Consider the following 57671-nt stretch of genomic DNA (forward strand, 5'->3'; position numbering starts at 1 on the left):
TGGATGAACTCGTTGATGGCGTTAAGCTCAGCGTTATCAGCCACTTTTTCTTTTAGTAAATATTCAACGGCTTTAACATCATGGTTGGTGGTGCGCTCGATATCTTTCACAAGCTGTGCGTCTTGCTCATTGAAATTGGCTACAATGCCATCGAGGAGTGCATTGGCTTCGCTACTTAAAGCCGGAACTTCAGTGATCTGCTCGGCAGCAGCAAGAGCTTGTAACCAACGTACTTCTACCTGTACGCGGTATTTTATCAGGCCGTATTCACTAAAAATGCTACGTAATTCGCTGGTCTTGCTACCGTAGCGCCCATCTACCGGAGAGATCGCGGTTAACGCTGAAAGCTCCATATTAACTCCTAAGTTTTACGTTTGAACGATAATGTCTATGTGTACGCCACCGGGGCGGCGCTGGGGTTTAAAGTTGTTCTTTGGCCAATGCCAACATCTTGCGCTTGGCAAAAATAAAATGCCGCCGTTTACCGCCTAACTGGCGCCATAACACCGCCGCGCGAATACCGGCTAATAGCAGGGCGCGAATACGGTTTTGGATGCTGCTTTGTTTGAGTAGTTGAGGCTGACCAAATACTTGAATACGTTGCCCAAGGGGGCTTATTACCGTCGCATATGTCTCGGCAAAAGCGGCAATAATGGACTCATCCATTAGCTCTAAGTGAGTCAGCTTATTTTTAGTGGTTTGAATTTCACTACCCAATTTATCCAATGCCTCGGGCTTGGAAGCTAAGATGCGCTCGAGCTGAATTAAGCCACCGACATATTTTACGAGTTCGACGTTTTTCTCGGTGCCGGCACTTAGCTGCGCCACCAGGGCGCGGTAGCCGCTGTATAGCTCGCGACGAGAGCCGTATACATCTTCGACGTTATCCGGGTCGGTAACTACCAGCGAATTGAGCAGGGGTTCGATATCACTTTGCTGGGCTTGGCCATACTTCGCGAGCTTTTGTACTTGAATGGCCACTTGGCACATAGCGGCTAGGGCCATGATCTGATTGGCATTCATATTATTTAATCACCGAGTCGATAATGCCGCCACCTAGGCACACATCTCCGTCATAAAAGACCGCCGATTGACCGGGTGTTACCGCTTTTTGCGGCTCATCAAAAAGCACGCGTGCGACGCCGTCTTCACCAGCGACCACGGTGCAGGGGATATCTTGTTGGCGATAGCGGGTTTTTACCGTAAGTCGGCACGTGCCCTTAGGCCCGATGCGATCAACCCAATGCAGTTGATTGGCGTTTAAGCCATTACTAAATAGCCGTGGATGATTTTTGCCTTGGCCAACGATAAGCACGTTGCGCTCAATGTCTTTATCAACCACATACCAAGGCTCACCTGAACCTTCTTTTAAACCGCCTATATGCAAACCTTTACGTTGTCCTAGGGTGTGATACATCAACCCTTCATGCTCGCCGACAACTTCACCTTCGGTGTCTTCAATGTTACCGGGTTGGGCGGGCAAGTAACGCTGTAGAAAGTCTTTAAATTTGCGCTCGCCGATGAAGCAAATACCAGTGCTGTCTTTTTTATCATGGGTGACTAGGCCTTGTTGCTCAGCGATAGCACGCACTTGTGGCTTGGGAATATCACCGACCGGGAAGAGGGTTTGCGCGATATGTTCATGACTCAAAGTATACAAAAAGTAGCTTTGGTCTTTATTGTCGTCTTCGCCGCGCAGCATAACAAACTTATCACCGCGTTGCTCACGGCGCACATAGTGACCTGTGGCTATATAGTCGGCGCCTAAGGCTTCTGCAGCAAATTCTAAAAAGGCTTTAAATTTGATTTCTTTATTACACATGATATCTGGGTTCGGGGTACGTCCTGCCTTGTATTCGGCTAAGAAGTACTCAAACACGTTATCCCAGTATTCGGCAGCGAAGTTGACCGTATGCAGCTCAATTCCCAGCTTTTCACATACCATTTCCGCATCTTTTAAATCTTCGGCGGCTGCACAATATTCGTCATTGTCGTCTTCTTCCCAGTTTTTCATAAACAAGCCTTCCACTTGGTAGCCTTGCTCTTTTAACAGGTATGCTGAGACGGAGGAATCTACACCGCCGGACATGCCGACGATGACTTTTATTTGGCTGTTATCGGTCATAAAAACTGAAAATAACTATCACGTTGCTACTAAGGCGCGGATTATACCACGCTTACATAAGGGCTTGAAGTACTGCTGCGCGCTTAGTCTTGACAATGACGCAGATATTCTAAGGGTAAAATAGGGCGGTTTTGGGCGTCATCAATGCATGTTAACACGATGCTCGAACGCAATGGCTGCTCCTTGATTTGCGCTTTGTTCAGCCAGTGGCAGGCAATAATATCGCTATCTTGGGGAGCGGTTTCACTTGCTTCATCGAGCTCAGCAAAAAAGCAAAATCGCAAATAATGGGTGCCATTGCGCGCTTGTAAACTGTAAATACCCACTAGGCCTTGCGGCGCGAGGTTGAGCCCTGTTTCTTCCAATAACTCGCGCTGCGCTGCTGCAATTAAGCTTTCGTTCGCTTCCAAATGGCCCGCTGGTTGATTCAATACACGCTGGCCGGTGCTTTTATCGCGCTCTTCTACCAGTAAATAGCGCTCTGCGCACTTTACGACCATGGCGACCGTGACATTTGGCTTATGCATAAGGGCGCAGTTCCTGATACTGGCCGGGTTGTAACTCACCCAATTGATACTCACCTATGCTGGCTCTTACCAACCTAAGGGTGGGGTGGCCCACATGGGCGGTCATGCGCCTTACTTGGCGGTTACGCCCTTCACTGATAGCAATTTGCAGCCAGGTAGTGGGCACACTTTTGCGCTCACGAATAGGCGGGTTACGAGGCCAAAGGTGAGGTGGCTCGGCAATCACACTTACCTTGGCAGGGCGGGTCAGACCATCTTTTAATTCGACCCCGGTTCGTAGTGCCTCGAGCGCTTCTTTACTGACTACGCCTTCGACTTGGGCCCAATAGGTTTTAAAGGTGTTTTTTTTCGGATTGGCCAGTTGATGTTGTAACTTACCGCAGTTAGTAAGCAGTAGCAGGCCTTCAGAGTCTCTATCTAGACGACCAGCGGCATACACATGTTTAATTGGAATAAAATCCGCCAGGGTTTGCCGTTTTTCAGCGTCGGTGAATTGGCTCAGCACATCGAAAGGCTTATTAAACAGCACGACTTTTACTTGCTCTTTCGGCAACGGGGGCTTACTGGCTTTTTTTGGGCGCGTGCGCGCATGTCCGCTTGCGCTTTTAAATCCACGTGGTTGTTTCATCAATGTTAGTTTTTCCAATAAAAAAGGCACCCATTATGGGTGCCTTCCAATGCATTAATGGCGATTACTTAAGTTTAGCTAGAATCGCGTTAAATGTCTCGCTTGGACGCATCGCGCCGAAGGCAAGTTGTTCATTTGGCTGGTAATAACCACCAATGTCCATGGCTTTACCTTGGGCACCGTTAAGCTCATCCATAATCTTCTGCTCGTTGCTACGCAACTCACCTGCAATTTCTGTGAAACGTGCTTTTAGATCAGCATCGTCATCTTGAGCTGCAAGCGCTTCGGCCCAGAACAGCGTTAGGTAGAAGTGGCTACCACGGTTATCGATTTCACCCACTTTACGAGACGGTGATTTGTTTTCATCTAAGAACTTCGCTGTTGCTGCATCTAACGTATCGGCGAGCACTTGTGCCTTGGCATTGTCAAAGCGACCGCTTAGGTGCTCGTATGATGCCGCCAGCGCAAGGAATTCACCTAAAGAATCCCAACGTAAGTGGTTTTCTTTTTGGAATTGCTGCACGTGCTTAGGTGCACTACCGCCGGCGCCAGTTTCAAACAGGCCACCACCATTCATTAATGGAACGATAGACAGCATTTTAGCACTGGTTCCCAACTCTAGAATCGGGAATAGGTCAGTTAGGTAGTCACGCAATACGTTACCGGTAACGGAAATGGTGTCTTTACCGTCTTTGATACGCTCTAATGAGAACTGCGTTGCCGCGACTGGGTCCATGATACGAATATCTAGGCCGTCAGTATCGTGCTGAGGTAAATAGGTGTTCACCTTTTTGATTAGCTCGGCGTCATGGGCGCGGTTTTCATTCAACCAGAATACCGCAGGGGTGTTCGATGCGCGTGAACGGTTCACTGCTAGTTTAACCCAGTCTTGGATAGGCGCGTCTTTAACCTGACACATACGCCAAATATCACCGGCTTCAACATCGTGCTCGATTAAGGTGTGACCGTTCGCATCGACAACGCGTACTTTACCGGCTGATTTGATCTCAAACGTTTTGTCGTGTGAGCCATACTCTTCCGCTTTTTGCGCCATCAAGCCGACGTTAGGCACGCTGCCCATGGTGCTTGGGTCAAATGCGCCGTGCTTTTTACAAAACTCAACGGTTGCATCGTATACGCCAGAGTAGCTGCGATCTGGGATAACAAATGCGGCGTCTTGCAACTGGCCATCGGCATTCCACATTTGGCCTGATGAACGAATAGCGGCTGGCATTGACGCGTCAATGATCACATCGCTAGGTACATGTAAGTTGGTGATACCTCGGTCTGAGTCAACCATGGCTACGCGTGGACGCTTGTCATACACGGCCATAATGTCCGCTTCGATTTCTTTGCGCTTGGCTTCATCAAGGTTTTCGATACGCGCATACACATCGCCAATACCGTTTTTGACGTCTACGCCTAACTCATTGAAGAGCTCACCGTGCTTGTCGAAAACGTCTTTGTAGAACACCTTGACCGCGTGGCCGAAGATAATTGGGTCAGACACTTTCATCATAGTGGCTTTCATGTGCAGCGAGAACAACACGCCTTGCTCTTTAGCGGCATCAATTTGCTCGCCAATAAAGGCCTGTAACTTTGCTGCGCTCATGCGTGAGCCATCAATAATTTCGCCATCAAGTAATTTTACTTCTGGCTTCAATACGGTGGTGTTACCTGCATCGTCAACATGCTCAATACGCACGCTAGTGGCTTTATCAACAGTTACTGACTGCTCGGAGCCGAAGAAATCGCCGTCTTGCATTGACGCGACACGTGACTGTGAATCTTTGCTCCATGCGCCCATTGAATGTGGGTTTTTGCGAGCGTACGCTTTTACTGAAGAAGGCGCACGACGATCTGAGTTACCTTCACGTAATACAGGGTTTACCGCACTGCCTTTTACTTTGTCATAACGTGCTTTAACGTCTTGTTCTTGCTCGTTCTTTGGCTCATCTGGGTAATCTGGAAGGGCATAACCCTGCGCTTGTAACTCTTTAATAGCCGCTTTCAGCTGTGGAATTGAGGCACTGATGTTAGGCAGTTTGATAATGTTTGCTTCAGGTGTTTTTGCCAACTCACCTAATTCGGCAAGTGCATCGCCAATGCGCTGATCTTCGTTTAGGAAATCGGGGAATAGCGCAATGATGCGCCCGGCTAGCGAGATATCACGGGTTTCTACCTCAACGCCCGCAGCTTTGGAATAGGCTTCAATAACAGGTAGGAGTGAGTAGGTAGCCAGGGCTGGCGCCTCATCAGTTTTTGTATAAATGATTTTCGAGGTCATTTTGTGTCCTAATTTATCGTTGTATCGTATCGACCGCTTTTAAAGTCTAGTTTAGCGCGGCCAACTCGTGCTGTTACTGTATGGCAGTGTAACAAGCTAAACAGAAAAGCTCCATTCACCTAGACGTTAGGGCGATTAGAAAAAATTCAAGTAATGTTTACACAAATGAACGAATTTTACGGTAAATAAAAATGAGGGAGGGGTCAGGGGGAAAATCAAAGCGAGCCGAAATACTGCAAAGCCCGCTCTTCGATGTACTGTTGAATGTCTGCGTACGCCTCAAAAGCACTTAGGTCTTTCCGCATTAAAGCGGTTCAGAGCCATCAGTTGGTGCAATATTGGTTGCGTGCAGGCCTTTAGGCCCTTGTTGCAGTTCAAACGTAACATCTTGGCCAGCTTTCAGTGTTTTATATCCGTCCATCTGAATAGTGGAATAGTGGGCAAAGATATCTTCTTCGCTACCATCTTCTTGGATAAAACCGAACCCTTTGGCGTTGTTGAACCATTTGACTTTTCCACAAGCCATACTTCTACATCCTTCTATAAGTTGACTAATTTAGTTAATCTAAACCTGATAGTTTGTTAGACTGGCGAATGAATAGCCAGTCCACGTTTGACTGTAGTTTATTTGGTCATTCAGTCAAGTTTTTTGTGCATTTTTTTAACAGTTTATTTATTTTTGATTTCAGGTTTGCTTGAGATCTAGAGACAAGACTATATTTAGATATGAGTGGAATGAAAGATTCAGGTGTTGTAGAGCGTAGTCGTGAAGAGCAAAAGCAGAAGCTGCAGCCACCGCGTAAGTTTAAGGTAATCTTAAATAACGACGACTACACGCCCATGGACTTCGTTATTGAAGTATTAGTAACGTTTTTCAATATGGATAGCGAAAGAGCAACAGACGTGATGCTCAAGGTCCATCACGAGGGTAAAGCGGTTTGCGGTATCTACCCTGCAGATATTGCCCATACCAAAACAGAGCAGGTTAACCGCTACGCCCGTGACCATGAGCATCCACTGCTTTGCAGTTGTGAGCAGGAATAAAAGTTTGAAAGTTTTGGGGGTTGCCAATGCTAAATAAAGATCTAGAGATTACCTTGAACAACGCGTTCAAAGAAGCCCGCACACGCCGCCATGAGTTTATGACGGTGGAGCATTTGCTGCTGGCATTACTAGATAATCCATCCGCGAATGAAGCCCTCATTGCCTGCGGTGTTGACTTGAGTTTGTTGCGTAACGAATTATCTGAGTTTATTGATGAAACAACGCCGGTCATCTCAGATCTTGAACAAGAACGGGAAACCCAACCAACACTTGGTTTTCAGCGCGTTTTACAGCGTGCCGTGTTTCATGTGCAGTCGTCCGGGAAAAGTGAAGTCACAGGCGTAAACGTGCTGGTTGCTATTTTCTCTGAGCAAGAGAGCCAGGCCGTTTACCTATTGAAGAAAAACGACGTTAATCGCCTCGATGTAGTGAACTTTATCTCCCACGGCATTTCGCGCATGGACGACGAGGGTGAAGAACTCGGTGATCATGAAGAAATTCACGAGGAAATGGGTGGTGAAGCGTCGGAAGAGCAAAATATTCTCGACAAATATACCACTAACCTCAACGTGCAGGCAGAAAAAGGGCAGGTAGACCCGCTGATCGGTCGCGATCAAGAAGTGGAGCGTACCGTTCAAGTGTTGTGTCGGCGCAAAAAGAATAACCCGTTATTGGTCGGCGAAGCTGGCGTGGGTAAAACGGCCATAGCCGAAGGGTTGGCATATCGTATTATTCACAATGAAGTCCCTGAAGTTATCGCCGATGGCGTGGTTTATTCCCTTGATATGGGTGCCTTGCTTGCTGGTACTAAGTACCGAGGTGATTTTGAAAAACGTTTAAAGAGTTTGCTCAAACAGCTTCAAAAAGAACCTGGGGCCATTCTCTTTATTGATGAAATCCACACCATTATTGGTGCCGGCGCAGCATCGGGCGGCGTCATGGATGCATCGAATTTAATTAAGCCATTGCTTTCAAGTGGCGAGCTTCGCTGCATGGGGTCGACGACCTATAACGAGTTTAAGAATATTTTTGAAAAAGACCGCGCTTTAGTGCGTCGTTTCCAAAAAATAGATGTGAGCGAGCCGAGCGTTGAAGACACTGCAAAGATTCTTAATGGTCTGAAAGAACGTTATGAAGAGCACCACGGCATACGCTACACGCAAAAGGCACTGCGTGCGGCGGCAGAGCTAAGTGCAAAATATATCAATGAGCGTCATTTGCCTGATAAAGCCATTGATGTCATTGATGAAGCGGGGGCAAATCAACGCTTGCAGCCTGTATCTAAGCGCAAGAAAACCATTAATGTTGCCGATATCGAGCAAATTATCGCTAAGATAGCGCGCATTCCGCAGCAAAGTGTGTCTTCAAGCGACAAAGAAGTGCTTAAAAACCTCGACCGCAACCTCAAAATGTTGGTGTTCGGTCAAGATCAGTCAATTGAGGCTTTATCTTCGGCGATACGCTTGTCGCGCTCGGGCCTTGCCAATGAGGATAAACCGGTGGGTTCATTCTTATTTGCCGGTCCAACGGGCGTGGGTAAAACAGAAGTGACTAAACAGTTGGCCACGTGTTTAGGTATCGAATTTATCCGCTTTGATATGTCTGAGTACATGGAGCGCCATGCCGTAAGTCGCTTGATAGGCGCACCGCCTGGGTATGTTGGTTACGAGCAAGGAGGGCTGTTGACTGATGCGGTGATCAAGCAGCCACATGCTGTTGTGCTGCTCGATGAAATCGAAAAAGCACACAGTGATATTTACAATATTCTGTTGCAGGTTATGGATCACGGCACACTAACCGACAATAACGGCCGTAAGGCGGACTTCCGTAATGTTATTTTAGTGATGACCACCAACGCGGGTGTACAAGAAACGGTGAAAAACTCCATTGGTTTTGCCACGCAAGACTCATCGCATGATGCGTTAGCGGAAATCAACAAGGTGTTTACGCCAGAGTTTAGAAACCGTTTGGATAATATCATTTGGTTCAACCATCTCGATACCGAGGTGATCTTGCAAGTGGTTGATAAATTCTTGGTAGAGCTGCAAGCACAGCTTGATAAGAAATCAGTCAACCTTGAACTGACCGACGAAGCACGCACTTGGTTGGCACATAAAGGCTATGACAAAGCCATGGGGGCACGGCCAATGGCGCGAGTGATACAGGAGCAAGTTAAGAAACCATTGGCTAACGAAATATTATTTGGTCAGCTCGTTGATGGCGGCGATGTGAAAGTGGATGTCAAAAACGATAAACTGGAATTTAACTACTCTGAAGAGCTTAGCCCCGCCTAATGTGCTTAGCACTTAGCAAAAAGCCCAGCACTTGCTGGGCTTTTTGCTAAACTGGCTTCGCTGGCAAATTAGCGCGCGCGGAAAACGATGCGGCCTTTGCTTAAGTCGTAAGGCGTAAGTTCCACAGTTACTTTATCACCAGTCAAAATACGAATGTAGTTTTTACGCATTTTACCGGAAATATGCGCCACAACTACGTGGCCGTTTTCTAGTTCTACACGGAACATAGTATTAGGTAGGGTATCAAGTACCGTCCCTTGCATTTCAATTACGTCTTCTTTCGCCATATCTAGCGTAACACCTCTGTGATAGTTAAACGCATGCGATTGTGCCGAAAAGCAACGAATAAGTAAAGCCAAGGCACTGAATTTGTCGAATTTGTGCTCATTCGACGGCAATCCACGCATCTGCACGCAATCTTTGCGCTGGTCGGTACTGCAATTTATAGCGCATCTTGCGACAATCATCGATTTGATATCCCAAATAGACAAAGTCTTTTGCCAGCTTCTGGGCATGCTCTATCTGTTTGAGGATCATCACGCTTCCCAAGCTAAGCGCCTCATAGTCAGGATCAAAAAAAGTATAAATAGCAGACAAGGAGTTGGGCATAACATCGGTAACGGCAACGCCAATCAAGCGCTCTTGATGCCAAAGCTCAATAAAAGCGATGTTCATCCACTTGCACAGTAAGAAACTTTCAAACTGACTGCGCTCAGCGGGATACATACTGCCATCACTGTGGCGCTCATTAATATAGCGCTCGTACAGCGGGTAGTATTCAGGGCGCTCAAAGTGACTCACATGCACGGCAAACTCTTTGACTTTATTAAGCTTACGCTTTTGCGAACGTGAAGGTGTAAACTCACTGGCTAATATGCGCACCGATTCACAGGCCGTGCAACTGGGGCAATGGGGTCGATATATTTGTTCACCACTACGGCGAAAGCCATGTTGCAAGAGCGCTTCAAACCCTTGCGGGGTATAACATAAGGGATCAAGAATAACCAACAGCTGTTCTTCTTGCTCATCAAGATAACTACAAGGAAAACGTTGGCTAAGGCCTATTTTTATGGGAAGGTGCTGCGCCATAAGGAGACTCTAGTTGTCGTGCTCGCCAAAAAGACAAATCAATGGGATATTGATCACTCTCTTTAAGTCTAGCTAAAAAATCCTCTCTGGGTAGGGGAGTTGCCCCCAACTGCGCCAAATAGGGGTTCATCATTTGGCAGTCGATAAAATCTCCACCATGTTGCTTGAGCAATTCCACCAGCGCCCACATCGCTAATTTGGAGCAGTCCCGCTGGCGAAAAAACATCGACTCACCGCAAAATACGCGTGACTGCATAATGCCATAAAGTCCGCCAACCAAACGGGGGCCTTGCCATACTTCAACGCTATGGGCTAGGTTTTGATGGTGAGCTTGGATATATGCGTGCTCCATCGCATCTGTGATCCAAGTACCCTCTTGCGCTATGCGTTGTACTTTGCACTGATGGATAACCTCAGCAAAACACTGATTTACGCTTACGCTGATAGCAAGTTTGCGTGCGCTTTTACGCAGGCTGCGGCTAACGTGGAAATCATCAAGTTCGATGACGGCGCGCTCGCTAGGAGACCACCACATAAGAGGCTCACCTTCACTATACCAAGGAAAAATACCTTGGCGATACGCATCGCTTAAGCGTGAAGGGCTAAGGCAACCACCAATAGCAAGGAGGCCATCAGGGTTCTCTAGCGCAGTATTCGGGTGTGGGAAGCCTTCGTCAATGCTACCCAAGTGATGTAAATATTGAGTCATAGAATAATGGGGCCGTAGCCCCATCAATACTTATTTTAAGTTATCTAGGTAACGCTCGGCATCGAGCGCCGCCATACAGCCTGTACCAGCAGAGGTAATTGCTTGGCGGTAAATATGGTCAGACACGTCACCGGCAGCAAAAACACCTTCCACACTGGTTTGTGTAGCATTGCCATTTAGGCCTGATTCAACAACTAAATAACCGTCTTTCATTTCTAACTGGCCTTGGAACATATCGGTGTTCGGCTTATGGCCAATCGCAATAAACACGCCCATTACATCAAGCTCTTCGGTGGCGTCAGAATTGGCATCTTTAATACGCACACCTGTTACGCCCATGTCGTCACCTAAAACTTCATCAAGTGTACGATTCCAATGGATAGTTACATTGCCGTTTTCAGCCTTTTCTAATAATCGATCAGAAAGGATTTTCTCACTTCTAAAGCTATCACGGCGGTGAATTACGTGAACTTCAGAGGCAATGTTAGACAAATACAGCGCTTCCTCAACAGCGGTGTTACCGCCACCAACAACAGCCACTTTTTGGTTCTTGTAGAAGAATCCGTCACAGGTCGCACACGCAGACACGCCACGGCCTTGGAAGGCCGTTTCTGAATCAAGGCCAAGGTATTTTGCTGATGCACCGGTGGCGATGATCAGCGCATCGGCTGTGTACGTACCGCTGTCACCTTTGAGTTCGAACGGACGAACCTGGGTATTCACCTCATTGATGTGATCGAACACAATTTCAGTTTCAAAGCGCTCAGCATGCTCTTTCATACGCTCCATTAAAGCCGGACCCGTTAAACCGTGGGCATCGCCAGGCCAGTTTTCAACTTCAGTGGTCGTGGTTAACTGACCGCCTTGTTGAATACCAGTAACCAGCACAGGGTTAAGGTTAGCACGGGCGGCATAAACGGCTGCGGTGTATCCCGCTGGGCCGGAGCCAAGAATAAGTAATTTACAGTGTTTGGCGCTCATACAACTTTCCAATTAATTCATGTGAACATAGTTATGCGGGTGATTCTAAGAAAAACAATCCATAAGTAAACAATTTTGCAAACATAACTCAGCGCTAAAACCGCAGGATGTCAAAAAATCTGTACTTGTGCGTTATTACAGCAAATAACGAATAACAAACCGTTATTTCATGACCTGTGATATTTTTTTTGCTATGTTCTAGGGCAATTATAAACTCGCCCCGAGGGTGCGCCCCCGGCGACGCAGAAAAATAAGGGCCTCATGTATTTTTGGCAACATCAAGCGGGCTATGCGCTCGAACAACAAGACATTGATATTTTACTTGATGCAAAAAGCTACCGGCAGCGACTGCTTGAGCTGATTGCCTCGGCTAAACACCGTATTTATATCACCGCTTTGTACCTTCAAGATGATGAAGCGGGTCGGGAAATTCTTGATGCATTGCATGACGCATCGCGCCAAAACCCAGAGTTGGAAGTAAAAGTACTGGTCGATTTTCATCGTGCTCAGCGTGGGCTCATTGGTGCCGACAAAAGCGAGGGCAATGCGGCTTTGTATTACCAAAGCTTGCAACAAAGCGGCTCCAACGTGCAAGTATACGGCGTGCCGGTGAAAGCCAAGGAATTGTTTGGGGTGCTGCATCTAAAAGGCTTCGTCATCGACGACACCTTGCTGTACAGCGGAGCGAGCCTAAATAACGTTTATCTACATTATTTCGAGCGCTATCGCTTAGACCGGTATTTTGTTATCAAGCAAGCACAATTAAGTGATTCCTTTGTCGAGTTTGTAGAGCAGACCTTAATCGCCTCTAACGCCGTGCCGCGTTTAGACAAACGGCCAATTCCAGCCTTTGTCGACATTAAAGCTGAGCACAAGCAATTAGTCAGGGCACTGAAAAAAGCAAGTTATCGCCAGAGCAGCCAAGACAGTCATGCCCCCTTAACCGTACGTCCCTTTATTGGGCTTGGGCGGCGCAACAACAAACTTAACCGTTTAATCAAGCAACTGTTTGATATTACCGATGATGAGCTTGTGCTTTATACTCCTTACTTTAATTTCCCGACGCCGCTGTTAAGAGCGCTACGCAGGCTGTTACGTCAAGGTAAGCAAGTAACCATTGTTGTCGGTGATAAAACCGCCAATGATTTTTACATCCCTCCGACTGAGCGCTTTTCGAAAGTAGGGGCACTGCCTTATTTATACGAAACCATTTTGGCCAAGTTCCTAAAAAACCAAAAGCGCTTCATCGAAGCGGGTAATCTTAATGTGTACTTGTGGAAACATGATAGCAACTCGTTTCACTTAAAGGGCATATGCAGCGACAAGCGCTACCACTTATTAAGTGGTCATAACCTTAATCCTCGAGCTTGGGGTCTGGATATCGAAAACGGCATTTTTATTGATGACAAAGACGGTCAAATGGTTGCAGCGATTGAGCAAGAAAAGCAGGCGATTATGCAACATTGTACTCGCTTGAACAGCTATAAAGAGCTGGAGCAAATGGCTGATTATCCAGAGCCAGTGCAAAAGATTCTTGGACAGGCTAAGCGCGTCAAAGTGGACTTTGTCGTTAAGCGCTTTATTTAAACTCTCTTAGGCTTATAGCTTTCAAAAGCGGCTTATAATGAGCTGCTTTTTTGTTTGCGCAATCGCTGTTGTAACCCGTTTATTGTTACCCGAGTGCGGGGGAACAATAGGGGTGTTATAGCGATATAGTATTTGGTGCGACGGTCGATTCAGCGCCAAAATCAGATTTTCAGGCGTAACTCGTTTTATGCTCCAAAACGTGTTCGAGCTAGCTCAGATAGCAACGAGGACTGGTAGTATTTCCCTATTTCTGCTTCTGCCATAAGTGTGTCTAGGGAACCACATAGCTTACTGGTTCCTCTTCATTGTGCAATGGTTTAGGTTAGTGAAATGGCATAACACTATATACTGAATGGAATCTTTGATGTTAGATTGTGAACTTAATTACTTTGATAAACTTTTCTTAGATTTAAAGGAGAGAGAGCATAGTTATTGTCCATACAAGCTTGTGATCGAAGCATATCTTTACAGAAAATCTTCAAAGAAAAGGAAAACAAAACCCCAACCAAACCGAGATGAATCCTTTTGGAACTCAAAGTTTGTTTTTGACATCCCACTATCAACATATAAAACTGATATTTTCATACTCGCGTTAACACGCTATTTCGCACAGGATATCGCCAAAAACTTCAACTTAATGACTAAGATTTACGCAGAGTCTCCAGTGACTATTCGTACTGCAATTCGTCGTTCTCAATTGGTTTTAAAGAAAGAGCATGCAAAGTGGAACGAGATTAGAACACTAGCCAATCAAAACCCACATGAACTAGTAGAACTCATCACTATATGCGAAGCATTCCAATCAGCACATAAAGACAGGCTAAATTTAGTAAAGGAATTCAGCGAACCGTTACAGACTTTAACTTTGTTTGAGTTGATGTCATTATCTGCTGCTTACTCATTTAAACACTTAAAGGAACAGGCTGTTTCGTTTGACGGTGGGCTCATAAGTGCAGATTCACAGATAAGAGCGTTAACAAAATTAATGCAATGGAAGCTGAGACATGTATCAAAAGAAAGTTTTACCTTAAACGATTTAAAGATTTCACAGTCTTTAAAGAAATATCTTGCTCCTCTCATTTTTCCTTCAAATGAAGATAATTCTAGAGCAGAGGCTTTTTTAGAGGTTTTCAGTCAATTAGTGCAAGCTCAAGTGGAACTTGATGAGTTTATATCTCAGAGTGTTTATCCATTCTGTTTTGATGATTCGCTTCTTTTTTCGGTCAAAAATGAACGTTTAACATTGACGCATCTAGATAGTGATTTAGACGATACATGGGAGCGGAATGGAAATCGACAAAAAGCGCTTAAGGGTTATTGGTTTAATTTAGCAGTAGATGAGTTCATAAATTCTGGTATGGCATCCAAACAAATTGGAACAAGTGAGAACCATGAAAGAAACCAATTAGCTTACGTCAAAGCAATAGCAAGTTTACTTGAACTTCAGAGAGTGTATGGATTTACATCATCCGTGACTGTTAGTTCAGGATTCAACGTCAATCTGTTTCAAGCACTACTAGCTCAAGAGCTAATGATATCTTTTTATTTCAAGGAGTATATCGAAGCATTTGATCGAGAGTATGCAGAGGTAGGTGATTGGAAGAAAGCCATTGGATTAGTTGCCATACAAGGACTAACGACAGGACAAAATCGATTCCCCATCACATGGTCGCTTTGGAAAGATAAGGTCAACAGTATTGTCGGCTGGACGGTATCGGATGATTTCCCTAATGGCAATATCAATGCAGCTAAAGCAATTTTAGATTTCTGGTGCCTTGATTTGAAAAAAGGCAGTGCGCTTTTGAAAGCCTCACCGCCCATTGAACTTCAACAACTAACCGAAAAACCTGTCTTTAAAATAGGTAGTTATTGTGTTCAACTCCCTTGGCTAATGTCAGCTCAAATAAGTTCAGTTAATACTGTAAATAATCTACGCCGATTTGCAAACCAACGTAGCTCATTGAAGGATGAGACAACAAGAATCGAAAACCAGCTAGGTGATGAATTCAAGCTCAGAGGGTTCTCAGTGTTAAAAAACTTTACCGCTAAAAGCTGTGGAGGATCAGAAGCTGGGGAAATAGATTTAATTTGTGTAATAGATAACATCGTGATTGTTATCGAAGTTAAATCTACGTATTGCAGAACGACTAAGTCTGAAATCTTTTATCATCGAGATAAAACTTTACGCAAAGCAGGTATACAAGTGAGGAAGAAAGTTGATGCAATAATAAGGGAGATTCAAATAGATGATCAGCTTAGAAAAACTTTAAAGTTAACTACCGAAACTCCCAACGTAGTTGGGTTTATTGCCGACACATCCATTGAATTTGACCATGAGTATTTTTCAGGTTTTATGAAAGTAACAATAGAAGAGCTTCTTATTGCATTAGCCGACAATGCCCACTTCTTATGTAACCAAGAACAAAAACTCCGGTCATCACTAGCGTCAGGTGAGGAGGTGAACCTTGTTTCCGAAGCGCACTCACTGTACGAAAATGGGTTTAGTGGCAAAGAATTTCTAGAAGTTATAGAGCATTCTAAAGTCTGGGAAAGTGCAGAACATTTTAATTGTGATAACTCCTGAGAAATCTAGATAATTTCTAGGCTATCAATTTACGGTTCACCTGTAACTCACTTTTGTCCAAAACGAGTGTGTCCGACCGCCTCCGACCGGTCTCATACTTGCTCTTAATTAACAGTCACTGAGTATAGAGCTATATGATTAATGGCTTACAAGCTTCGCGTTATTCGGGGTAGGGTCGTAGATAATCGGGAACAGTTGTTAATCGGCAATAAAAAAGGGCAGATAATGTATCTGCCCTTTATATTTAGTTACTTATAACTTGTCGTTATAGGCTCTCAACCGCAGTGCGTGGGTCAAGGTATTCCATATCAAATGCTTCAGCAACTTCTTTATAAGTTACTTTACCTTTGATGACGTTAAGGCCTTCTAGGAAGTGCTCGTCTTCAAGAAGTGCTTGCTTGTAGCCTTTGTTAGCCAGCTTGATGATGTACGGCAATGTCGCGTTGTTAAGCGCGAAGGTTGATGTACGTGGTACTGCACCTGGCATATTCGCAACGCAGTAGTGAACTACGTCATCAACAATGTATGTTGGCTCGTCATGAGTGGTAGGCTTCGAAGTCGCAATACAACCACCTTGGTCGATAGCTACGTCAACAATTGCGGCACCAGGTTTCATTGCTTTGATGTGCTCAGCAGTCACAAGCTTAGGTGCTGCAGCACCTGGGATAAGTACGCCACCAATCACTAAGTCGGCATCCAGTACGTGCTTCTCTAGCGCGTCGGCAGTTGAATACACTACTTTAGCAAGAGAACCAAACTGAGCGTTAAGGCTACGTAGTACGTCAACGTTACGGTCTAAAATGGTCACATCAGCGCCTAGGCCGACAGCCATTTGGGCTGCGTTACGGCCAACCATACCACCGCCGATAACCACAACTTTAGCAGGCTCAACACCCGGTACGCCACCAAGCAACATGCCAAGGCCTTGCTTTGACTTTTCAAGTGCCTGAGCACCGGCTTGGATAGACATACGACCCGCCACTTCTGACATTGGCGCAAGTAGCGGTAAACCGCCTTTAGCATCGGTTACGGTCTCGTATGCGATACAGATAGCGCCGCTTTTCACTAGGTCTTCAGTTTGTGGTAAATCTGGCGCTAGGTGAAGGTAAGTAAACAAGATTTGATCTTGGCGTAGCATCGCACGCTCAACAGCTTGCGGCTCTTTTACTTTGATGATCATCTCTGCTTGGGCGAACACATCTGCCGCGTTTGGTAAGATTTTTGCGCCTACTTCGATGTAATCTTCGTCAGTAAAACCAATGCCTAAACCAGCATTCGTTTCAACAATGACTTCGTGACCATGGTTGATAAGTTCGCGCGCGCTGGCTGGGATCATACCAACACGGTACTCATGGTTTTTTATCTCTTTTGGTACACCAATAATCATAGTTACTATACCTTTTGTGAACAGGAAAATTTTTCACTATTGTACTTATGCCCAAATAGTGTGTCTCACTGTTTTACATTTTCAAGCCAGTTGAATACACTTAAATCAAAGTAAAATTAGATAAATCCACTTTCATTAACTATGTATACACAACTAGACCGCATCGACCGTAAAATTTTAGTCGAATTGCAACGGGATGGCCGTATTTCCAACGTTGAATTGGCAAAACGAATTGGCCTAAGTGCGACCCCTTGTTTGGAACGCGTGAAAAAACTTGAGCGTGAAGGGTATATTCGTGGTTACAAAGCGGTGGTCGACCCCGCCAAGCTCGGTCAGGCGCTGCTGGTGTATGTGGAAGTGACCATTACCAAAACATCTCCCGATGTGTTTGACGAATTTAACCAAGCGGTAAAAAAGCACGATGAGATTGTGGAATGCCACTTAGTATCAGGGAATTTCGACTTTTTGCTGAAAACACGAGTGACCGATATGTCTGAGTATCGTCAGGTGCTTGGCGATATTTTGCTGAAGCTACCCAATATCAGCGAAAGCCGTACTTATGTGGTCATGGAAGAAGTAAAAGGTGAAGAGGCATTAATTATCCGTCCACAAGTTCCTTAAGGGCCCGTTAATGCTCGTGCCGATTACAATTACTGATTATAAACCCAGTGCATATTCAGCTGAGAATTGATAAGGTAAGAGTAATGCGCTGTAGTATCGAAAGAAAGAATAAGGATAATGGAATATGCGCCTAAATGGTGTCCAAAGACTGCTTGAAACTGGCTTAATAGTCAGCACCGCGCTAGCCATTTTTATTTTGTGTGCGCTGGTGAGTTTTGACCCAGCCGATCCGTCCTGGTCGCAAACAGGTGAGTTTGTCGATGTTAAAAATATCACCGGCACAGCGGGTGCGTGGGTGGCGGATATTTTATTATTTAGTTTTGGTTGGTTGGCGTTTTTAGTTCCCGCAGCCATTCAACTGTTTGGGTACCTCGTTTTTAAACGCCCCCACAGAGTGCTTAGCTTAGATTATGTTACTTTGGCGCTGCGCCTCATCGGCTTAGTGCTGTTTACATTGAGCGCTTGCGCTATTAGCTCCATTAATTTTGACGATATTTTTTATTTTTCTTCCGGTGGGGTAGTGGGGGATGTTATTGCCGGTGCGATGATGCCAGCATTTAATTTCACGGGTACCTCAATCCTATTACTGTGCTTTTTCTTTGCCGGCATGACCTTACTTACAGGTGTTTCTTGGGTTCAATTTGTTGATACCTTGGGCGCGTATGTTATGAAAGCGGCCTTGTTTGTTTGGCAGTGGTTGCAAAGCAAACGCGGCCAATACCAAAGTGAGTTTGCAGAAGCCGAGCAGCGCAGCTTGGCCAATGAGCCAAATCCACAAGTGGAAGCGACGCAGAGCGCTCAAGAACCAAAGCTTGAAATCCAAAGCGATAACGCCGACACAGAAGTTGAAGCCGATAAAGACAAATCATTGTTAGATAAAGCTGCGGCTATGTTTGCGCCTGAACCAAAGAAAGAGTCTTGGCAAGAACAAAGCAGTGACAGTGATACGCAGAGCGCTACTAAAGAGGCGCCTAAACAACATCCGGCATTTGATGATATCGATGCCATGCTCGGCGATGAAATGAATTTTAGCGCCATTGATGATGAGGGTTTTGATACCGTCAGCGCGCTCAACGAGCTAGACCAAGCGCCCACCGAGGCGACACCAAATACACAGCCCCAAAATAAAGCGGCAAATACGGCTGTTGCATCAGCGCACAAAGAAACCACTAATTCAGTGGCAACAACCACAGTGGCACACACAAAAGCGCCAACAGCCAAAGAGAAATTCGAACAGCTATTAGAAGAAAAGCCGCCCATGGAGCCGCTTCCTTCGTTGGATTTACTTGATAGGCCGGATAAACAGAAAAACCCCATTTCTGAAGAAGAGCTCGAGGCTGTCTCTCGGTTAGTTGAAAGCAAGCTGCAAGATTTTGGCGTACAAGCGTCCGTTGTAGGGGTTTATCCCGGCCCGGTAGTTACACGCTTTGAACTCGATTTAGCACCGGGTGTAAAGGTCGCGAAAATTTCTGGTTTATCGAAAGACTTGGCGCGCTCGTTATCTGCGGTCAGTGTGCGTGTGGTTGAGGTGATCCCGGGGAAAACCTATGTTGGCCTTGAGCTGCCTAATAAACACCGCGAAATCGTGCGCTTATCAGAAGTGATCAATGCCCCTAAGTTTGAGCAAAATAAATCGCCACTAACCATGGTGTTAGGTAAAGACATTGCCGGGCAACCTGTGGTTGCAGACTTAGCCAAAATGCCGCACTTGTTGGTAGCGGGTACCACTGGCTCAGGTAAGTCAGTGGGCGTTAATGTGATGATTTTAAGCTTGCTATATAAATCGCCGCCAGAAGATGTGCGCATGATCATGATCGACCCGAAAATGCTGGAGTTATCGGTGTACGAGGGGATCCCACATCTACTGTGTGAAGTGGTTACCGATATGAAAGAAGCGGCCAATGCACTGCGTTGGTGTGTTGGTGAAATGGAGCGCCGCTATAAACTGATGTCGGCTTTAGGAGTGCGTAACCTGAAGGGCTACAACCAAAAAGTGCTTGATGCTAAAGCCGCAGGGGAACCTATTTTAGATCCTTTGTTCAAAGATACAGATGGCATGGCTGATGGGCCGCAAGAGCTAGACAAGTTACCCAGCATTGTCGTGGTGATTGATGAATTCGCCGATATGATGATGATTGTTGGTAAAAAAGTGGAAGAGCTCATTGCCCGAATCGCACAAAAAGCACGGGCTGCGGGCATTCATTTGGTATTGGCTACACAGCGTCCATCGGTGGATGTGATCACCGGCCTGATTAAAGCCAATATCCCTACACGTATGGCGTTTCAGGTGTCCTCAAAAATAGACTCGCGCACTATTCTTGACCAACAAGGGGCCGAGCATCTTTTAGGCATGGGTGACATGCTGTATTTGCCACCTGGGACCAGTGTGCCAATCCGTGTTCATGGCGCCTTTGTTGACGACCATGAGGTTCACGCGGTTGTGAGTGATTGGAAGGCCCGAGGTAAACCTGATTATGTGGATGAAATACTCAATGGTGACGCCGTCGAAGACGTATTGCTGCCAGGGGAAACATCCGAAGACGGCGACGATGAATCAGACCCATTGTATGACGAGGCCTGCGCTTTTGTTATTGAAAGTGGTCGTGTGTCTGTATCAAGTGTACAGCGTAAACTGCGTGTTGGTTATAACCGCGCTGCGCGATTGGTTGAACAAATGGAGCACTCCGGTTTAGTCAGTTCGCCCGGCCATAATGGCGCCCGCGAAGTGCTAGTTAAGAATAACGCTGGCTAAGGAAGTAATATGAAACAATTTTTATACAGTGCAGTGGCAAGTGCCGCCCTGTTTTCATCAACGGTTTTTGCCGACGACGCACAGATGCTGCAACAACAGCTGCAGGATTTGGACTCACTCAGCTCGGCTTTTTCACAGCAAGTATTTGACCCGCAGGGGCAGCTAGTGAGTGAAAGTAAAGGCAAATTGCAACTAGAGCAACCACGGAAAATTCGTTGGGAGCAACAACAACCAGACGAAACCTTGTTTGTCTCCAACGGGGTTGATAGCTATTACTTTGACCCTTTCGCCGAGCAAGTGACGGTACTGGATACCTCTAAACTAATTGATAATACGCCGTTTATTCTGCTCACCACAGAAGATGACGAGTTGTGGCAGCAGTTTAGTATCAAGCAAATCGAAGCCGGCTTTGAGATTACCCCGAAAAATACTGAAGATGCGCAAGTAGAAAAGCTGACGTTGCATTTTGATGAGCAGCAACAAGTTGCGGCGCTTGAGGTGCTTGACCAATCAGGTCAGCGTTCACACTTTCATTTTGATGCGCCCAAGCGCAATGTTGATATTGATGACAGCGTGTTTGAATTTACCATTCCTGAGCACGTGTTTGTTGATGATCAGCGAGCGCCACAAGCCGAGATAAACCGTGGCGAATAATTTCTCCCTAGATTTTGCCCCCGATGTGCGCCCGTTGGCGGCGCGCATGCGCCCACACACATTGGATCAGTACATCGGCCAAAGCAACATATTAGGCACAGAGCAACCCTTGTACCAAGCCATTAAAAGTGGCCACTGTCACAGCTTAATTTTGTGGGGGCCACCTGGGGTCGGTAAGACCACGCTGGCGCATATTATTGCGCACCACAGTGATGCCCAGTTTTTGGAGTTATCGGCGGTCAGCGCAGGGGTGAAAGATATCCGTGAGGCCGTTGCCAGTGCCAGCGACTTGCTGCAACAACAAGGCAAACGCAGCTTATTGTTTGTGGATGAAGTACACCGCTTTAATAAGTCGCAGCAAGATGCACTATTGCCGCATGTTGAAAACGGCACCTTCATCTTTATTGGCGCCACCACAGAGAACCCCTCTTTTGCACTGAATAACGCCGTGCTGTCGCGCGCCAGAGTGTACACGCTAAAAAAGCTGTCAGCAGAAGATTTGCAGGCAGTAGTGAATCAGGCCCTGCAACAGGATGACATTCTTCGCCAGCAAGGTGTGACCATCGAGCCCGATAGCCTTGAGCAGTTGTGCCACAGCGCCAATGGCGATGCTCGCAGTGTGCTTAACTTGCTGGAAGTGGCGGCAAATTTGGCGCAGCAACACCAAGGCTGTATTAATCAGGCGGTGCTCAAGCAAGTCGCGCCGCAAATGGTTGCCCAATACGATAAGGGGGGCGATCATTACTACGATTTGATTTCTGCTTTTCATAAATCAGTGCGCGGCTCCGCTCCGGACGCGGCATTGTATTGGTATTGCCGTATTCTCACCGCCGGAGGCGATCCCTTGTATGTGGCGCGGCGGCTATTAGCGATTGCTACCGAAGACATCGGCAATGCAGATCCCAAAGCGATGGAGGTGGCGCTGAATGCTTGGGATATTTTTCACCGCGTTGGCCCCAGCGAAGGCGAACGTGCCATAGCTCAAGCCACCTTATACCTAGCCAGTGCGCCGAAAAGCAATGCCGTATATATGGCCTTTAATGAGGCGAAACGTCATGCTAAAGAGACCGCCCATCTCGATGTGCCTTATCACATCCGCAATGCGCCCACGCAATTAATGAAAGAGCAGGGCTTCGGCGAGGATTATCGCTATGCCCACAACGAGCCGGGAGCCTATGCAGCAGGCGAGAACTTCTTCCCCGAGGAGATTGCTGACAGCCGTTATTATCACCCGAGCGATCGTGGTTTAGAAAAACGCATTAGTGATAAGCTTGCTTATTTGCAAGAGCGTGATGCGCAAAGCGACAGGAAGCGCTATGAGCGCTCTTAGTACCTACTTTTTTATTGCCATTGGCGGGGCCTTGGGTGCCTGCGCCCGCTTTGGTATAAGTGAATTAGCACTAAAACTGCTGCCTAAGGGATTCCCTTTTGGCACGCTGGCGGTTAATATTCTCGGTTCATTGTTAATGGGCATATTATATGGCCTGTTGGATCGCGAAATGCTATCGCATCCGCACCGCGTCACACTCGGAGTCGGGTTTTTGGGCGCGCTGACAACATTTTCTACATTTTCCATGGATACGCTGTTGTTGCTTCAGCAAGGGCAGTGGTTGAAAGTGGCGTTAAACGTCCTCCTTAATGTGGGGATGTGTATATTTATGGCTTGGATAGGCCTCATGCTAACAACGCAAAAAGGTTAAAAACTCACATGTTAGACTCAAAGTATCTTCGTCAGGACGTAGAGCAAACAGCAGCCCGTTTAAAGGCACGTGGCTTTGAATTAGACGTAGCGAAACTGGCACAACTCGAAGAACAACGTAAAGCGCTACAGACTAAAACGCAAGAATTACAAAGCGAGCGTAACTCCCGTTCCAAAGCCATTGGTCAAGCGAAGGCGAAGGGTGAAGATATTCAACCTTTATTGGATGCCGTTGCCAACTTAGGTGATGAGCTCGAAAATGCCAAAAAAGAGCAAGATGCCGTCCTCAATGAATTAAAAGACATTGCCTTAGGCCTGCCTAATTTGCCAGCAAAAGATGTTCCAGCAGGCAACGATGAAGACGATAACGTCGAGGTTAGCCGCTGGGGTGAGCCAAAGAGCTATGATTTTGAGGTCAAAGACCACGTTGATTTAGGCGAAGCGCTGGATAAAGGGCTGGATTTTGAAGCCGGGGTGAAGCTCTCGGGTGCCCGCTTTACAGTAATGCGTGGGCAAATCGCGCGCATGCATCGCGCGTTGGTGCAGTTTATGCTCGATACGCACACTGATAAAAACGGCTATACCGAAATGTATGTGCCTTATTTAGTGAATAAAGACAGTTTGTTAGGCACGGGTCAGCTACCTAAGTTTGCAGAAGACTTATTCCACACAGAGAAACTGGGTGAGCACGATGATGGCTTTAGCCTGATCCCTACCGCTGAAGTGCCGCTGACGAACTGTGCGCGTGACGAAATCTTTGAAGAAAAAGAGCTGCCAGTACGAATGACTGCACATACTCCGTGTTTTCGCAGTGAAGCAGGCAGCTATGGCCGCGATACGCGGGGCTTAATTCGTCAGCACCAGTTCGATAAAGTTGAGTTAGTGCAATTGGTCAAACCTGAAGATTCAATGCAGGCACTGGAAGAGCTAACTTCTCATGCCGAGCAAATCTTGCAGGCGCTTGAGTTGCCGTATCGTAAAGTAGTGTTGTGTACCGGCGATATGGGCTTTGGTGCAATGAAAACCTATGACTTAGAAGTGTGGTTGCCAGCACAAGACACCTATCGCGAAATTTCGTCTTGTTCAAATATGGGCGACTTCCAAGCGCGCCGTATGCAAGCGCGTTTCCGCCGTGCGGGCGAGAAAAAACCGGAACTACTGCATACACTCAATGGTTCAGGGTTAGCCGTGGGCCGTACGTTAGTGGCTATTTTGGAGAATTACCAACAGGCGGATGGCAGTATTGAAGTGCCACAGGCGCTGCGCCCTTACATGGGTGGGTTAGAGCGTATCAGTGCTGAGTAAATATTAGTAGCTTATTGAAAAGGCCGCATTTTTAGCGGCCTTTTTTGATCGCACCATACGCCTTGACCGTAGCTAATACAAAGCAAATTACAAGGAGAAAGTATGGACTATTCTGCGGTTATTTTGGTGTCATTGGTGTTGTTTGCCTGGATGTTGGTAGCGCAGTGGTTTGTGGCATCAATCGTAAAGGCGAGGGCCGATAACGCTATTCCAGGAAAAATTGATGATAACCTGTCTCATGACTCATTTATCTTTCGTGCCCACCGAACGTTTCAAAATACGCTAGAAAACGCGCCACTGTATATCGTTTGTGCCTTAGTCGGTCTGCACTTGGGGGTGTCAGGGCCCATCTTCGCTATAGCCAGCGCAGTATTCGTCGCCGCTAGAGTCATTCATATGCTGCTTTACTACGTGATTGCCACCGAATCCAACCCCAGCCCCCGGAGTTATTTCTTTATGATCGGCTGGCTCGCGAATATCGTGATGCTCGTGCTACTCACACTGGAAATCTTATTCTTTTAATCTTTTGGGGGTGGGGTGTATTTAATTGTTAATGCTGTGAGCAGTAGAATCTACGAGCTTGAAGCGGGTGAAATGTCTTAGAGATAGAGGCATACTGAAAGCGGGTGGGGTGAACTCACTCGCTTTTTTATTAAAGCGGTTTGGGGCCTGTGGCAAATTCCACCTTCTTTAAGTATCGTGCCTAATATAAGCCGCTAATAAACTGTTAGCCTTGAAGGAAAGCTCGATGACTGAAGCATGGCATAAAACGGAAACAGATTTAGATGCAGATGAGCATGCTGTTGATTTTTGGTCGCGCCACAGAGAAGAACTACAAGAAGGTGAATTTTGGGCTGATCGTATAAAAAAACTTAGAGACGCTCCCGAAAAACGTTTGGCGTTGGCTATAGAAAACTTGCCTTTGCCTGCATCATTTAGAGAAGCCGCATTTGCTACGAGAGCTTTGATTCGAGATAAGCGTAAGCAGAAAATTGAATATGAAGAAGAGTTGGCACTTTTATATTGGCTCGCGGCAGTTAATTCATTTTCAATACCTTATTCAAATGTATTGAAAGAGCCCGGCTACAATGTAGTCGAATCTGTTCCCGGTAAGAAATTGAAGGGGCTCCCATTTTCATATAAATCGCTCGGCTACAACAAATTAGAATTGCTAAACAAGACTGATGTAAAGTGGCTTTCCGAGCTTTGGGGTGAGCCAGAACAGCATACGACGTTACACAAAATGCATAATGATGTTTGGCGGGAGTATGAATGTAAACTTAAAGCCAAAAGGATGGAACGAGACGAAGAATTTATAAAAGGCATCAATGAACGTTCTTCTTCTCCTGCGGAGTTACCCAGTTCTTTAAATGAACCCAAAGGTACCAACAAAGTTAAATGGCTTATTGTAGCAGTAGTGATAGGCTTATTATTGGCAGCCGTATACAGGCATTAGCTCTTCAAAGTAAGGATTCGCTGTTGAGGAAAGTTTTAGCTGTTTTAATTGTCGCTTATATTGCTTATGGATGGTTTGGTTATTTTTGGGATAAATCAGAAGGGGCAAATAAGCTAGAAAAATTTAGTAATCTAACCGTTGAAGACATAGTCTCAATCGAAGCGATAAATTCTGATAATATCAATGTGACAAATTTAGCATTGAATTCTGCTCAATCAAAAGAGCTATTAATTCATGCTATTGCTAGTGCAGAGCAATCATCAATTGCTAATAAACCACCCAAACACATCAAACTATATATCAAAATTAAAACAAAGGACGAGACCATAGGTTTGAACCTTATGGTTCCATTTACGAAGAAAGATGAAATGTATTTTTTTGTTGTAGGTCGGGTTTATGATGGTGAAAGTTTCACTCAGGATAGTTATGGTCGATTTATAACCAATGGGCTTTATGAATTTCTAGTTGAGGCAAAGTTAGTAAACGAGAGTTAATGCGTTAACCTTATTCCCTAGCGATATTCAAACTGAGAAAAAAGGGGCCTTGTATGGCCCCTTGTTTATTAGTCTGTGCCTATAAAGCCACCGGTTTGATGGGCCCACAGTTGGGCGTAGATCCCCCCTTGGGCGATAAGCTCTTGGTGTGTGCCTTGCTCAACAATATGGCCTTTGTTCATCACCACCAAGCGATCCATTTGCGCTATGGTTGATAAGCGATGGGCAATGGCAATAACGGTTTTATTTTCCATTAAGGTATCTAGGCTCGCTTGAATCGCTGCCTCTACCTCAGAGTCTAAAGCTGATGTGGCTTCATCGAGCACTAAAATAGGAGCGTCTTTTAACAGTACGCGAGCAATAGCGATACGCTGGCGCTGGCCACCTGATAGCTTGACGCCGCGCTCACCCACTTGCGCATCCAGCCCTTTGTTGCCATGACTGTCTTCCAGTTCACTAACAAAATCCCATGCCTCAGCCTTTTTCGCAGCGGCGATGATTTGCTCATCCGTGGCATCGGCTAAGCCATAACCGATATTTTCGCGTACGCTACGATGCAGCAGCGCGGTGTCTTGTGACACCATAGCGATATGTTGGCGCAGGCTTTCCTGAGTCACCTGGTTTATCGGCGCATCATCAATACGAATGTGTCCTTGCTCAACATCATAAAAGCGCAATAACAGGTTAACTAAGGTTGATTTACCGGCGCCAGAGCGACCAACAACCCCAACTTTTTCGCCAGCAGCAATGTTTAGAGATAGCCCATCGAGCACCGGTGGGTGTGACGGGGTAATTGGCTTGGCATAATTAAAGGTAATGTTATTAAAGTCGATGCGCCCATGGGTCACCTTCAGCGTGTTGGCATCCTCTGCGTCGGTTATGGTTATGGGTTTCGTTAAGGTGTTCATGCCATCGGCAACGGTGCCGATATTTTCAAACAGGGCGCTGACTTCCCACATAATCCACTGCGCCATGCCGTTAAGGCGAAGTGCTAAACTAACGGCAATGGCAATGGCGCCGACGCTGATTAAACTAATGGACCAAAGGTAAATCGACAATGCTGCAATCACCGCCACCAAACCATAGTTAAGCAGCTGCACACTCACTTGTAATTTAGTGACCAGACGCATTTGCCGATACACAGGGTCTAAAAACAGCTCCATCGATTCACGAGCATATTGCTCCTCCCGCGATGAATGAGAGAAGAGTTTGATAGTGGCGATATTGGTATAGCTATCAACAATACGGCCTGTCATTTGCGAGCGGGCTTCGGCTTGTTGCTCGGCGACCGCTTTAAGGCGCGGAATAAAATAACGCTGCACTGCAATATAACCTACAAGCCAGCCTAAAATTGGCATCATTAAGCGCCAATCTGCCTGGCCAACAAAGAACAGCATGGCGGAAAAATACACCACAATATACACCGCGACATCCAGTAGCTTGATGACGGTTTCCCTTACCGCCAACGACGTTTGCATCACCTTAGTGGCAATGCGCCCGGCAAAGTCATCGGCATAAAAGCTCACACTTTGGCGCAGCAGGTAACGGTGCGCCAACCAGCGAATGGCCATGGGGTAATTACCGAGCAAGCTTTGATGGAGAACGGCTGAGTGAACAAACACTAAAATAGGTAACAGCACGATAGTGACCAGACCCATAAACCAAAGCGTATCGGTTTCGGTGCTTAACAGCTGTTCCGGGGTTGTCTGTCCAAGCCAGTCAACGAGTTGACCCATAAAGCTAAATAGCGAAACTTCAACAATGGCTAATAAGGCGGCGCTGATTGACATCACCGCCAGCGGCCAGCCCATGCCTTGGGTGTAATAACGGCAAAAAGCCCATAATCCCTTTGGTGGCGCGGTTGTTGTGCGCTCGGGAAAAGGGGCGGTTAGTTTTTCGAAAAAGGAAAGCATAGCACCACACATAACTAACTGATTTAAGGCGTCAGTGTAGCGATTTTGCGGCGTAAAACCTAGCGCAACGAGTGTGCTAATTTTGCACCACTGTGGTGACTATGTCGACTCCTAGCTACGCGCTTTGCGCTTGCTCATTGAGCTCTGCAAGCATCATTTCGCGCATTTTAAACTTTTGTAATTTCCCGGTGACCGTCATCGGGTATTCCTCGACGATACGAATATACTTAGGCACTTTAAAATAGGCGAGTTGATCTTTTAGGTAGGCCCGAATTTGCGGCTCATCAATATCGCTGTTGTCCTTCGCTTTGAGCCACAAGCATACTTGCTCGCCAAATTTATCATCGGGGATACCAAAGACCGCCGCATCACTGACAGCGTCGTGCAAATACAGCACTTCTTCTATTTCGCGCGGGTAAATGTTCTCGCCACCGCGAATGATCATATCTTTAATACGGCCAACGATGGTCACATAACCTTGTTCGTCCATTACCCCTAAATCGCCAGAGTGTAGCCAGCCCTCAGCGTCGATGGTGGCGTTGGTTTTCGCCTCATCGCCCCAATAGCCTTGCATCACACAGTAGCCGCGAGCACAAATTTCACCCGGGCTACCAACGGCAGCGATTTGGCCGCGCTCATCAATAATTTTAATTTCTGTGTGCGCCATAGCTCGGCCCACGGTTTGCACTTGTTTGTCAATTGGCGCGTCGGTTTGGGTAATATGGTTGATGGGGCTGCACTCGGTCTGCCCGTAACCAATCACCACCTCGCGCATATGAAAATCACTGTATACTTTGCGCATCAATTCTTGCGGGCAGGTGCTGCCGGCCATGACTCCGGTGCGCAAGGTGCTGAGATCGTATTGCTGAAAGTCGGGGTGTTCTAATTGCGCAATAAACATCGTTGGTACGCCGTGGAGCGCCGTGCAGCGCTCTTGCTCAACGCAGCTTAGGGTGCTGATTGCATCGAACGAGGGGGCTGGAAATATCGCACAGGCACCGCTGGCCAAACACACTAGATTGCCCAGCACCATGCCGAAGCAATGGTACAGGGGCACTGGAATACACAGTCTGTCTTTATCATTAAAGTGCATCGCTTGGGCAACCAGCAAACCGTTGTTTAAAATATTGCGGTGCGAGAGCGTGGCGCCTTTGGGGTTTCCGGTTGTGCCCGAGGTAAATTGAATATTAATGGCGTCATCGGGTCGAAGTTGCGCTTCAATAACCCGCATTTGCTGGTAGTGCGCATCCTCGCCCAGTTGTTGAACCGACTTAAATGATGTCATGCCGGCAAAAGGTTGCTCGGAGAGAATAATTACCTGCTCTAGAGTGGGCAGCGCTTGCAGGGTGGTTTTGCTACCGTCTTTTAATTCCGGTGCAAGCTGGTAGATCATGTCAACGTAGTTTGATGCTTTAAATTGCTCGGCCATCACCAGGTATTTTACACCCACATTGTTAATGGCAAAGGCCAATTCATGAGGGCGATAGGCGGGGTTAATGCACACCATAATGGCGCCAATTTTGGCGCTTGCGAATTGCACTAAGGGCCATTCAATATTGTTGGGTGACCAAATGCCAACCCGATCCCCTGGCTGCACACCTAGAGCGAGTAAGCCCGCAGCGAGGCGCTCTATTTCCCGTAAATACTGGCGGTAAGTCCAACGGATCCCTTGATGGCGAACGACAATCGCCTCATTGTCTGGGTGTTTGTCGACAATATAATCTAGGTGCTCGGCGATGGTTCGCTCGCTAAGCGGCGTTGAAAATGAGCCGTGGTACTGGCTCAACGTTAACGGTAGTGAAGGGGAGTGATTGTCTTGTTGTTGCGGCATTGACTGCCTCCTTGCCCGGATAGATGTTGTCATTTTAGGTTCTTCAACACCTAATCAAGCACAGAGTGTCGACACTTTCCATTATTTTGAGGTGGTTTCTGTTGGAATTAGACTAAAGGTTTAGTTTTTGTCGACATAAAAAAGCGGGCCATGGGCCCGCTACATCGTCTTGGGGAGAGAAATAATTTAGCTCGTTGCTTCTTGCAGTGCCTTCATTTTATCGTGGCAAATTTGCATGCGTTCACGAAGCTGAGAAAGAACTTGTGCGCACTGAGGTGGCTGCGACTCTTCTAGTGCATCGTCGAACTCTTCAAGCACTTTATCTTCAACCTCTTCAAGGTGTTTGATGTACGTATGCTCTTCGTTGCTCTTAATTGCGCTCATCACCTTAGTGTAGGTTTTACGTACATCTACCAGGGTGTCTGAGCCGGTTTCAATTTCGCCTTGCTCTTCAATGGCAAAGGGTTGCAAGTCGGTCACCGCTTTGTGCTTTTCATCGATCATGTTTTGGAACACGGTACGTACATCATTACTATCAATGTTGTCTTTGGCATCGGAGTAAAAATCAATGCCACCCTTTAGTACTTTGATAATGTCTGTGATTTTCTCTGAACGTTGCATTGTCATAATTGTGCTCCTTCAATTTTGAATTCGATTTAATAGGAGCAATGCTTGTGCCAAATCGAGGGAATACATAAAAACCATTATTAAACAGTGTTTTATCTTTATCTTCGAACGCTTGAATGTGTAAGCCAACGCCTTTTTCATGGGCAACTATGAAAGCTTTTCAATCGCAGGCGGTAAAAACGTCATAGTCGTACAACCAACAAAACGTATTATTTTTTACCTTTCACAGTGCTCCAGGTGAAGATGTGCTGCGTAGTAGCTATTATCGGAAAAAGAAGGAAGAAGAATGGATTGTAACGTTGCCCCAAGCACAACCTACCACGAGTGTAATACCCTTACGACAACGCGTCGTAAACGGGGAAAAGGATTTGAATACTTCCATCTTGATAAGGAAAAGATAACCAGTCGTGCTTACTTAAAACGAATGCGAGAGTTGGCTGTGCCTCCTATGTGGCGTGATGTACGTATTAGCGCTTGCCAGTACAATAAGGTGCAGGCCGTTGGCGTTGATGGCAAAGGAAAGCGACAATACATTTACCACGCCCATTGGCAATTGGCGCAACAGCAAAAAAAATTTGCCAAGTTAGGTGAATTCGCTGCTCAGCTTCCAGATGCGCGAGGGCACTGTTTATCCTTATTGGCAGAACCTGATTGGACGAAAGACAAAGTGTGCGCGCTTGGGTGCGCAATCTTAGACCTTACCGCGATTCGTGTAGGCAGTAATAATTATTACAAAGCCAATGAAACTTGTGGGTTAACCACGCTTCGACGCAAGCATGTGGATATTAAAAACGACCATGTACAATTTAGCTTTAAAGGTAAACACGCAAAACACCGAGAGGTGCGCATTGACGATACTGAGCTTGCTGAATTAGTGGCTTCAAGTGCAGAGCAACAAGGGTATAGCTTGCTACGTTATTATCAACAAGGCCAATGGCATGACCTACAAAGTGATGATATTAACGAATTTATCCACCGTGTTTTTGGCGGCCACTTTAGTGCCAAAGATTATCGCACCTGGGCGGGGACGCGAATGGCGGTCCGCTTTGCCCACGTAGCCGCGGAGCAGGTACAGGCGCACCCAAGGCGCAAATTTAAGTCTCAACTGGTTAAACTCGTTGCCAAGCAGTTAGGCAATACCGCGAACATTTGCGAACAGTATTATATTCACCCGAAGGTGTTAGAACACCTCAGCGAACACTATGAAAATGAACACCCGTTTGCGCATTTTGACGCGACACCGCGCTCTTTAGCCGAGGAGTTGGACATGGATGAGAGGCATGCGTTAGCGATTATTACCGGGCGATGACGTAACAGGCCATTTTTGCGGCCTGCTACTGTCGGGGGAGATTACTGCTTAGCGTAAGTGCGCAGCATAATATCGACATACGCCGTCATAAAGGCTTGCTCTTGAAACTTCTTCAGCCCCGTATCAGCAAACTCAATAGGTAATGGGTTGCGCTTAAGCTGTTCTTTCATCTCTGTGGCACTAATAATGTGCACATCTAAGTTAGTTATCAGCTGCAGTGCCGCTTCCATTTTAAAGCCAACCGCGCCGCCAGCGAACTTACCTTTATGAGGTCGCGCTTTTATGGCGATAGCATCCACTTGGTAATCTTCCATCAGCTTTTTAAAGTCACGATGAAACTTTTGGATTTCTTCAGTATCGTTGGCATCGCTTAAAACAAAACGTGTTTGGCGCACATCACGGATGTCAAACACATCGTTTTCTTTACTTAGAAGGCATAGTAAAACTTCACTGCCTTTTATTTCTACGCCGCAAGTATGCATAGTCAAATATCACCTTTTTTATCAATGGCATTAGTATATCAGAAGCGCATACAAAATTTGTTAAGAAAATTAGCAGACGAGCCTTGTATTTACCTCTATAGCGCGCCAAAATAGCGCCTTGCTCACGCTGTGTGGGCGGCAGTATCATCGCAATGCTTGTTGGTATAAGCGTTGATTAGACTTATTAAATAGACAAATAAATACACGTGGCGCGGCGTAGGTGTCACCACTGTACAAGGATTAAACATGCCAGTAATTACTCTTCCTGACGGCAGTCAGCGTTCATTTGAAAACCCTGTATCCACGTTAGACGTAGCACAAGACATCGGCCCAGGCCTTGCCAAAGCGACCATCGCTGGGCGTGTTAACGGTGAGCGTGTTGACGCCTGTGATTTAATCAGCGAAGACGCACGGTTAGAGATCATCACCGCAAAAGATGAAGACGGTTTAGAAATTATCCGTCACTCCTGTGCGCACCTTATCGGCCACGCCATTAAGCAATTGTATCCTGATGCAAAAATGGCCATTGGTCCAACTATCGACAACGGCTTTTATTATGATGTTGATATGGAGCATTCGCTGACGCAAGAAGATTTAGAAGCGCTTGAAAAGCGTATGAAAGAACTTGCGAAAACCAAATATGACGTGGTTAAGAAGACCGTGAGCTGGCAACAGGCACGCGACACGTTTGAACAACGTGGCGAACCTTATAAAGTTGAAATCTTGGACGAGAATATCGCTAAAGATGACCGTCCTGGTTTGTACCACCACGAAGAGTACGTGGATATGTGTCGTGGCCCACACGTACCGAATATGAGCTTTTGTCAGCACTTTAAATTGATGAAAGTAGCAGGTGCATACTGGCGTGGCGACTCTGACAATAAAATGTTGCAGCGTATTTATGGCACCGCATGGGGTGATAAAAAGCAACTTAAAGGCTACTTGCAGCGCTTAGAAGAAGCGGAAAAGCGCGATCACCGTAAAATTGGTAAGGCCCTAGATTTATGGCACTGGCAAGAAGAAGCGCCAGGTATGGTGTTTTGGCACAATGATGGTTGGAGCATTTACCGCGAGCTCGAAGAGTTTGTTCGCGAAAAACTGCGCGAATATGACTATGAAGAGGTCAAAGGGCCGCTAATGATGGACCGTGGACTGTGGGAAAAATCAGGCCACTGGGACAAATACGGCGATGCCATGTTCACCACGGAGTCAGAGAAACGTGAGTATGCTATTAAACCAATGAACTGTCCTGGTCACGTGCAGATTTTCAACCAAGGTTTGAAATCTTACCGTGATTTACCTTTGCGTATGGCCGAATTTGGTTGTTGTCACCGTAACGAGCCATCGGGTGCGTTGCACGGCTTGATGCGCGTACGTGGCTTTACTCAAGATGATGCTCATGTTTTCTGTACAGAAGAGCAAATCTTGCAAGAGGTGACGGCGTGTATCGATATGGTTTACGACACTTATTCGACCTTTGGTTTTGAAAAGATTGTTGTAAAGCTTTCTACACGCCCAGAAAAGCGCATCGGTGAAGATGAACTGTGGGATAAAGCCGAGAAAGCCTTGGCGCAAGCATTGAGCGATAAAGACATTGAATTCGAATACCTACCAGGTGAAGGTGCCTTCTATGGTCCGAAAATTGAATTTACTTTGTATGATTGCTTAGAGCGAGCGTGGCAGTGTGGTACAGTACAGCTAGACTTTATGTTACCAGGACGTCTTGGCGCAACTTATGTGGCTGAGAACAACGAGCGTCGCACTCCGGTGATGATTCACCGTGCTATTCTGGGTTCAATCGAACGCTTTATCGGTATTTTGACCGAAGAATACGCAGGGCTGTTCCCAACCTGGCTTGCTCCTAAGCAGGTGGTGATTATGAATATCACTGACAAACAGTCTGATTATGTGCACGAAGTTGTACAAAAATTGAATAAACTGGGTATTCGCGCCGCAGCCGACTTGAGAAATGAGAAAATTGGCTTTAAAATTCGCGAACATACTTTAAAACGTATTCCTTACTTGCTAGTTGTTGGTGACAAAGAAGTAGAGCAGCAAGAAGTGGCAGTAAGAACACGTACAGGTGAAGACCTAGGTAAATTTAAAGTCGATGACTTTATCACTAAAATCACAAATGAAATTAAAACAAGACAGTAATTTGTGATCGAAAGGGTGTATCAAACAGTATCGAATACACCCTTTTAGTTTTTAATATTCTTGGAGGAACGTACCATTAGAGGCGGAAAAAAGGGCCAACAACAGGTCCAAAAAAATCGTATTAACGAAGATATTACGGCAAAAGAAGTTCGACTAATTGACTTTGAAGGTGAACAAGCAGGCATCGTGTCCCTGAGTGAAGCTCAGTCAATGGCGGATGAGGCGGGTGTCGATCTAGTAGAGATCAGCCCAAATGCTGAACCCCCCGTTTGTAAGGTAATGGACTACGGTAAGTTCCTTTTTGAAAAAAGCAAAGCGCAAAAAGAACAGAAGAAGAAGCAAAAGCAAATTCAGGTTAAGGAAGTTAAGTTCCGCCCTGGCACAGACATTGGTGACTACCAAGTTAAGCTTCGCAATCTAACCAAGTTCTTAGAAGCTGGCGATAAGGCAAAAGTAACGATCCGTTTCCGTGGTCGTGAAATGGCCCACCAAGAAATTGGTATCGAGCTTTTGAATCGCATTAAAGATGATCTGCAAGAGTTGGCACAGGTCGAGTCATTCCCGAAAAAAGTGGAAGGCCGCCAAATGATCATGATGCTAGCGCCGGTGGCTAAAAAATAGTATACTCCGCGCGTTTAACGAATTAGTGCAGGTTTACAAGCCACATGACTTACTTTCTAAGGCAGTGGCACCTGTATCTATCCGGTTGAAGTAGGGCGCTTTTTTAAGCGCTCTCACCGGTTTTGGGAGTAAGTTGGGCCAAAAAAGTGTTTGTGAACTCAAACCGCCTGCTTGCTAAATTTAAGCAATATCAATTGGAGTTATTGCAATGGCTTATAAGCTAAAAACACACCGTGGCGCCGCTAAGCGCTTCAAGAAAACTGCTTCTGGTGGTTTCAAGCGTAAACAAGCGCACCTTCGTCACATTCTGACCAAGAAAACCTCTAAGCGTAAGCTTCACCTACGTCCTAAGCTAATGGTTCACAAGAACGATCACGGCTTAGTTTCTCGTATGTTACCATTCGCTTAATAGGGGTATAGAATAATGGCAAGAGTAAAACGCGGTACTATCGCGCGCGCACGTCACAAGAAAGTTTTAAAGCAAGCTAAAGGTTACTACGGTGCACGTTCACGTGTTTACCGCGTAGCTTTCCAAGCGGTTACTAAAGCGGGTCAATACGCTTACCGTGACCGTCGTGCGAAGAAACGTACTTTCCGTCAACTATGGATTGCACGTATCAACGCAGCAGCTCGTCAAAATGGTTTGTCTTACAGCCGTTTCATCAACGGTCTTAAGAAGACTTCTGTAGAAATCGATCGTAAGATCCTTGCAGATATCGCTGTTTATGACCAAACTGCATTCGCAGCATTAGTAGCTAAAGCGAAAGAAGGTCTTTCAGCTTAATCTACCTGTGTTAGCAGAAGAAAGGAGCCTTTTGGCTCCTTTTTTAATGCCTGAAAATCACGTCTATAGCCGTTAGCGCGACTTGGTAAGCACCCAGTCAAGCCAGCTGCTTGGTAAAATACGTTTAAGGAAACCGAATAGATAGGTGGGCGTGGTAACATAGTAACGAGCCTGCGGGCGCTGCGATTCTAACGCATGCACCAAGCGTTTATAAACCGCTTCAGGTCCAAGGGTAAAAGGCTGAGGGCCACTGGTGGATTCCAACCGCCGCTGCTGCGCTAAATAATTATCTCGGTGCGCACTTTTTTCGATATCAATGCCTGAGGTTAAAAATGCGTGCAGTGCATTATCACGAAAACGCGAACTGATCGGCCCAGGCTCAATCAAAGAAATATATACACCGGAGCCTTGTAGCTCTAAGCGCAGGGTATCTGTTAATCCCTCCAATGCAAATTTACTGGCATTATAAGCGCCGCGATAGGGCAAGGTGACTAATCCCAACACCGATGAATTTTGAATGATACGGCCATGACCTTGTTGGCGCATCTTTTTACATACTAATTGGGTAAGGTGATGCCAGCCGAAAACATTGGTTTCAAATTGCCGGCGCAGCGCTGCCACGGGTAAATCTTCCACAGCGCCAGGTTGGCCATAAGCGCCATTATTGAACAAGGCATCTAGTTTACCGCCGCTAAAAGCCAGGGCATCGGCTAGCCCTTGTTCAATAGAGTCAGTATCGGTGTAATCAAGCTGCACACAGGTGATGCCTTGCTCGTTGAGAGCGCGTACGTCGTCTACATTGCGACAACTAGCGATCACTTGGTAACCGCGCTTTTGCAATTGTTTAGCGCAGTAATAGCCTATGCCGCTAGAGCAGCCGGTGATAAGAATGGTTTTCATAATTTGCACTCAGTGCCAACGTCATAGCGAAAAACTATCATTTCGTCGCAATCCTGGCCACCTTTAAAGCCCCCTTGTTATACTCAAATACAGCAAAACAACAACAAAAAGAGCGTATTATGTTTACCAGCTTGTTATTAGCCACGGCCCTAGCCGCTGATGCCCACTTGCCCAAACTGATCCCTTGGCAAGGCCAAAGCGAAGCGTTGATGCAGCAACAAGGCGTGTTAACCACGGCGTTTGAACACTCTGGGGGAATGATCTCTCCCGACTATCAAGCGACGATGGCCTATTTAAAGCGTTTACAACAGGCTAACCCGACGCAGTTCAGCCTAGTTAAAATAGGGCAAAGTGATGCTGGCCGTGATATCAATATGCTGGTTGCCAGCGAGCAAGGAAAGAATAGCGCGGCGCACATTGCTAATAGCGACAAACCCACGTTATTGATTCAAGCGGGTATTCACAGTGGTGAAATTGACGGTAAAGACGCAGGCTTTATGTTGTTGCGAGACATTGCCACCGGTAAACGATTGGATATCTTGAAAAGCGTTAACCTACTGTTTATACCGATTTTAAACGTCGACGGTCACGAGCGTGCCAGTGCCTATAATCGCATCAACCAGCGCGGTCCTGCTGTTATGGGTTTTCGAACCAATGGTCAAAACCTCAATTTAAACCGTGACTTCACTAAGCTTGATACCCCTGGTGTGCGCGCATTAGCTAAGGTTGTTAATCAGTATCAACCCAGTTTGTACCTCGATATTCATGTTACCGATGGCGCAGATTACCAATACGATATTACCTATGGTTATGCGCCAACGTTCGCCAGCGCCACACCAAAAGTGACAGCTGCGATGGATCAATGGATAGCGCCTGTCATTGACCAGAAACTTGAAGAAATGGGGCATATTCCAGGGCCTTTAGTGTTCGTCATGGATAAAATGGATTTTGCGAAAGGTCTCGCTGGGTGGGTCGCTGGACCTCGCTATTCAAATGGTTGGGGCGAGTTACGCCATTTACCCACCATTTTGGTAGAAAACCATTCGCTTAAGCCTTATAAACAACGGGTATTGGGTACTTATGTGCTCATTGACGGCGCTATCACGGCCTTGACCCGCCATGGCGATGATATCAGCGCCGCCGTGGCACAGTCTAAAGCGCAGCAGCAAGAACGCCTCGTTGTTGAACGCAGCTATGCCAAAGAGCCTGATACCATTGCCTTTAAGGGGATTGCCTATGATTACTATGAAAGCACAGCAACGGGTGCTAAAGAAGTACGTTATTTAGGCAAACCTAAGCATTATGATGCGTTACCCATATTCTGGCAAAAGGAGGTAAAAACCGAGGTTGATGTGCCCAAGGCTTTCTATATTCCACGCCAGTATACTGATGTGATCGCGACCTTAAAAATGCAGGGGGTTGAAATAGAGGCTGTTACAGCAGACACCGAGTTGCCATTGGCACAAGCACGTATTGTTAATCATCAATTTGCTCAAGCACCATTTGAGGGACGCTTTCGCGTTAGTGCAGAGTTTGATTACAGCACGGCGAAAACGCCAGTAAATCAACAGTGGCTGAAGGTAAGCACGAAACAACCCTTAGGGCTTTTGGCTACACATATGCTGCACCCAGAGGCGCCAGACTCATTGTTCCAGTGGGGCTTCTTCCACAGTATTTTTCAGCGCACTGAGTATGTTGAGAACTATGCACTTGCTCCATATGCCCAGCAAATGCTTGAATCAAACCCGGATATCGCCGAGCGTTACCACGCCAAGCTTGAAGATGAAGACTTTGCAAACGACAGTGATGCTCGCAGAACTTGGCTTTATGCGCAAACACCGTATTATGATCAGCATTATTTGCACTACCCAATATTAATGCAGTTTTAAACTTATGAAAATTACCACCATTCCTGTTACTCCCTTTATGCAAAATTGCCGCATATTGCAATGCGCACAAAGTGGTCAGGCCGCTATTATCGACCCCGGTGGCGATAGTGATAAAATCATCCGTGCGTTAACACAGCGCGGCATTGAGCCCAGTGTAGTTTGGCTAACTCATGGCCATTTAGATCATGTTGGTGCAGCGGATACATTGCGCAAACATTACCAAATCGACATTGTTGGCCCGCAACGAGATGAGCAATTTTGGTTTGATGCCTTGGCGCAGCAGGCTCAGATGTTTGGCTTTGCGCCGCAAGTGCCTTTTTTGCCCGACACCTGGCTCGAGCATGGGCAAACCATAAGTTTAGGTGAGCAGCAATTTGAAGTACGCCATTGCCCAGGACATACGCCAGGGCACGTGATTTTTGTTTGTCATAGTCATAAACTTGCCATAGTTGGCGATGTGATTTTTAAAGGTTCAATAGGGCGGACGGACTTTCCTAAAGGCGATGGCCCAACATTAATCGCTTCTATCAAACGAGAGGTGCTTAGCCTAGATGATGACTATCGATTGCTTAGCGGTCATGGTGAAGAGACCTCGGTAGGACAAGAGCGTCATAAAAACCCGTTTATTAGCGGAAAATTCGGTTAAAAAGTACAGACGAAAACCCTTGCGTTATGTATAATTTTACCTAATTCACAATTAAAAAAGAAAAATCAATGTCATTAAACCAAGTTGACCGTCAGATCTTGGCATTGCTGCAACAGGATGCCAGTTTATCGACCGCCGAAATAGCCGATCAAGTCGGCCTTTCCCAATCACCATGTTGGCGCCGTATTGCACGTCTTGAGCAGGAGGGCTATATCAAAGGCAAAGTGGCCTTGCTAGATGAGAAGCAGCTAGGCTTCGATATGCTTGTATACGCCCATGTACGTTTGTCTAACCACGGCCGAGACCAGCTCGCAGATTTTGAAAAGCTGATAATGAGCTATGATGAAGTCACTGAATGCTACACTATGGCGGGTACCATGGACTTTATGTTGCGTATTATCTCCAAGGGTATTGAAGGCTATGAGCAGTTCGTTCGAGACCACTTATTAAGCCTTCCCTATGTGCAAGAAGTACATTCGAATGTGACTATGACCTGTGTTAAGCGCTCCACCGCACTGCCACTGTAAAAGTGGCAGTAAGCCTGCCTTCAGCTTTTTACTCAATTGTTAATTTCTCGGTATTTTGCTAGACTCTGCGGCCTTTTCGAAGAGCTCTGCCTAACGTACACGAGGAATGAATGTTTAACTTATTAAGCAAAGCCCCAAGCTCTGCTAAAAACGATATATTGTCTGGATTGACGGTGGCCCTAGCGCTGGTCCCCGAAGCCGTTGCCTTTGCTTTTGTAGCCCAAGTAGACCCTCTGGTTGGTTTATACGCTGCCTTTATTGTTGGCCTAATAACTTCTTTATTAGGTGGTCGCCCGGGCATGATATCTGGCGCCACCGGTGCCCTTGCTGTTGTCATGACCTCCCTCGTCGTGACCCATGGGGTAGAGTACCTGTTTGCCACGGTGGTGTTGATGGGCATACTGCAAATTCTCGCTGGGGTATTTAAACTTGGTAAGTTCATTCGTATGGTGCCGCACCCTGTGATGTTGGGGTTTGTAAACGGCTTGGCCATTGTTATCTTTCTCGCTCAACTTGGCCAATTTAAAGTACTTGGCGACGATGGCCAAATGCAGTGGATGCAAGGTGAAATGATGGCAACCATGCTGGGCCTGGTTGCTTTGACCATGGCTATCATTCACTTTTTACCTAAACTAACCACTGCTATTCCTTCAAGTTTGGCAGCGATTGTCGTGGTGACGGGTTTAGTTTTAGGGTTAGATTTAGAAGCCCGCACGGTTATCGACTTTGTTAAAGATATGACCGGTGATGCCAGCGCCACAATCGCCGGTGGTTTGCCTGAATTCCATATTCCTCAAGTGCCGCTCAACTGGGAAACATTCCAAATCATCCTGCCATACGCCGTGATTCTTGCCGCCATTGGTCTAATCGAATCGTTACTGACGCTTACGCTAATTGACGAAATCACAGACACCCGTGGTCAAAGTAATAAAGAATGCATGGGCCAGGGCGCAGCTAACTTAACTTGTGGTTTCTTTGGCGCGATGGGTGGCTGTGCCATGATTGGCCAATCAATGATTAATATCAACTCAGGTGGCCGCAGTCGTTTATCGGGTGTGACAGCTGCTCTGATGCTTCTGGCCTTCATTTTGTTTGCCGCAAGCTATATTGAGATGGTGCCTCTGGCGGCACTGGTTGGCGTTATGTTTATGGTGGTTATAGGCACTTTTGAATGGTCAAGTTTCCGCATTATGCGCAAAGTACCTAAATCTGACGCCTTCGTTATCTTTTTGGTCAGTGCCGTAACTGTGGCCACAGACTTAGCCATTGCGGTCTGCGTGGGAATTATTGTCTCTGCGCTAGTGTTTGCTTGGCAGCATGCCAAACATATTTACACCGAAAGCTACATTGATGAAGAAGGGTCAAAAGTATATGAGTTACATGGACCTTTGTTCTTTGGCTCAGTGAAAAACTTTATTGAGTTATTTGATGTTAAGAATGACCCTAAAGATGTCATTGTAGAGTTCAAGCATAGCCGAGTTGCCGATCACAGTGCCATTGAAGCTATAGATAACCTCGCTGAGAAATACACCAAGCAAGGTAAAACCTTACACCTACGTCATGTTAGCCCTGACTGTAAGCAACTACTGCATAAAGCGCGCGATTTAGTCGAGATCAATGTTATCGAAGACCCCAAATACCGCGTTGCTTCCGATAAACTCGGATAACATTTAATAACAGGCCAGCGTCTTGCTGGCCTTTTTTATTCAGGCACAATTAACGTTTTCACCCTAAACTGGATAGCATTATTTGCTAATGGGTAAAAACATGAAAAAGCTTATTTCTCTAATACTTACATCAGGCATCGCATTCGGCGCTCATGCCGCCAGTATCCCTGATGAACCTCACGTTCAAGTTACTGGTGTAGGGGAAGTGTGGGCCACTCCCGACAAGGTCACGTTGAATGTCAGTGTCAATGAACACAGCAAGGATGTTGTTGCGGCAAAGAAAGCGGCCGATGACAAACTTGCGGCCATGATCCTGGCGTTAAAAGAGCAGGGAGTTGCCAGCAAAGATATTCACGCTAGCCAACTGAATGTGCGCAGCAAAACGCGTTATAACCGCGATACTCAAACCAACGAATTTGACGGTTATGAAGTCAGTCGTAACCTCAGCATTATTTTGCGCAATATTGATAGCTATGCGCAAACTCTGCAAGGCCTTATTCAGCAAGGGGCTAATCAAGTAGGGCAGTCGCAATTTGGTTTAACCAATCATGATGAGCTTTTTAGCCAAGCGCAGCAAAAAGCATTCAAAGATGCAAATGCCAAAGCTAGTACCTACGCAGAAGGTTTCAACGCCCGCATTGAAAAGGTCTATAGTATCAGTGCCCAACAAGATTACGCGCGTCCAATGCTCCAGGTCGAGGCCATGATGGTACGAGCTGATAGCGCCGGTAGCGCGAAAGTGGAAGATGCTTATAACATCGGTGAAATCAAAGTCACTGCGAAGGTGAACGCAGTGTTTTTGCTCGAGGACTAAGGGTATAGAAATTATCATGATGTAGTCATGATATCGAAACGACCTCTCCAACTGCCGGCGGCTAAACGCATTTTGTTTACCGTCGGCACTTTTCTTTTTACTCCAAGCCCTGTAAGTTCTTACTCAAATTATGATTTGTTAAGGGGTTAGGGTGATAGTTTCAATTTACGCTGCAATTTTAGCGCTGGTTTACGTGCAGTTGAGTATGTATGTTGTTAAAGCACGGCGCAAAGCTCAAAAATCCATAGGTACAGGCGAAGATGAAGGCTTAATACGCGCTATTCGCGCACACGGAAACTTCATTGAGTATGTGCCATTTGCACTGATTCTACTTTTTCTCAATGAGTATCAAGGCTTAGCGAGTCATTATTGCCACCTATTTGGTGCCGCCTTAGTATTAGGGAGGTTACTGCACGCAAGCAATATCGCCCAAAGCAATGAGCAGCTTAAGATTCGCGTGGTGAGCATGGTGCTGACATTCTCTGTCATCGTTTTATTGGCGATTAGCTTACTGCTCGATGCGACGTTAGGGCTCTATTTATAAAGCCCTGATTATTTTGTTATTTTAACCTAACGAAAATGGCTATTTCTTTTTCTCAAAATCACCATGGGTAGGGATCGGGTTGCATTTTTTTTGCAGCTCGGTTTTACCCACATTCTCTGGCTTGTCTGAGCTATAAAAGGTCATACGATAACTTTGCTCAACCTCACCAGAGCAGTTTGCTTGCTCTAGCATAGCTTGTTCAAATGATTGCTGTTGTTCAGGGGATGCGCAGCCTGCCAGTGCTGCTGTTAAGATGATGATTGCGTACTTCATTGACTTCTCCTTAATGCCCACACTGTTAAAATTTTGAGTATACGTGCGGTAACTCAGGTAATTTTTATATTCAAAGCGCTCGTTTGCAACGCAAAAAGTGTAACTATTTAAAACAAGCGCCGACAAAGGCTGAGGAACTGTAGCCAAACCTTTTCTGTAATGATTGTTAGCGGATTGATTCAACGAGTAATTTATAGATTTTCTTGGTAATTATTTGTAATATCGCAGCTTTATTTGCTAACAAGGACGAGCACATGTATCGCGGTAAACTAGTCAATTGGAATGACGATAAAGGGTTCGGTTTCATCAGCGCAGCAGAGCTTTCATCAAATACCTTTATTCACATTTCAACGCTTAAGCACATGAGTCGACCTCCAAAACAAGGTGACTATATTCACTTTGAAGTTGAAAGGCATGAAGGGAAAACGCGCGCGACAAATGCTCGTATAGAGGGAGTTGCCGCGAAGAAATTCAAAACCTCAAAAAGCACCAACAAGCCCGGTGCGAATAAGCTAGTGCCTGTATTAGTGGTTGGGGTTATGTCGGTTCTATTATTTAACTATTTAGATTTTACCGAACAAGTCGGCAGTCCAAGGGCTATTCAACAAATCCCAGACACCGCAATAGACACCACGCCACGACAAACATTTAAGTGTGATGGGCGCCAGTACTGTAGCCAAATGAGATCACGAGAAGAAGCTGTATTTTTCATTCGAAATTGTCCGAATACAAAAATGGACGGTGATAACGATGGCAACCCTTGTGAGAGTGACTCAAGGTTTTAAAAGGTAAATGTCTAGCTATAAGCCTCTAACGATGAACCGTAATGAACGCTTTGCTCTGTACGAGAGTGAGATTGATGGGTTCAAAACGGAAGAGGCTTGTTTGTGTCATACATTGATGTTGGTTAAATAGGTTTAAATGCTATTTAACATAATCTAATTTATAGGAGGTTGCTATAATAACCAGATAACTATCATAGAAACCGATACTAAAAGTCCAATACTAGACGGTATCGGACATTTAGTGTCATTACGGCTTTTAGTATGTTGTGACAAGTGTTGTTCATTTACCAATTTATACAATTTCCTAGTTAGTTACTGCGCTTTAGTCTATGGTTGTATTGAGCAATATGCGCTTATCGCATAGTATTAGTAACCAAACCACGAATAAAAAGACGTATTATGGAGTTTGTTCGCCCTTTGGAGCCGATTCTGATCATTGATGATGATCAGTCCATGCGAAGTTCTTTGACCACCATCCTCACCGAGCTGGGTTACGACCAAGTCGCGGTTGCTACAGATGTCGCAGAGGCCAAACCGCTGTTATCTCAACTGGAGCCAGAGGTGATATTTGTGGATATAGCGCTCCCAGACACTGATGGTTGCGACGTCGTCAGTTACCTAAAAGATTTACACCCCCACAGTCGAATTATCCTTTGCGCTGATCATAACTCCCAGGAAAACGTAGAACATAGCTGGGAATTCGGTGCGCAAGAATACATTAGCAAACCATTCAACGCGAATAAGGTTGATATGGTTATGAAGCGTTTAGAACTAAATTAATAAGCCCCCTTATGCAAGAACAATTAAAACAGCTGACCTTAGGCCTAGCTGATGTTATTTATGGCAAAGAACAGCAAATAAAGTTAGCTCTGTGTGCAATGTTAGCGCGCGGCCATTTATTATTAGAAGATCTTCCAGGTATGGGTAAAACAACCCTGTCGCATGGTTTGGCACAAGCCCTGGGGATGAGTTATCAACGTATTCAATTTACCAGTGACTTGTTGCCAGCAGATATTCTGGGTGCGAGCATTTTTAACACTCAAGAGCAGCGCTTTTCGTTTCATAAAGGTCCGGTATTTAGCCAAGTGGTACTCGCCGACGAAATAAACCGCGCGGGCCCTAAAACACAGAGTGCGTTGCTTGAGGCCATGGAAGAAGGTTGTGTCAGTATCGACTCTGAACGATATACGCTCCCTACTCCATTTTTTGTGGTTGCAACGCAGAACCCACAGCATCAATCCGGCACCTTTCCATTGCCAGAGTCACAGCTAGACCGGTTCTTTATGCGCTTAAGCTTAGGATTCCCCCCAGCCGATGCGGAAAAACAACTCATTCGTGGCCATATTCCTCAGCGTGATAAAGCGATTGATGCCATTATCAGTGCCGAGCAGTTACAAGCCATGCAGGCCAATGTTGATAAGGTCACTATAGCCAATACCGTGGTTGATTATATCTTGTCACTCGTGACTCACACCCGTCATGATAAAGATATTAGTCATCCTTTATCTCCTCGTGCCAGCATCGCGCTCGCCCAAGGTGCACGGGCTTGGGCATTTATGGAAGGCCGTGACTTTGTTATGCCAGAAGATGTGCAAGCTGTGTTCGCTAGTATTTGTGAGCATCGTATTAATCCGCATGACGTTTACAGTCAAGGCTCTGTATGCAGTGATATTCTCGCTCGCGTCAAGGTTCCGCTTTAGTATGCTCGCAACAATGCAACAGGGATGGTCGTCCATACGAACGCGAATAGAATCCCTACTGCTGCGTGATAAACACAAAAAAAAGCACCTGACACTGGGTCACAGTACGTTATATGTGCTGCCATCTAAGCTGGGCTTGGGCTTTTTACTTATTGCCGTGTTGAACTTTATCTTGGCCGCCAATTATCAGAATAACCTAGTGCAAGTTGTCTCTTATTTGATGTTGGTGTTGGTATTGATGTCGTTAATTCAGGCCTATACCAACTTAAAGGGCCTCGAGGTCAAATTTAATAATATTAGTGATGTTTTCGCGAACCAAACACCTGTATTGAACATTACTGTAAGCAATAACTTGCGTACCAGCTATGGCGTTAAACTAACGTGGCAAGGTCAGTGTAAGGAAGTGGAACGCGTTAGCCAAGATGCCCAGGTCGTGCTTGTAAGTGGCCGTAAATGTTCCCGTGGTAAGTATCCAGCAACACGACTCCAGATTTCAACGGGGTTCCCATTTGGCCTCGCTAAAGTATGGAGCTATCTAGAGCCACATGCCCATTACTTTGTTTATCCATCTGCACAAGCGCACAATACTGCACTGACCTATGAGGCCAGTGAAAACCAAGGTGAAGTGAACGCGCTTAAGCCACAGTCAGGAAATGAAGAGTTTTATGCCTTGAATGAATATAAACAAGGTGCTGACTACCGCCGCATTTCTTGGAAACACTTTGCTAAGCGTGAGCAGTTGTTAGTGAAAGAGTTTGTATCTTATCAGGATGCGCAATATATGCTCGACTACGCATCACTACAAGGCAGTGTAGAGCAACGCCTGAGTGCGATGGCCTATTCCATTGAGCAGGCGAAAAGCACCCAAACAAAGCTTGCGCTGCGTATTGGCAGTACTCAGTTTGATGCTGATAACAGCCCCTCCCATTATACTAATGCATTTCGTGCACTGGCTTTATTTAAAAATGGAGAGAAGTGATGCTGTCTTTTGTTAGCACGGTGCTCAGTGTCATCTACATCGGTATTTTCACGTTAATAGGCGCGGAACTCCCCTCCTTAATGCTGAGCCTGTTATTGTTACTGTGTCTTTGGAATTTGTTACTGGCAAACAAGTCATTGACTCGCCCAGGTGCACTGGCTACTAACTTATTGGCAGCGGCTTGTTTAGGTGTGCTGTTTGTGTCGGTCAGCTATGATGAAAGTGTCCTACTGTTCGTGTCAATGCTGTTACAGGCAGCAATATTAAAGCTCTTACAAGCGAAAACGTCCAAGCAGCTATCGACTGTCATTGTGCTTACCTTCTTTTCATTATCGACTGTGTTCCTTTATCAACAGTCTTTATATAGCTCAATATTAGTGGCCATATTTTACGTTTGTTTGTTGGCATCTTTAGCCGCCTTACATGGTGCTCGCACGCCCAAACGAGCCTACTTTCAAGCACTTGGCTCGTTCGCCATGGCAATCCCCATCGCTGCGTTATTGTTGTTATTTATTCCCAAAGTGCCTGCATTTTGGAAACTTCCTGGCGCTGGCGGTGCTAAAACAGGCCTTAATGAGCGTATAGACCCGTTCAATATTGCCAATCTGGCGAAGTCCGATGACTTGGTGTTTCGTGCTGAGTTTCCAGGGCAACTTCCTGCGCCCCCCTATTATTGGCGAGCGCTTAATCATGAAGAATTCGACGGCAAAGCATGGATAAAAGCGCAGCGCCCTCCTCGCCCTCGTACAGATATAGACTGGCAGAGCTATAGCGCTCAGGCCACTCTGTACTTAGAAAGCTCCGCAAACCGCTGGCTATATGCATTGCAAGACAGTGTTAGCCCGAGTCAAAAAGTAGAGAATTTACGAGGCGGTTTACTTAAGCGCAAAGAGTCAGCAGCATCGAGCTTTCAATACCCATTGCTTTACCGACCGGTGCAAGCAAGTGTCCTGACTAATTACCAATCACGTCTTAACCGCCTACTGCCAACGGATGGGAATCCGCAGGCAAGAGCTTTAGCCCGGCAGTTGAGTCAAAGTACAAACACGGCAAACCAGTTTGCTAGCCGGCTGATGGGCTTTTATGAACAACAAGGCTTTAGCTATACGTTGACTCCAACGCCGATCACCGATGACAATTCCCTTGACGTATTTCTCACCCAAACTAAGCGTGGCTTTTGTGGCCATTATGCTAGTACAAGTGCATTTATAATGCGTGCTGCTGGGATCCCTGCACGTGTGGTATCAGGGTATTTGGGCGGAGAGCAAAGTGAACAGGGTAATTACCTGCGTGTATATCAGTATGATGCCCACGCCTGGGTTGAGTATTATGATGGCAATCAATGGCAGCGTTTTGATGCAACCAGTGTGGTCGCGCCAGAGCGATTAAATGGCTCGCTCTCTCAGGTTCAAGAATTGCAACAAGAGTTTATGGATAACCTTGATGTCGGCTTATTGCAGTTGAGCCATATAGAGGCATTGAACTGGTTACGATTAACATTGGAAGAGCTCGATTACAGCTGGACAAAGTGGGTGCTTGGTTTTGATCAACAAAAACAAAAAAGCGTGCTTAAAGATTTACTCGGTAACCAAATAGCACAGTACAGCATGGTGTTGGCCCTTTGCGTGGTTGCACTTGTTCTGCTTGGGTTATTGTTATTGGGTAGTCGCAAACAACAGCAGTCAATGAGCTTCAGCGCTAAATGGCTGAATAGGCTGTTTTTATATGCAGATAAACAGGCACTGCTTAGCACGCAAAATAGCACACCCAAGCAAAAGCTGGCACAATTAGCAACACACTGCCCTGGCGCGGCAACGCCACTTGCGCGTATAGAGCAGCTTTATACATTGGCCGCTTATAAGCAACGCCCGCTTACCAAAGCACAGAAAAAAGACCTTGTAAAACAGGTAAAAAAAGCAATAAAAATAATAGGCTAGAATATGAATTCGGTATTAATTGGCGTCATTTTGATGCTTGCACTCACCCTGTTACGAGTGAACGTAATCGTGGCGATGACTGTCGCAGCTGTAACCAGCGGATTAATCGCTGGACTACCTTTAAAAACTACGGTGGAAGCGTTCAATAATGGCCTCTCAGGCGGCGCTGAAATTGCTCTCAGTTATGCTATGCTCGGCGCCTTTGCAGTGGCTATCTCGAAATCTGGCCTCACCACTTTACTCGCTCGTCGACTATTGAAAATGATGGGGCAAGAGCATATTTCTTCGCGGTTTTTATCTTTTGCGGTGCTTTCAGTGATTCTCTTTTGCTCTTTGGCATCACAAAATCTCATTCCTGTTCATATCGCTTTTATTCCTATACTCATTCCACCGCTGTTAGGTATTACGAATGGCTTAAAGTTAGACCGCCGCGCCCTCGCCTGCACACTCACCTTCGGCTTAGCTACGGCTTATATGGTGTTGCCTTATGGCTTTGGGGGCATTTATTTATACAACATTTTGCATTTAAATTTGGTCGAGAATGGCTTATCAATCGACAAAACCAGCGTTCCTCTAGCTATGGTGATCCCGGCATTGGGCATGGTTTTCGGCTTATGTGTTGCGCTTTTTATCAGTTATCGCAAAAGCCGTAGCTATAACAATATATCGCTCGCCACAGAAGAGACTGAGAATGCAATAGCCCACCCATCAAAGGTCTTAGCCATAGGCACTGTGGCAATCGTGCTGTCACTCGCAGCTCAATTTCTGAGTCAATCGATGATTCTCGGTGGCCTTGTTGGGGTGATTGTGTTTACTGTGTTTGGCATTGTTAAATGGCATGAAAATCAAGATGTGTTCTCCAAAGGTGTGGCGATGATGGCGATGATCGGCTTCATTATGATTTCAGCGCAAGGGTTTGCTGAAGTTATGAAAGCCACCGGTCATGTTGATTCACTCGTTGCCAGTGCCGCAGATATGATTCAGGGCAACAAACCATTAGCGGCGGCGCTTATTCTGCTAGTAGGACTACTCATTACCATGGGGATCGGCAGCTCATTTTCTACAGTTCCAATTATTGCAGCACTTTTCGTTCCTTTGTGTTTGCAACTGGGGTTCTCCCCAATGGCCACGGCTGCATTAGTAGGCACGGCGGGCGCCCTGGGTGATGCAGGTTCACCGGCGTCAGATTCAACACTCGGGCCCACTTCAGGATTGAATGTCGACGGCCAACATGACCACATATGGGATACCGTGGTACCAACCTTCTTACATTTTAATATTCCACTGGTTTTGTTTGGGTGGCTAGCGGCCCTTGTGCTATAAAGGGGACAGATTTTAGCCAATTAGTACCCACACAAGGAGGTGAGATGTTCAAGCAACTAACATTACTCAGTGTTATTTGTGCCACGTTAACTGGCTGCGGCGGCAGCGATAACGCAACTTCAACACCGATAGAGCCAACCCCTGAACCTGAGCCAACACCTTCAGGTATTACCTTTACAGATGCGGGACTGTCGGGCGAGCGTATTAATCACCTGGTTCATTTCAACGATGCGATTTATGCCGGGACTGATACCGGCTTATTTAAATCCAGCAATGACACGTTTACTCAGTGGCAGAAAGTAGCCACGACCTCAGCCCCTATCAGTGCCATGTGTGCAAACAGCACCGAGCTTTTCTATGCCACCCGCCCAGCCCAACGCTCGACACTGACGAAAGTGTCGATGAACGAAGAGCTAAGTCATATTGAGCATCGTTTTGCCCCAAGCGAAAGTGAACACATCTACGCACTCTATTGCACTGAATCAGCCTTATACGGGACCGGGAATTTGGTTCTTTCGGCCTCCTATGATGATGGAGTAAGTTGGCAAGCGCTGGCAGGAGAATATGGGTATGCGGCTACCGGAATGACAGCCTCTATGCACAAAAGCGGCAATATGCTGTGGTACGGTGGCCAAGGTGCAATCGAAAACCCAATATTGCGTCGTGTAGATTTAGAGAACCTTGCACAGCAGGAATACCACGACTTGTTTCCTGCCCCGAGCACAATCAAAGCGATTAAGACCACTTCCCAGGGGGAGATTATTATCAGTGGTGAGGGTGGCTTAATGAAAAGTGCCGACCAAGGCGAAACGTGGACACAAATCTATCGAGACGAACAAGTACCCTATCGTTTCTATTTTGATTTTATCTATACAGAAAATACTCACACGCTAATCAGTGCTGGATGGAACAAGAGTCAAAAACGTGCCCCCCAGCCCCTTTATGTCGACGTAAGTGATAATGGTGGCGAGCAATGGCAGCGCTTTCAGTATGATAAAAGTGCTGACTATCATGGCGGCGTATTAAGTCTATTGCTACTGAGCAGCGATGAGCAGTCCGTTTCATTGCTATTGGGGTTAGACATGGGCGGCGTTGTGAAAGCCCAATATTACTACCCCATACACTGACGCTGAGGTATGTAAAAACCATACATTGTATGATGTGTTCACTCATTGGTGAAATAAAGGCCGCAGTGCTGCGGCCTAACAAATAAGAATTTATTTAAACCCGTTGAGCATGCGTTCGCACACTACAGGCGTTGGCCTGTGATTGTCATCCACAGCAACAAAGGTAAAGCTGCCACGAATCGCTAAATGTTTGTCATCGCGGTGCATGGTTTCAAGAAATATCTCCACATCCACTTTTAAGCTGGTATTGCCCACATGGACTACACGAGAAACCAATTCAGCAAATGTGCCCGCTGGTATTGCTTCTTTAAAATCGACACGGTCGGACGAAATAGTCACTAATGGCTTGCGACAAAAACGGGTGGCTGCAATAAATGCCGCTTCATCCATCCATGCCAGTGCATCGCCACCAAATAAGGTATTATGATGGTTGGTACGCCCAGGGAACACGGTTTTAGTCACCGATGTTTCAGAATCTTCTATGCGCTGTGCAACAACGGCTTCTTTATCTAACTTACTGCTCATTCGTATTAACTTCACTCGCTAATGTATCAATCATAAGTAATTGTGGATCCAATCGTTCATTAAACCAATTGAAACGCCAATCTAAATGGGGGCCAGTTACCCGGCCAGTAGCCCCTATTTGCCCTATCACATCGCCGGTTTTCACGGTATCCCCCACATCAACCAACACCTTGTGCATGTGAATATAAGTGGAGGTAATGCCATAACCATGGTCTAAAATAACGGTGCCACCGGAATAATAAAGCTCAGGATGCGCCATCACGACTTCACCACTGATTGGTGCATAGATAGGTGTACCTGTCTTGTTAGCGATGTCGAGACCAAAGTGTGGCCGTTTAGGGGTGCCGTTAAAGTAACGCTGGCTGCCATACACACCGGAGATTCGACCCACTGCAGGACGATATACCGGCTCAAGGAACGCCGTGCGTTCACTGTTGTTAGCACGCGCTTGGCGAACCAGTTTTGCATCGTTACGGATGCGCTCTAAAACCTTTTCAGGTGGGGCGACATATTTACTTGCCACACCTTCTATTTTATCTATTTGATACTCGCGCTCCGCAATGCTGAAATCAAGTTGATGCCATTGCTCATCTTGACTTTGCCACTTTAATTGCTGATCAGTTTGTGCATCACGGCCGAAGCCAAAAACAAAATAGCCATCTTTGCTAAGCTTAAGCTCGCGCTCAGCAAAAACGACCTTTTTAGCATCTTGTAGCTGCCCTATAACCATACCGCCTTGGGTCAACTGACCTTTAATCAATGGGGTCGGCAGCTCTTGGGCTTCGCCATTAATGGGCGCACACAATGATGCCCCTAGGAGCAAGGCGGTGATTGCAATACGTTTAAGCATAACCAATCGCCCCTTTGCCTACACCTTCATAGGCGCGAACCTCTACTTGCTTATCCGGGTAAGCTTGCTTAATTTGCTTGGCCATATAATCGGCGATACATTCGACTGTGGTATCACAAGGCAGTACCTCAGTACGCTTTGCACTGATTGCCAATTCAAACTCACCTTGATTAGCATGGTAACGGCTACAGATGTCTCCCGGTGCTGCGCTTATATCTTGTAAGTGTGCAGCCTCCACCACATCCTCTTCGCTGACCAAGTAAATATCAGCCCAACGCTGCGCCCACTGCTTTTGCACACTGGGCATGGCCATACCATCTAGCCAAACGCCTAACGTTGAGCGGTGGCCATGAACAATTCGCTGGCAGTTGCCGTCGTGTTTTTTTAGGCCATGAGAATAATGATAATAAAAGCTCTGATGCTGCTCAGCACGCAACGTCAAAGTAATACCTTTGACGTTCTCTGGCAGCTGAGGAGTGATTTCTGCGACTAGATACTCGGTCACTACTTGCTCATTAATACTCGGTGCGTCAATCAAGCAAACCGCTTGCTTTGGGCCGCTCATAGCGAAATGGTGTTCGTTGTTATCGCCAAAGTTACTTTCCAGCGTCACTTTGTCATCGCCCTGAAGGATATCGATATTGGCTTTAGTGGGTACCGCCAGGGTGTGGTCAACACTGTTATCAATAATGCCCTTGATTTGTTTTTTCACTAAACCAAAGTCAAGCAACATGGATTCATCGTTTAAATCGCCGTCTAAAGTCAAGTCAACAATCCAACTCTCACCAACCGGGCCGCGCTGGGGGCAAAAAAAGGAGAAATCAATCACGGTTAAGTCGTTGACGAAGAGCGTCATACACTGTCCTTGCATGCAGTTGAGAAGATGTCGCAATTATACAAGGGATGAAGTAAAAATGCTGCCTGAATTTAAATCCTTGGTGATAAATCCAACATTGCTACGTAGCAATAACTAAGTAGTCACACTACAGACACAAAAATGGCGTAAAAATAACATCCTAAAGCACTGTTCAGAGTTGTTTAGCGTACAAGTGTACGCTAAAGTAGCTGGCAAATTTTCGACAATAAAGTGTGTTATGGAACAAAAAAATAGCTACTCCAAAGAAGACTTGGTTTCATGTGGCCAAGGTGAAATGTTCGGCGAAGGTAACTGCCGCTTGCCTATCGATAACATGTTGATGATGGACCGTATCACCTCAATCACTGATGACGGTGGCCAATACGGTAAAGGCGAAATTGTCGCTGAACTCGATATTAACCCCGACCTATGGTTTTTTGATTGTCACTTTAAAGGCGATCCGGTGATGCCCGGCTGCCTTGGCCTCGATGCAATGTGGCAGATCGTTGGCTTTTTCCTTGGTTGGTCTGGCGGCCCTGGCTTAGGACGCGCCTTGGGTGTAGGTGAAGTAAAATTCACCGGACAAATTTTGCCTACTGCTAAAAAAGTAACTTACCGTGTCCAGATGAAACGCGTGATTAAGCGTAAATTATTCATGGGTATGGCCGATGGCACAGTGGAAGTAGACGGCCGCGTTATTTATGAAGCTAAAGATCTAAAAGTGGGTTTATTCCAAGATACCAGCGCTTTTTAAATGTAGACGCTAGAGACGAAAAACGCCGCGTAATTGCGGCGTTCTTTTATTCGTTTGCTCTTTATACTTTATACATAGAGCGGTCTTCGACGGCTTCACGCCACCCTCCGAGCCATTGTGATCGTGGATCTATTTGTTGGTAGGGGCAATGTTCTTTTGAACGGCCTGCCATGCCTGCTTTATAACCTTGAGAATGTGCACGTTCTAGACGATCACGCTTTTGTCTCTTCATAGGTAAGTCCTCACCATTATAGTTTTGATACGTTGTAGTGAATCGGTCATCTACATTTAATGGATAGTTAATAAAACTGTCACTTGCAATCAACAAATTTAACCTTTGCCTATTGACAAACCCTAACTGGCTGAGCGCGGATTAAATTTAGTTTTGAAAAATTTCAGTGGTCGTACCTCGCGTTCGCCGACCTTTTTATTGGACTATTTTTACGTGGATTTTCGCGCGCGCTAAAATGACCAAACACGCGCTTAACGCTTGTAAATAAAGACAGTGGTTTCGCTAAAAAAGTTCCTGCCCTTAGTTCTAATCTGCCGTCTATTGACCTTAAATTCAACCCTTAATTTGACACAAATTTGCCATAATTTATGTTCATGTATAACGCTAACTCTAAGTTCAACACCAAGCTGGCTTTGTTATGTGCTTAGTCATGCACAGTGCACGTGATTACTGGCTCAATTATGTTTTTTAGGATTTTTTGCCAGGAAGTCTTCGCTCTGCACGGCGCACAATTCGAACTCTCGCGTGTTTTTGTACGGGAGTTTCATAAAGCCCGCAACACCTATGCCGTCAATGGCCATCGCGTATTGCATAATCTCATCAAGTAGTTGACCAAACCGCACTTCTTGGCTGGCATCCAATAACCGATAATAATGGTGTATCTTCAAACGTTGGGGCAAAGATTCAAAAATGATGCATCCGGTGTGATGTATTTTATTAAGCTCAAATACGCATTGAATGATTTTCTTGGGAAGCTGTAGCTGCTCATCCGGGTCTTTACCATCTTCAAAATAAGAATGCGGCCTCAGCATCTCAGTACCGGGTATATTAATAACGTCATAATGCAATTGTGGCAGTTGCTCGAACTTAAAGGCACCGGTGGCATCACGCTCAAGTTGAATTGTTTGTCGGGCATCGAATAGACAACATTTAAATAACCCTTTTTGGGTGATCCCTTGCGCCAACTTCACGGTGTTATCTACCGCATCTTGGAATGAAGGCTCTAATGACTCGTCATACAAGATTAAGCTTGATTCAACAAACAGTGATGACTGCTTCCAGTGAAAGCTCAAACCGCCCACAACGGGGTATTTAGCCAAGCGGCTGATCGCTGCCAAAAACGCTTTTTCAGTATCACCGGTATCAAATAAAAATTCTCGGTAATAGCGCTCCAATTGCGCATCATTAACATCAACCAACCGCTGTTGACTGTCTGCCTGACGCAAAAACTGCTTACGCGAGCTGTACACTACCGTATCGGGCAAAGTCGCTACCTGCGCTTTCCAAACGGGGATCAATGCTTTATCCCGAACCACCGGATTATCAGGAACATAGGCGCGGGCCATGGTCGGCATATTACGCATAAAATAGTCGCCGCCGGCGTCGCGCGTTGCCTTGTCTTTGCTGAGCATGGCATCAATCACCCGGGCAAATTCTTTGGGTAACCCCAGCGATGCAGCAGGTATCACTTGCGCACCAAAACGGCACGACTGCGCTGACGCCAGCGCGTACAACGTTGACGCCACCCCCTGCTCGTCAAAACGCGGAGACGATTGCGCCCCAGACATTTGCTCATCACCAATAAAGTAGACATCCCCCATGCGCGCGTTGGTATTGGTTACATCCGCAGACATTAAGTCCATCACATTTGCGGCAATGGGCTGCCCACTGGCATCCAGCTGCGCATAAACAGAGCTCCCCCAATCAACCAGTGACAAGGTTTTGCTGCGCTCATCCCAGACCAAATTGGAAGGCTTAATATCCCCATGAACAACGGGCATAGGAGTGATCCCACCTCGGTAGTTTCGTAATACGTGTAATAACTGGTGGAGCTGCAGCGCTAAATCGAGAAGTTGCTTGGCAGTAAACTTGCCTTGGCGAATAGATAATTGCTCTAAGTCTTCACCCTCAGCTCGCGCCATCATCAATATGCCTTGCTTTTTTACCCGCTCAAAGGCATAAAATTGCGGGATCATCGGATGATCAAAACGTGAAAGCATATGGGCTTCGTCTTCGAGCCTATCGCGCACTGATTGCGCTAAGGTAATACGAGAGAATTTAAACACCCAGTGTTGTTGCCTATCATCAATACCTGCGAACACAAAACCAAATGCGCCGGAGCCAATTAACTCAACATTTTTATAGCCCAGCATGGTGAGCTGTTTAATGCATATATTCAGCCATTGCTTATGCTTTTTAGCATCGCGATGGGAGAGCAAATAAATAGATTGCTCTTCATTAATATAAAAATTGGTGATTGCCCGCTGCGCCAAGCTTGCCTCTGGGTGTTATCTGCTAACTAATTGCTAAGTTTACGCTTTTTGTTACATATTCGACAACATAAAGCACCACTTTGCGCACCTAAAATGCTTGTCCTAAAAACGGCAATAACGTATTCTTTTACGCTTTGAACGACAACGAAAGGGAATTCCCATGAAAAAAGTACTAATCGGCGGTGCTGTTGCCGCTGCTGTGGCGGCAGGCCTTTATTATTCAAACCAAGGTGCTGGCGGCGGCGCGAGTATGGCTGAGCTAGATTATGTGCCTGCTGATACTGTCTTTTTTGCTTCACAGTTAAAACCGTTTCCATATAAGCAATACGCACAGTTGTTGCCATCTGACATGATGTCCAGCGGCACCGACGAAGAGCTCACCCAAGCTATCGAACGTGCAAAGGCTCAAGGAAACGTTAACGCCGTATTCTTCTTCGAACTGCTAAACCAATACGAGAGTAGCGTACGCGATGGCAGTTATACGCAAACGTGGGGCATTGGTAATGACCTACGCTACCTAGGGTACGCTATTGGTTTAATGCCGGTAATGCGCGCTGAGCTCGAACAGCCGCAAAACTTTATCAGTACGCTGAAAAAAGCAGCCGACAACGCAGGCATAAGCTACGCTGATGAATCATTGAATTCGCAGTCTTACACCCGTTTTACCCTTGCACTTGATGACAGCAGCTCTGTGGCGATTATCGCTGCGATTAAAGATAACTGGCTAACAGTGACCCTAGATAGTGAATTCAACAATCAAGATGACCTTGCCTTAGCCCTTGCCACTGAAAAAGCGCAAACAAGTTTAAACAGCTCCAATCGTGTTAATGACTACATCAATAAGTATCAGTGGGACGGCAGCTCGATTAGCTACGTTAACTTTGAAGCATTAGCTTCAGCAGCAGTCGCTGACAAACCTTCACGTTTAAGCAGTATGCTTGATGCCATCCTTACGAAAATGGGCCAAGCACAAGCAATGCAAGCTTTGCGCACCCCTGGTTGTAAAGCAGACATTCCAGCTATTGCAGCGAAATGGCCCGCTATCGTCTCTGGCACGTCAAATGTCAAAGTCAGTGACAGCAGCGCCGACTTTGATGCGGATATTGTGATTGAAAGCACGGAT

The 57671-nt window shown here is 46.1% G+C and carries 56 protein-coding genes (2 of these 56 running past the window's edge); 33 read left to right on the forward strand and 23 right to left on the reverse strand.

The genetic code is table 11. The annotated features are described in order from the left end of the window. The 7 genes from purB to cspD form a co-directional block, all read right to left on the reverse strand. On the reverse strand, positions 1–353 hold the start of the coding sequence (purB, locus tag MHM95_RS01040; RefSeq protein WP_239383963.1) for an adenylosuccinate lyase. The gene continues 1015 nt to the left of window position 1, outside the view; only the first 353 of its 1368 coding nucleotides appear in the window; it begins with the start codon at positions 351–353; the stop codon falls past the left edge of the window. A 67-nt stretch (positions 354–420) separates the two neighbouring features. Continuing rightward, entirely contained in the window at positions 421–1023 is a 603-nt protein-coding gene (gene hflD, locus MHM95_RS01045; RefSeq protein ID WP_239383964.1) for a high frequency lysogenization protein HflD, read from the reverse strand. Between the two features lies 1 nt (position 1024). Then, positions 1025–2125, reverse strand: a complete 1101-nt coding sequence (gene mnmA, locus MHM95_RS01050; protein WP_022944164.1) for a tRNA 2-thiouridine(34) synthase MnmA — start codon at positions 2123–2125, stop codon at positions 1025–1027. A gap of 83 nt (positions 2126–2208) precedes the next feature. Beyond that, positions 2209–2652: an NUDIX hydrolase gene (locus tag MHM95_RS01055; protein ID WP_151172810.1), complete on the reverse strand. Its 444-nt coding sequence runs from the start codon at positions 2650–2652 to the stop codon at positions 2209–2211. Continuing rightward, positions 2645–3280 (reverse strand): pseudouridine synthase, encoded by a 636-nt coding sequence (locus MHM95_RS01060; RefSeq protein ID WP_239383965.1) that lies wholly within the window; start codon positions 3278–3280, stop codon positions 2645–2647. The genes MHM95_RS01055 and MHM95_RS01060 overlap by 8 nt, the downstream gene beginning before the upstream one ends. 64 nt (positions 3281–3344) lie before the next feature. Continuing rightward, positions 3345–5567: an NADP-dependent isocitrate dehydrogenase gene (locus MHM95_RS01065; protein ID WP_239383966.1), complete on the reverse strand. Its 2223-nt coding sequence runs from the start codon at positions 5565–5567 to the stop codon at positions 3345–3347. A 304-nt stretch (positions 5568–5871) separates the two neighbouring features. Beyond that, positions 5872–6093, reverse strand: a complete 222-nt coding sequence (gene cspD / locus MHM95_RS01070; RefSeq protein ID WP_022944168.1) for a cold shock domain-containing protein CspD — start codon at positions 6091–6093, stop codon at positions 5872–5874. Positions 6094–6293: 200 nt separating this feature from the next. Between cspD and clpS the strand changes: the two genes are divergently transcribed. Together clpS and clpA are read left to right on the forward strand one after the other, a co-directional pair. Further along, a complete protein-coding gene (gene clpS, locus MHM95_RS01075) occupies positions 6294–6611 on the forward strand; it encodes an ATP-dependent Clp protease adapter ClpS (protein ID WP_026110999.1) in 318 nt (105 codons plus the stop codon). 26 nt (positions 6612–6637) lie between these two features. Next, on the forward strand, positions 6638–8905 hold the full coding sequence (gene clpA, locus MHM95_RS01080; RefSeq protein ID WP_045978764.1) for an ATP-dependent Clp protease ATP-binding subunit ClpA: 2268 nt from the start codon (positions 6638–6640) through the stop codon (positions 8903–8905). 68 nt (positions 8906–8973) lie between these two features. Here clpA and infA read toward each other — a convergent pair whose 3' ends face one another. The 4 genes from infA to trxB all read right to left on the reverse strand — a co-directional run bounded on the left by infA (position 8974) and on the right by trxB (position 11684). Further along, positions 8974–9192, reverse strand: coding sequence for a translation initiation factor IF-1 (infA, locus tag MHM95_RS01085; protein ID WP_010560183.1), 219 nt, complete (start codon positions 9190–9192; stop codon positions 8974–8976). 97 nt (positions 9193–9289) lie between these two features. Beyond that, positions 9290–9994 (reverse strand): arginyltransferase, encoded by a 705-nt coding sequence (locus tag MHM95_RS01090; RefSeq protein ID WP_022944172.1) that lies wholly within the window; start codon positions 9992–9994, stop codon positions 9290–9292. Beyond that, the gene (gene aat, locus MHM95_RS01095) at positions 9960–10703 is read right to left on the reverse strand and encodes a leucyl/phenylalanyl-tRNA--protein transferase (RefSeq protein ID WP_239383967.1); all 744 of its coding nucleotides are present in this window, start codon (positions 10701–10703) and stop codon (positions 9960–9962) included. Before aat ends, MHM95_RS01090 begins: the two co-directional genes overlap by 35 nt. A gap of 30 nt (positions 10704–10733) precedes the next feature. Then, complete coding sequence (gene trxB, locus MHM95_RS01100) at positions 10734–11684, reverse strand: thioredoxin-disulfide reductase (protein ID WP_045978766.1); 951 nt, start codon at positions 11682–11684, stop codon at positions 10734–10736. A gap of 261 nt (positions 11685–11945) precedes the next feature. On the opposite strand from trxB, the gene pssA reads away from it, so the two are divergent. Together pssA and MHM95_RS01110 are read left to right on the forward strand one after the other, a co-directional pair. Continuing rightward, positions 11946–13271 (forward strand): CDP-diacylglycerol--serine O-phosphatidyltransferase, encoded by a 1326-nt coding sequence (gene pssA, locus MHM95_RS01105; RefSeq protein WP_239383968.1) that lies wholly within the window; start codon positions 11946–11948, stop codon positions 13269–13271. Positions 13272–13635: 364 nt separating this feature from the next. Continuing rightward, complete coding sequence (locus MHM95_RS01110) at positions 13636–15855, forward strand: YraN family protein (protein ID WP_239383969.1); 2220 nt, start codon at positions 13636–13638, stop codon at positions 15853–15855. 265 nt (positions 15856–16120) lie between these two features. Here the strand turns inward: MHM95_RS01110 and ald are convergent, their stop codons facing one another. Beyond that, positions 16121–17242, reverse strand: a complete 1122-nt coding sequence (gene ald, locus MHM95_RS01115; RefSeq protein WP_022944180.1) for an alanine dehydrogenase — start codon at positions 17240–17242, stop codon at positions 16121–16123. 141 nt (positions 17243–17383) lie between these two features. On the opposite strand from ald, the gene lrp reads away from it, so the two are divergent. The 9 genes from lrp to MHM95_RS01160 all read left to right on the forward strand — a co-directional run bounded on the left by lrp (position 17384) and on the right by MHM95_RS01160 (position 26223). Continuing rightward, positions 17384–17863, forward strand: a complete 480-nt coding sequence (gene lrp, locus MHM95_RS01120) for a leucine-responsive transcriptional regulator Lrp (protein WP_022944181.1) — start codon at positions 17384–17386, stop codon at positions 17861–17863. Positions 17864–17987: 124 nt separating this feature from the next. Continuing rightward, positions 17988–20615: a DNA translocase FtsK gene (locus MHM95_RS01125; RefSeq protein WP_239383970.1), complete on the forward strand. Its 2628-nt coding sequence runs from the start codon at positions 17988–17990 to the stop codon at positions 20613–20615. 9 nt (positions 20616–20624) lie between these two features. After that, the gene (lolA, locus tag MHM95_RS01130) at positions 20625–21269 is read left to right on the forward strand and encodes an outer membrane lipoprotein chaperone LolA (protein WP_239383971.1); all 645 of its coding nucleotides are present in this window, start codon (positions 20625–20627) and stop codon (positions 21267–21269) included. Positions 21270–21315: 46 nt separating this feature from the next. Then, positions 21316–22599 (forward strand): replication-associated recombination protein A, encoded by a 1284-nt coding sequence (locus tag MHM95_RS01135; RefSeq protein ID WP_239384274.1) that lies wholly within the window; start codon positions 21316–21318, stop codon positions 22597–22599. Beyond that, positions 22586–22969, forward strand: a complete 384-nt coding sequence (gene crcB, locus MHM95_RS01140) for a fluoride efflux transporter CrcB (RefSeq protein WP_022944185.1) — start codon at positions 22586–22588, stop codon at positions 22967–22969. The genes MHM95_RS01135 and crcB overlap by 14 nt, the downstream gene beginning before the upstream one ends. 8 nt (positions 22970–22977) lie before the next feature. Beyond that, on the forward strand, positions 22978–24273 hold the full coding sequence (gene serS, locus MHM95_RS01145) for a serine--tRNA ligase (RefSeq protein ID WP_239383972.1): 1296 nt from the start codon (positions 22978–22980) through the stop codon (positions 24271–24273). A gap of 102 nt (positions 24274–24375) precedes the next feature. Next, a complete protein-coding gene (locus tag MHM95_RS01150) occupies positions 24376–24795 on the forward strand; it encodes an MAPEG family protein (RefSeq protein ID WP_239383973.1) in 420 nt (139 codons plus the stop codon). Between the two features lie 226 nt (positions 24796–25021). Next, positions 25022–25729, forward strand: coding sequence for a hypothetical protein (locus MHM95_RS01155; RefSeq protein WP_239383974.1), 708 nt, complete (start codon positions 25022–25024; stop codon positions 25727–25729). Positions 25730–25752: 23 nt separating this feature from the next. After that, positions 25753–26223: a hypothetical protein gene (locus tag MHM95_RS01160; protein ID WP_239383975.1), complete on the forward strand. Its 471-nt coding sequence runs from the start codon at positions 25753–25755 to the stop codon at positions 26221–26223. Between the two features lie 68 nt (positions 26224–26291). Here MHM95_RS01160 and MHM95_RS01165 read toward each other — a convergent pair whose 3' ends face one another. The 3 genes from MHM95_RS01165 to MHM95_RS01175 all read right to left on the reverse strand — a co-directional run bounded on the left by MHM95_RS01165 (position 26292) and on the right by MHM95_RS01175 (position 30594). After that, positions 26292–28136, reverse strand: a complete 1845-nt coding sequence (locus tag MHM95_RS01165; protein ID WP_239383976.1) for an ABC transporter ATP-binding protein — start codon at positions 28134–28136, stop codon at positions 26292–26294. Positions 28137–28251: 115 nt separating this feature from the next. Continuing rightward, entirely contained in the window at positions 28252–29967 is a 1716-nt protein-coding gene (locus tag MHM95_RS01170) for an AMP-binding protein (RefSeq protein ID WP_239383977.1), read from the reverse strand. A gap of 186 nt (positions 29968–30153) precedes the next feature. Then, positions 30154–30594, reverse strand: coding sequence for a PA2169 family four-helix-bundle protein (locus MHM95_RS01175; protein ID WP_022944192.1), 441 nt, complete (start codon positions 30592–30594; stop codon positions 30154–30156). Positions 30595–30880: 286 nt separating this feature from the next. Here MHM95_RS01175 and MHM95_RS01180 point away from each other — a divergent pair, with 286 nt between their 5' ends. Next, on the forward strand, positions 30881–31903 hold the full coding sequence (locus MHM95_RS01180) for a DNA topoisomerase IB (protein ID WP_239383978.1): 1023 nt from the start codon (positions 30881–30883) through the stop codon (positions 31901–31903). A gap of 41 nt (positions 31904–31944) precedes the next feature. On the opposite strand, the gene MHM95_RS01185 is transcribed toward MHM95_RS01180, so the two are convergent. Continuing rightward, positions 31945–32385: a DUF3010 family protein gene (locus MHM95_RS01185; protein ID WP_022944194.1), complete on the reverse strand. Its 441-nt coding sequence runs from the start codon at positions 32383–32385 to the stop codon at positions 31945–31947. Positions 32386–32631: 246 nt separating this feature from the next. On the opposite strand from MHM95_RS01185, the gene thrS reads away from it, so the two are divergent. From thrS to rplT, 4 genes are all read left to right on the forward strand, one after another. Then, positions 32632–34542 carry a threonine--tRNA ligase gene (gene thrS, locus MHM95_RS01190; RefSeq protein WP_022944195.1) on the forward strand — a complete coding sequence of 637 codons (1911 nt, stop codon included), beginning with the start codon at positions 32632–32634 and terminating at the stop codon, positions 34540–34542. Between the two features lie 60 nt (positions 34543–34602). Then, positions 34603–35163: a translation initiation factor IF-3 gene (infC, locus tag MHM95_RS01195; RefSeq protein WP_022944196.1), complete on the forward strand. Its 561-nt coding sequence runs from the start codon at positions 34603–34605 to the stop codon at positions 35161–35163. 208 nt (positions 35164–35371) lie between these two features. Further along, positions 35372–35572 (forward strand): 50S ribosomal protein L35, encoded by a 201-nt coding sequence (gene rpmI / locus MHM95_RS01200; protein ID WP_022944197.1) that lies wholly within the window; start codon positions 35372–35374, stop codon positions 35570–35572. A gap of 15 nt (positions 35573–35587) precedes the next feature. Continuing rightward, entirely contained in the window at positions 35588–35947 is a 360-nt protein-coding gene (rplT, locus tag MHM95_RS01205) for a 50S ribosomal protein L20 (protein ID WP_022944198.1), read from the forward strand. 72 nt (positions 35948–36019) lie between these two features. Here rplT and MHM95_RS01210 read toward each other — a convergent pair whose 3' ends face one another. Then, positions 36020–36847 (reverse strand): SDR family oxidoreductase, encoded by an 828-nt coding sequence (locus MHM95_RS01210; protein ID WP_045978871.1) that lies wholly within the window; start codon positions 36845–36847, stop codon positions 36020–36022. Positions 36848–36966: 119 nt separating this feature from the next. Between MHM95_RS01210 and MHM95_RS01215 the strand changes: the two genes are divergently transcribed. From MHM95_RS01215 to MHM95_RS01240, 6 genes are all read left to right on the forward strand, one after another. Then, entirely contained in the window at positions 36967–38736 is a 1770-nt protein-coding gene (locus MHM95_RS01215) for a M14 family metallopeptidase (protein WP_239383979.1), read from the forward strand. A 4-nt stretch (positions 38737–38740) separates the two neighbouring features. Beyond that, a complete protein-coding gene (locus MHM95_RS01220) occupies positions 38741–39382 on the forward strand; it encodes an MBL fold metallo-hydrolase (protein ID WP_235419031.1) in 642 nt (213 codons plus the stop codon). A gap of 68 nt (positions 39383–39450) precedes the next feature. Further along, positions 39451–39909 carry an Lrp/AsnC family transcriptional regulator gene (locus MHM95_RS01225; protein WP_022944202.1) on the forward strand — a complete coding sequence of 153 codons (459 nt, stop codon included), beginning with the start codon at positions 39451–39453 and terminating at the stop codon, positions 39907–39909. Between the two features lie 110 nt (positions 39910–40019). Next, entirely contained in the window at positions 40020–41576 is a 1557-nt protein-coding gene (locus MHM95_RS01230) for a SulP family inorganic anion transporter (protein WP_045978789.1), read from the forward strand. A gap of 100 nt (positions 41577–41676) precedes the next feature. Beyond that, positions 41677–42390: an SIMPL domain-containing protein gene (locus MHM95_RS01235; RefSeq protein WP_239383980.1), complete on the forward strand. Its 714-nt coding sequence runs from the start codon at positions 41677–41679 to the stop codon at positions 42388–42390. A gap of 151 nt (positions 42391–42541) precedes the next feature. Continuing rightward, on the forward strand, positions 42542–42934 hold the full coding sequence (locus tag MHM95_RS01240; RefSeq protein ID WP_022944205.1) for an MAPEG family protein: 393 nt from the start codon (positions 42542–42544) through the stop codon (positions 42932–42934). 39 nt (positions 42935–42973) lie between these two features. Here the strand turns inward: MHM95_RS01240 and MHM95_RS01245 are convergent, their stop codons facing one another. Next, positions 42974–43207 carry a hypothetical protein gene (locus MHM95_RS01245; RefSeq protein WP_022944206.1) on the reverse strand — a complete coding sequence of 78 codons (234 nt, stop codon included), beginning with the start codon at positions 43205–43207 and terminating at the stop codon, positions 42974–42976. A 254-nt stretch (positions 43208–43461) separates the two neighbouring features. On the opposite strand from MHM95_RS01245, the gene MHM95_RS01250 reads away from it, so the two are divergent. The 7 genes from MHM95_RS01250 (at position 43462) to MHM95_RS01280 (ending at position 51058) form a co-directional block, all read left to right on the forward strand. Further along, the gene (locus MHM95_RS01250; protein WP_239383981.1) at positions 43462–43992 is read left to right on the forward strand and encodes a cold shock domain-containing protein; all 531 of its coding nucleotides are present in this window, start codon (positions 43462–43464) and stop codon (positions 43990–43992) included. A 399-nt stretch (positions 43993–44391) separates the two neighbouring features. Continuing rightward, positions 44392–44772: a response regulator gene (locus tag MHM95_RS01255; protein ID WP_022944208.1), complete on the forward strand. Its 381-nt coding sequence runs from the start codon at positions 44392–44394 to the stop codon at positions 44770–44772. 11 nt (positions 44773–44783) lie between these two features. Continuing rightward, positions 44784–45692, forward strand: a complete 909-nt coding sequence (locus MHM95_RS01260) for a MoxR family ATPase (protein ID WP_045978794.1) — start codon at positions 44784–44786, stop codon at positions 45690–45692. Position 45693: 1 nt separating this feature from the next. After that, positions 45694–46671 (forward strand): DUF58 domain-containing protein, encoded by a 978-nt coding sequence (locus MHM95_RS01265; RefSeq protein ID WP_239383982.1) that lies wholly within the window; start codon positions 45694–45696, stop codon positions 46669–46671. Then, positions 46671–48608, forward strand: a complete 1938-nt coding sequence (locus tag MHM95_RS01270; RefSeq protein WP_239383983.1) for a DUF3488 and transglutaminase-like domain-containing protein — start codon at positions 46671–46673, stop codon at positions 48606–48608. Before MHM95_RS01265 ends, MHM95_RS01270 begins: the two co-directional genes overlap by 1 nt. Positions 48609–48611: 3 nt before the next feature. Then, a complete protein-coding gene (locus MHM95_RS01275; protein WP_239383984.1) occupies positions 48612–49931 on the forward strand; it encodes a Na+/H+ antiporter family protein in 1320 nt (439 codons plus the stop codon). A gap of 44 nt (positions 49932–49975) precedes the next feature. Further along, entirely contained in the window at positions 49976–51058 is a 1083-nt protein-coding gene (locus tag MHM95_RS01280; RefSeq protein ID WP_239383985.1) for a hypothetical protein, read from the forward strand. A gap of 90 nt (positions 51059–51148) precedes the next feature. Here the strand turns inward: MHM95_RS01280 and MHM95_RS01285 are convergent, their stop codons facing one another. The 3 genes from MHM95_RS01285 to MHM95_RS01295 are packed head-to-tail and all read right to left on the reverse strand — an operon-like array spanning position 51149 to position 53289. Next, on the reverse strand, positions 51149–51583 hold the full coding sequence (locus MHM95_RS01285) for an acyl-CoA thioesterase (RefSeq protein ID WP_022944214.1): 435 nt from the start codon (positions 51581–51583) through the stop codon (positions 51149–51151). Then, positions 51573–52433: a M23 family metallopeptidase gene (locus MHM95_RS01290; RefSeq protein WP_239383986.1), complete on the reverse strand. Its 861-nt coding sequence runs from the start codon at positions 52431–52433 to the stop codon at positions 51573–51575. The genes MHM95_RS01285 and MHM95_RS01290 overlap by 11 nt, the downstream gene beginning before the upstream one ends. Further along, the gene (locus MHM95_RS01295; RefSeq protein WP_022944216.1) at positions 52426–53289 is read right to left on the reverse strand and encodes a 6-carboxytetrahydropterin synthase; all 864 of its coding nucleotides are present in this window, start codon (positions 53287–53289) and stop codon (positions 52426–52428) included. Before MHM95_RS01295 ends, MHM95_RS01290 begins: the two co-directional genes overlap by 8 nt. 238 nt (positions 53290–53527) lie before the next feature. On the opposite strand from MHM95_RS01295, the gene fabA reads away from it, so the two are divergent. Next, positions 53528–54043, forward strand: a complete 516-nt coding sequence (gene fabA / locus MHM95_RS01300; RefSeq protein ID WP_026111005.1) for a bifunctional 3-hydroxydecanoyl-ACP dehydratase/trans-2-decenoyl-ACP isomerase — start codon at positions 53528–53530, stop codon at positions 54041–54043. Positions 54044–54104: 61 nt separating this feature from the next. Here the strand turns inward: fabA and rmf are convergent, their stop codons facing one another. After that, the gene (gene rmf / locus MHM95_RS01305) at positions 54105–54275 is read right to left on the reverse strand and encodes a ribosome modulation factor (RefSeq protein WP_026111006.1); all 171 of its coding nucleotides are present in this window, start codon (positions 54273–54275) and stop codon (positions 54105–54107) included. Positions 54276–54730: 455 nt separating this feature from the next. Continuing rightward, positions 54731–56548 carry a protein kinase gene (locus MHM95_RS01310; RefSeq protein WP_239383987.1) on the reverse strand — a complete coding sequence of 606 codons (1818 nt, stop codon included), beginning with the start codon at positions 56546–56548 and terminating at the stop codon, positions 54731–54733. Positions 56549–56708: 160 nt separating this feature from the next. On the opposite strand from MHM95_RS01310, the gene MHM95_RS01315 reads away from it, so the two are divergent. Next, positions 56709–57671, forward strand: the 5' portion of a protein-coding gene (locus tag MHM95_RS01315) for a hypothetical protein (RefSeq protein WP_239383988.1). It continues 771 nt past the right edge of the window; the window shows 963 of its 1734 coding nt (coding positions 1–963); it begins with the start codon at positions 56709–56711; the stop codon falls past the right edge of the window.

This window comes from Pseudoalteromonas sp. CnMc7-15 (assembly GCF_022347925.1).
GTDB classification, from domain to species: Bacteria; Pseudomonadota; Gammaproteobacteria; order Enterobacterales; family Alteromonadaceae; genus Pseudoalteromonas; species Pseudoalteromonas ruthenica.

Excerpts from the sequence above, each read along its gene's own strand:
- MHM95_RS01220 (WP_235419031.1), top strand. The coding sequence starts at position 38,741 with ATGAAAATTACCACCATTCCTGTTACTCCCTTTATGCAAAATTGCCGC.
- trxB (WP_045978766.1), bottom strand. The coding sequence starts at position 11,684 with ATGAGCGCCAAACACTGTAAATTACTTATTCTTGGCTCCGGCCCAGCG.
- MHM95_RS01225 (WP_022944202.1), top strand. The coding sequence starts at position 39,451 with ATGTCATTAAACCAAGTTGACCGTCAGATCTTGGCATTGCTGCAACAG.
- infA (WP_010560183.1), bottom strand. The coding sequence starts at position 9,192 with ATGGCGAAAGAAGACGTAATTGAAATGCAAGGGACGGTACTTGATACC.
- MHM95_RS01165 (WP_239383976.1), bottom strand. The coding sequence starts at position 28,136 with ATGCTTTCCTTTTTCGAAAAACTAACCGCCCCTTTTCCCGAGCGCACA.
- cspD (WP_022944168.1), bottom strand. The coding sequence starts at position 6,093 with ATGGCTTGTGGAAAAGTCAAATGGTTCAACAACGCCAAAGGGTTCGGT.
- crcB (WP_022944185.1), top strand. The coding sequence starts at position 22,586 with ATGAGCGCTCTTAGTACCTACTTTTTTATTGCCATTGGCGGGGCCTTG.
- MHM95_RS01135 (WP_239384274.1), top strand. The coding sequence starts at position 21,316 with ATGCGCCCACACACATTGGATCAGTACATCGGCCAAAGCAACATATTA.
- MHM95_RS01170 (WP_239383977.1), bottom strand. The coding sequence starts at position 29,967 with ATGCCGCAACAACAAGACAATCACTCCCCTTCACTACCGTTAACGTTG.
- MHM95_RS01060 (WP_239383965.1), bottom strand. The coding sequence starts at position 3,280 with ATGAAACAACCACGTGGATTTAAAAGCGCAAGCGGACATGCGCGCACG.
- MHM95_RS01260 (WP_045978794.1), top strand. The coding sequence starts at position 44,784 with ATGCAAGAACAATTAAAACAGCTGACCTTAGGCCTAGCTGATGTTATT.
- MHM95_RS01175 (WP_022944192.1), bottom strand. The coding sequence starts at position 30,594 with ATGACAATGCAACGTTCAGAGAAAATCACAGACATTATCAAAGTACTA.
- MHM95_RS01230 (WP_045978789.1), top strand. The coding sequence starts at position 40,020 with ATGTTTAACTTATTAAGCAAAGCCCCAAGCTCTGCTAAAAACGATATA.
- rpmI (WP_022944197.1), top strand. The coding sequence starts at position 35,372 with ATGGCTTATAAGCTAAAAACACACCGTGGCGCCGCTAAGCGCTTCAAG.
- lolA (WP_239383971.1), top strand. The coding sequence starts at position 20,625 with ATGAAACAATTTTTATACAGTGCAGTGGCAAGTGCCGCCCTGTTTTCA.
- serS (WP_239383972.1), top strand. The coding sequence starts at position 22,978 with ATGTTAGACTCAAAGTATCTTCGTCAGGACGTAGAGCAAACAGCAGCC.
- ald (WP_022944180.1), bottom strand. The coding sequence starts at position 17,242 with ATGATTATTGGTGTACCAAAAGAGATAAAAAACCATGAGTACCGTGTT.
- MHM95_RS01150 (WP_239383973.1), top strand. The coding sequence starts at position 24,376 with ATGGACTATTCTGCGGTTATTTTGGTGTCATTGGTGTTGTTTGCCTGG.
- MHM95_RS01295 (WP_022944216.1), bottom strand. The coding sequence starts at position 53,289 with ATGACGCTCTTCGTCAACGACTTAACCGTGATTGATTTCTCCTTTTTT.
- MHM95_RS01245 (WP_022944206.1), bottom strand. The coding sequence starts at position 43,207 with ATGAAGTACGCAATCATCATCTTAACAGCAGCACTGGCAGGCTGCGCA.
- thrS (WP_022944195.1), top strand. The coding sequence starts at position 32,632 with ATGCCAGTAATTACTCTTCCTGACGGCAGTCAGCGTTCATTTGAAAAC.
- aat (WP_239383967.1), bottom strand. The coding sequence starts at position 10,703 with ATGACTCAATATTTACATCACTTGGGTAGCATTGACGAAGGCTTCCCA.
- MHM95_RS01285 (WP_022944214.1), bottom strand. The coding sequence starts at position 51,583 with ATGAGCAGTAAGTTAGATAAAGAAGCCGTTGTTGCACAGCGCATAGAA.
- MHM95_RS01055 (WP_151172810.1), bottom strand. The coding sequence starts at position 2,652 with ATGCATAAGCCAAATGTCACGGTCGCCATGGTCGTAAAGTGCGCAGAG.
- clpA (WP_045978764.1), top strand. The coding sequence starts at position 6,638 with ATGCTAAATAAAGATCTAGAGATTACCTTGAACAACGCGTTCAAAGAA.
- rmf (WP_026111006.1), bottom strand. The coding sequence starts at position 54,275 with ATGAAGAGACAAAAGCGTGATCGTCTAGAACGTGCACATTCTCAAGGT.
- rplT (WP_022944198.1), top strand. The coding sequence starts at position 35,588 with ATGGCAAGAGTAAAACGCGGTACTATCGCGCGCGCACGTCACAAGAAA.
- MHM95_RS01065 (WP_239383966.1), bottom strand. The coding sequence starts at position 5,567 with ATGACCTCGAAAATCATTTATACAAAAACTGATGAGGCGCCAGCCCTG.
- clpS (WP_026110999.1), top strand. The coding sequence starts at position 6,294 with ATGAGTGGAATGAAAGATTCAGGTGTTGTAGAGCGTAGTCGTGAAGAG.
- MHM95_RS01250 (WP_239383981.1), top strand. The coding sequence starts at position 43,462 with ATGTATCGCGGTAAACTAGTCAATTGGAATGACGATAAAGGGTTCGGT.
- MHM95_RS01185 (WP_022944194.1), bottom strand. The coding sequence starts at position 32,385 with ATGCATACTTGCGGCGTAGAAATAAAAGGCAGTGAAGTTTTACTATGC.
- MHM95_RS01235 (WP_239383980.1), top strand. The coding sequence starts at position 41,677 with ATGAAAAAGCTTATTTCTCTAATACTTACATCAGGCATCGCATTCGGC.
- MHM95_RS01180 (WP_239383978.1), top strand. The coding sequence starts at position 30,881 with ATGGATTGTAACGTTGCCCCAAGCACAACCTACCACGAGTGTAATACC.
- MHM95_RS01265 (WP_239383982.1), top strand. The coding sequence starts at position 45,694 with ATGCTCGCAACAATGCAACAGGGATGGTCGTCCATACGAACGCGAATA.
- mnmA (WP_022944164.1), bottom strand. The coding sequence starts at position 2,125 with ATGACCGATAACAGCCAAATAAAAGTCATCGTCGGCATGTCCGGCGGT.
- MHM95_RS01210 (WP_045978871.1), bottom strand. The coding sequence starts at position 36,847 with ATGAAAACCATTCTTATCACCGGCTGCTCTAGCGGCATAGGCTATTAC.
- hflD (WP_239383964.1), bottom strand. The coding sequence starts at position 1,023 with ATGAATGCCAATCAGATCATGGCCCTAGCCGCTATGTGCCAAGTGGCC.
- MHM95_RS01110 (WP_239383969.1), top strand. The coding sequence starts at position 13,636 with ATGTTAGATTGTGAACTTAATTACTTTGATAAACTTTTCTTAGATTTA.
- MHM95_RS01275 (WP_239383984.1), top strand. The coding sequence starts at position 48,612 with ATGAATTCGGTATTAATTGGCGTCATTTTGATGCTTGCACTCACCCTG.
- MHM95_RS01280 (WP_239383985.1), top strand. The coding sequence starts at position 49,976 with ATGTTCAAGCAACTAACATTACTCAGTGTTATTTGTGCCACGTTAACT.
- MHM95_RS01125 (WP_239383970.1), top strand. The coding sequence starts at position 17,988 with ATGCGCCTAAATGGTGTCCAAAGACTGCTTGAAACTGGCTTAATAGTC.
- pssA (WP_239383968.1), top strand. The coding sequence starts at position 11,946 with ATGTATTTTTGGCAACATCAAGCGGGCTATGCGCTCGAACAACAAGAC.
- fabA (WP_026111005.1), top strand. The coding sequence starts at position 53,528 with ATGGAACAAAAAAATAGCTACTCCAAAGAAGACTTGGTTTCATGTGGC.
- MHM95_RS01155 (WP_239383974.1), top strand. The coding sequence starts at position 25,022 with ATGACTGAAGCATGGCATAAAACGGAAACAGATTTAGATGCAGATGAG.
- MHM95_RS01090 (WP_022944172.1), bottom strand. The coding sequence starts at position 9,994 with ATGGCGCAGCACCTTCCCATAAAAATAGGCCTTAGCCAACGTTTTCCT.
- lrp (WP_022944181.1), top strand. The coding sequence starts at position 17,384 with ATGTATACACAACTAGACCGCATCGACCGTAAAATTTTAGTCGAATTG.
- MHM95_RS01215 (WP_239383979.1), top strand. The coding sequence starts at position 36,967 with ATGTTTACCAGCTTGTTATTAGCCACGGCCCTAGCCGCTGATGCCCAC.
- MHM95_RS01255 (WP_022944208.1), top strand. The coding sequence starts at position 44,392 with ATGGAGTTTGTTCGCCCTTTGGAGCCGATTCTGATCATTGATGATGAT.
- MHM95_RS01290 (WP_239383986.1), bottom strand. The coding sequence starts at position 52,433 with ATGCTTAAACGTATTGCAATCACCGCCTTGCTCCTAGGGGCATCATTG.
- MHM95_RS01270 (WP_239383983.1), top strand. The coding sequence starts at position 46,671 with ATGCTGTCTTTTGTTAGCACGGTGCTCAGTGTCATCTACATCGGTATT.